Genomic DNA, 46,615 nt, shown 5'->3' with positions numbered 1-46,615 from the left:
GCTCTCTTGTAGTAAAAAAAGCGTAGAAGTTGGTGTGAAAAATGGCTGATTTAAACAAAGTAATTTTAATAGGCAGGCTTACGGCAGATCCGGAGCTTCGTCACACTGCGTCAAATTTGCCCGTTACATCCTTTTCAATTGCTATTAACAGGCGTTTTCAAAGGGACAGCGAGCAAAGAGCAGCTGATTTTATAAATATAGTTGCATGGCGTAATAACGCAGAATTTGTTTCTAAATACTTCAGAAAAGGTCAGTCCATACTTGTAATCGGTTCGCTTCAATCCCGTTCCTATGAGGATAAGGAAGGTAAGAAGCGCACTGCGTTTGAAGTTGTGGCAGATGAAATTCAGTTTGCCGAGCCTAAAAGAGACGGAGCATCATCTTCCGGTACCGAAATGACTTTTTCGGGTACTGCGCCTGCTGACGATTTTCAGCAGATAGCAGACGATGATGATTTGCCTTTTTAATTAATTAAGGAGGGAAATAAAATGGAAAACCAGGTTAAAGAAAAGAGCTTCCGCGCAGCTAAAAAGCAAAAGAAAAAGGTTTGCGTATTCTGCGTAGAGAAAGCTAAAGCAATAGATTATAAAGAACCCGCTAAGCTCAGAAAGTTTGTATCAGAGCGTTCTAAGATTCTGCCCCGCAGAGTTACAGGAACCTGTGCAAAGCATCAGAGAGAGCTTACAGTTGCTATCAAAAGAGCAAGACATCTTGCACTTATTGCTTACGTTTCTGACTAATATTTTACAATAACAATAAAAAACACTCTGCATCACTGCAGAGTGTTTTTTTGTTTTTCGTATACAAGAGCAAAAACGTGTTAAGCTTTATGCAAGAAGTAAAGCTTTAATGTTAAGAAGGTCAAGCAAATCACTTGTGCCGTTACGGTCATAGTCCATAGCCTGAGCCGATAAAGCGGAAGCTTCTTTGCCTATAAGCACGTTTCTTGCGCTGATAAGGTCAAGTACGTTTACTGTATTGTCTAAGTTAGCATCGCAGAACATAGTCCAACCGCCTGCAGCAACTGAATATACATATTTTCCTGCAGGGATTTCATAGCCGTTGATAGCTATGTTTTTGGTGATTTCAAAGGACATATCGTTTGATGCAGACATATTAAATGCGTTTACGGCATCAATCCAAACTGCAAAGCCGTTTTCGCTGACGCTTATCATAGCACAGTATTCGTTTCCTGTTTCAGCAATTTTGTCTCCCAGATTCATACCGTTGAAGACAAATGCTTCACGTACTTGATTTTTTACGGAAATATCGGGGCTTGCCTGTAAATTCACTTGAGTTGAATCTACAATAGCCTGAGAAAGACCGATGTGGAGAATGAAATAATTTGTATCGTCTGACATAGCGTTAGATGCGCCTGTGAGGCTAACGGGGATAAGCTCAACGGGCTCCTCTTCAACGTTGGAGGTCCATACACCTGCGGTCATTGTGTACTCAGCAGGAGCAAGATGATAACCGTTTAAAATTATTCCCTCTTTAAATTCAATTGAATAATTGCCTGCAGGGTCAAAGGACATACTGTTTCCACCCTCTGAATAAACGGAGAATGTAAGTCTGCTGTTTGTGCTTCCTGCAGAAACAATGCTTATACGGGGTAACCAGCGATGAGATGCGGTTCCTATGGGAGTGCCGTTTACATATACATATTTCTGAAGCATATTTACAAGCTCGTATGAGGGGTCTGCATTGGTGTTTACATCTGTATAGGGAGTATGAACACCGACAAGGTCAAGACCTACATTTTTATTAAGCATAATATGAATTTCATATTCGGTGCTGGAAATATCGCCTGTTTTCAATACAGGAACAGACCATTCCTGAGTGTTTTTGGAAAATTCAAATCTTGCGGGAAGAATATTATAGCCGTTTACAGTAAAGCCTTCTTCTATTGCGAACATATAATTGCTGTCAGCGGAGAAAGCAGCGGGACCTGAGGTTGCAAGTATTATTTGCATATAGGTAGCTTCGCCCTCAAAGCTTACAAAGCTGATAACAGGCTGATACTCGTGACCTGCGGCAGTCTGAAGAGCCTGAACGCTCTCATTTTGAAAATAGAATTTTGAAAGAATGTCTGTTCTGAGCTCAGGATAAGCAGTATCGCTTGCCTGCGCATTTATTTGATTAACTCCAATATTTTCACTAAAATATGCCTTAAAGGTTATTTCGTTTTCTGTTATGGAAACAGTTTCAACATGGCTTACAGTTGCAGTTTTTGTAAAAGTCCAGTTTCCGTCCGTAAGAGTGTGGATACCGGCTTCAATTTCACTGTTACCTAAAACTAAACCGGGGAGAAATTCGATTGTATAATTTTTTCCGTCATAGGATTGAGCAACACCGTCCTGCTTATAAAGGTCAAAATGAATATTGCTCTGATTGCTTCCTTCGATGTACTGCACCGAAACTCTGGGAAGATATGGAGAGTTAGCATACTTAAGAGGAATTCCGTTTATAAGGATTTTGCCTCCTACCTCTTCGATAAGGGCGTAATCGGGAGTTGCGTTAAGCTCAGCGTAATCAGTATGGATATTTGCTCCTGTAAATTCAATATTTTTATCAAGAACAAAGTCAATACTCCACTCGCCTGTTACACGGCTTATTACTTTAGCAACGGAAGCTTCTGCAGAAACGGGAGAAGCTGCCAAGGCAAATACACATGACAATAAAAGCACGCCGCTGACTAAAGCTGAAAGAAAACGTATTTTTTTGGATTTCATATAAAAAACCTCCTTTTTTATTAATATAGTATAAAATAAAAGCAATTACAATAGCCTTATGAGATAAATTAGTGGGTTTTTTTGTCATAAATTCAAAAAAATCAAAAGGAGTTTTGGTATATAAACAATTATAAATATTGAAATTATTTGTTTATTATGCTATTATGTTTTTATAAAAGCAAAAGGAGAAAAAGCAAAAATGAAAATATATACCACTCAGGAAAACATACTTAAGCAAATGATAAATATAATACGTGACGACCAGTTTCTTGTCAATGAATTACACGTTCACGAGTTTGTAGAAATAGAGATAATTTTGTCGGGAGTAGGCGTTCAGACTATAAACGGAAAAGAATATACCGTTAAAAGAGGGGACATTATTTTTCTCAAAAAAGGTGACTGCCACTCCTACTATTCAATAGATAAGCTCCTTTTAATAAACGTAATATTTTACTACTCTGTTTTTGACGATATGTGGGATTTACTCAGAACGTATTTTAGCGAGCAAGACATTGAATTTCCTAAGGTTATGCATCTTCAAAGCAAGGATATTGCATACGTTGAAGACATAGTATTAAAGGCGGAAAAGGAATTTATTGAAGAAAAGCAAGGCTACTATGCAATGATGAAATCCTACCTCACTATGTTACTTATACATATGGGCAGAATGGCAACAGGACAGCAGGCTCAGAAAACTGATATAACTATGCCTGCAATTCTTGACTACATCGACTCCAATTATATCAATCTGCGCCTTGAAAATATAGCCGATCGCTTCGGTTATTCCACCTCGTATTTTTCTAAATTCTTTAAGAAAAAAATGGGTATAAGCATTGTAGAATACGTCAACAAAAAACGGCTTAATAAAGCCATTGAGCTGATATTGGGAACTGATATTTCGATAGAGGAAATATGCACTGAGCTTGGCTTTAACGATAAGAAGCATTTTTATAACATTTTTAAAAGATATACAGGAAGTACACCGGGCAGCCTGAGAAAAAAAGAAAAACAGTAAATTTTACGACAAAATACCCTACTGTTTTAACTTGTATTACCATTGAAAAAAGCTTGTTTTTATAATATTATTTTTGTAGTATAGGGGAATACCATCAGTGTAATTTCTAAAATTTTAAAAATCGTAGTATTTTTTGTCTTATAGGAGGTGTCGGAAATGTTGAAAAGTAAAATATCGGCAATTTTACTGTTCTTTGTCCTTTTGTTTAATTTTGTTTTTGCAGTTCAGGCTGAAAATAACAGTGTTCAACAGAATACCGATATCTCGGGCTATAATTATACATACGGAAAATATCTTGAGGATAACGGAGAGATTAAAGAGTTTGAAGCAAAGGCTCAGGTTGACATAAGCGAAGATACAATCTTTGAAAGCTATGCAGACAGAGAAAAGGTTGTAATTCTCAAAAATGCAGGTGATAGTGTCTCGGTAAAGGTTGATATAGAGCAGGAGGGCTATTACTGTATTTATCTTTCCTATTGCGCAGTAGTTGAAACAGAGCGTGAAATAGAGCTTTGCGTTAAAATAGATGGGCAGGTTCCTTTTTTTGAAGCAAACGATATTTCTTTAAAGCGTACATATACAAGTAAAAATGATGTTTTTGAAACAGACCGCAATCAAAACGAGCTTCGTCCTGAGCAGGAGCAAATAGCTAAGTACAGCACAGTTGCTCTTTATAACCAATCGAACGGAATGAGCGACCATTATCGGTTCTTTTTTACACAAGGCATACATTCGTTGGATATTGTCGCTGTAAACGGCGGAGTTTGTATAGAACAAATAGAAGTGGCAACTGACGGTAAGGTTGTTGGTTACAGTCAATATATTTCCTCTTATCAAAATGAACGTTATGAAGGCGAGCCTCTTATAATACAGGGAGAAAAGGAAGCTCTTAAGTCAGACGCTTTACTTTATCCGTTGGCTGATAAGTCAAGCTGTGCAACTTATCCCTTTGACGAAAAAAGAGTAAGACTTAATATGATAGGCGGAACAAACTGGTCTTCTCCTTCTCAATGGATAGAATGGAATATCGACGTAGAAACAAGCGGACTTTATGAAATAGCTTTAAGGCTTCGTCAGAACGAGCTTAACGGAATGAACTGCTACCGTACAATTTATATTGACGGGGAAATACCGTTCAAGGAAATGGAAGGCTATGGCTTCGGGTATGACCGTTCCTGGAAAATCGAAACACTTTCCGATGAAAACGGCACTCCTTATCTTTTCTATCTGGAAAAGGGAAAGCATGCCTTGAGAATGGAAGTTACAACAGGTGAAATGAAGGATATAATAGCTGACTTTGAAAAGCTATTGACTGATGTAACAGACATTTATACTGATATCATTATGATAACTGGCACATCTCCCGACCTTTACCGTGATTACAACTTAGAAAAATCCGTCCCTAATCTTATTGAGCGCCTTACAAATATAATGCAAGGCTTGGAAAAGGGACTTGACAACATGGAGGAGATGTCCCACTCAACCGCGGCTCAGGCTTCTTCTGTAATGACTCTTTCAGAGCAGATAAAAAGCTTTATTGAAAAGCCGAGAAGTATTGCTTCGAGAGTTTCAAATCTTAAATCCAATATAAGCGCATTTTCTGCTTGGCTTCTTTCGGCAAGCAATTATCCGATATATGTGGATTATATTGCTTTAGGAAATAATCTTCAAAAAAATCTTAAGGCAAACGCAGGATTTTTTGAGTCTGCAGTGAGCCTTTTTAAGAGCTTTATTTACTCGTTTTTTGTCGATTACGACAGTATCGGCGGCGCTGAAGGTACAGAAAAAATAGATGTCTGGCTTTCTGCGGGACGTGACCAGGCTCAAAGCCTAAGCAATCTTATTGTAAAATATTTTAAAACCGACAATAACGCAAGTGTAAATTTGAAATTAGTACAGGGAAATCTTGTGGAAGCAGTTGTGGCAGGAAACGGGCCCGACATTGCTTTGAATATCGGAATGAGCGCCCCTGTTGACTATGCGGCAAGAGGAATTCTTGTCCCCTTGAGCGATTTTGAGGACTTTGATTCATTTACAAAGAAGAACTTTTATGATAGCGCCCTTAAGCCTTATGGCTATAAGGAAAAATATTACGCTCTGCCTGAGGTTCAGGAATTTAACGTAATGTTTTACCGTACCGATATTTTTTCGGAGCTTTCGCTTAAAGTTCCTGAAACATGGAAAGAGCTTAAGGATATAGTACCGATTCTTGCAAGAAACAATATGGACGTGGGTATTCCAAGCATTACTCAGACCGTTGCAGGTACGATAAATACAGAGCCGCCAAAAATGCTGTATACTTTCCTGATGCAAAACAAAGTGGAGCTTTATAACAGCAATCTTACAGGCAACAATCTTAATAGCACCGAAGCAATAGATGCTTTTAAACAGCTTACCGATTTATATACCGAGTTTGGATTGCCTGTGTATTACGATTTTCCCAACCGTTTCAGAACAGGAGAAATGCCCATAGGTATAGCGCCTCTTTCAACCTATAACTATCTTTCCTTTGCAGCACCGGAAATTTCGGGCAAATGGTCAATTTCGTTAATTCCCGGCACTCCCGATGAAAACGGTCTTAACCGTACAAGTGAGTTTACGGGAGTATCTTCAATAATGTTCAAGTCCTGTAAAAACTACGAGCTGGCTTGGGAGTTTATGAAATGGTGGACAAGTGAGGACGCTCAATACCGTTACGGTATGGAGGTTGAAACAATTCTCGGTCCTTCGGGAAGATACTTAACTGCAAATAAAAACGCATTTGAAAAAATCCCGTGGCCTTCAAGTGCAGTAAAGGTTATAAAGGAACAGTGGGAAAACGTCAGCACCTTTGAACAGGTGCCGGGAAATTATTTTGTAAGCAGATATCTGACAAACGCTATATCCGATGTTATACTGTCAAATGATACGGCGAGAACCGTGCTTGAAAAGTACGGAGAAATAATAGACACTGAGCTTAAGAGAAAAAGCGCTCAGCTTGAGATTATAGGAAGGTAATTATTATGAAAGGACAGGAGATTTCTTTAAGAAAAAGAATAGCTAAGTCAAAAGTAAGTTATCTTATGCTTTTGCCATTTTCCTTATTCTTTTTTCTGTTTATGCTTTTTCCGATTATAATATCGGTTATACTTTCTTTTACATCCTACGATTATTTTAATACTCCTGTTTTTGTTGGTCTTGATAATTTTGCATCCTTGCTTTTGTCTGACAATGAGTTTATTACGGCTATACAGAACACTTTGCTTTTTGCCGTTATTACAGGACCTTTAAGCTACGTGCTGTGCTTTTTTATAGCGTGGCTTATAAACGATTTGAGCAAAGGACTCAGGTCTTTTATCACCTTCGTTTTTTATGCGCCTTCAATTTCAGGTCAGCTGTACGTTGTATGGCAGATTATACTCAGCTCGGACCAATACGGAATTGTAAACGGCTTGCTTATGAAATACGGAATAATAAATGAGCCTATGCTTTTCCTTAAAGACCCTGAAATGATATTGGGTATTTTAATTTTAGTTCAGCTGTGGCTCAGCTTAGGTACAGGCTTTCTTGCTTTTGTAGCAGGCTTTCAGATGATAAACCCCGACCTTTACGAAGCCGGCGCAATAGACGGTATTCATAACCGTTGGCAAGAGCTTTGGTATGTGACTTTGCCTCAGATGAAGCCTATGCTTCTTTTCGGTGCAATAACTCAGATAACTACCTCTTTTTCCGCAGGAGATATAAGCCTTCAGCTTTGCGGATATCCCAGTATAAACAACGCAGGTCTTACCGTTACCCTGCACGCCTATGACTATGCTAACATAAGGTATGAAATGGGATATGCCTGTGCGATAACTCTTTTATTGTTTGTGTTTATGTATCTGATACACAAGATTATAGACACAGGAATAAACCGTATAGGAAGGTGACGGTGAAGATGAACAGAATTTCGAAGAAAAAGAAGCTTAATCGCTCCTTGGGCGGAAATATTATAACGATAATGTTTTTGTTTGTTTTGGGAGTATTTATGATAATTCCCCTTGTTTACACCGTTGCAAGCTCAATTAAGCCGGTTGAGGAATTTTTCATTTTCCCGCCTAAGTTTTATGCTATCAATCCCACAGCCGATAATTTTCTTGATTTATTTGACATAGCGGCAAATCTCAGAGTACCTTTTCCAAAATATGTGTATAATACGGTTTTTGTAGCCTTTGCAGGAACTACAACGGTTGTTTTTATCAGTATTATGGGCGCTTATGTGCTTTCAAAGCACGATTTTCTCGGCAAAAATTTATATAACAAAATAATAGTTCTTTCGCTTTTATATACAGGAAATGTGCTTGCCGTTCCCAGATATCTTATAACTGCAAAATTAGGCTGGCTTGATACTCCTATGGCAATTCTTGCTCCTGTCTTTTCTTCAACCTTGGGTATATTTCTTTTAAGACAGTTTATGTCCACAGTGCCTAACGCCGTTATTGAATCGGCAAGGATAGACGGGGCGGGAGAGATGCGAATATGCTTTGGCATAGTTACACCTGCCGTAAAGCCTGCGTGGATAACGGTTGTTATTTTTACTTTTCAGTCACTTTGGAACAGCAATGGTAACGGAATGATTTTTACAGAGTCAAAAAAGCTTTTGCCTGCTATGCTGACACAGATAATATCCTCGGGAATGTCCCGTGCAGGTGCAGGTGCAGCGGGAACGTTGCTTATGATAATTCCGCCTGTGCTTGTCTTTGTACTGTTTCAGCGAAAAATTATTGAAACTATGGCAAATTCAGGAATTAAAGAATAAAAAGAAAGGGGACTGCGATATGAAAAGAATATTTATAATAGTTGCAATACTGCTTTTTGTAATGCCAATGAGCGCATATGCAGTCTCCAACTATAACGATTATACCTATTCTGTAACAGGAGAAGCAGTACCTTCTCCCCAAACCTATATCTATGAAAAAAAGCTTGATGTCAAAGAAAAAACGGGAAAAGAGCTTTCTGCTCCCTCAGATATGGCTCACGATAAAGACGGAAACCTTTATGTTATAGACTGCGAGAACAACAGATTGGCTGTATTTGACAGCAGTGATAATTTTGTCAAGGAAATACTGCCTACACAGAATATGTCTTTTGCTGATTGTACCGGTATTTTTGTAACTGATGAAAAAATATTCCTTTGTGCAAGCGACAAAGGGGAAATATATGTCGCTGAGAAAAATACCTGTATTTTTGAAAAGCTTGATTTTGTGCCTTCTCAGATAGTAGGGGACGATTTTAAATTCAAGCCTCAGCGCCTGAGTGTAGACTCTACGGGTATAATACAGATTGTGTGTAAGGGCGACTACAACGGACTTATCACTGTTGACCAATTTGGAAAAATGATAGGCTATTTCGGCTCAAATAAAATTCAGGCTTCTCTTTCCGTTATAGCTTCACAGTTCTGGAAAAACATTTTCACAGAAACTCAGCAAGCCAATATGAAACAGACTATTCCCGTTGAATTTACAGGAGTTTGTGTGGACAATAACGATTTTATATATACCGTTACCGCAAGCACTGAAAATTCTATGCAGGAAATAAAAAAATTCAATCCCTACGGCAATAATATTTTGAAATATAATTCCGATTTTCCCGAACGTAAAATTGGAAACGGAGATTACGGCGACCTTCGTATTATATCAGATGCGGGAACTACTCTTGACAGCTCTTTTCAGGATATAGCTGTTGATAATGACGGCTTTATTTATGCTCTTGATGTTACAAGAGGCCGTATATTCCAATATTCTCAGGACAGCGTGCTTGTGGCTGTATTCGGAGGTATAGGAGAACAAAAGGGCACCTTCAGAAATCCGTGTGCTTTATCTGTATACGGTGAAAAGGTGTATGTTCTTGACAATACAAAAAATGCCGTATTTGTGCTTTCTCCTACCGAATATACAAACAGCATAAAAGAAGCTTTTATACTCGACAGCAAGGGAGAGTATGTGCAGGCTATGCCCATATGGCAGAAAATATACGAGAAAAATGCCAATTATCAGGCGGCTTTATCGGGTATAGGTATGGGATATTACAAGCAGGAAGAATACCGTACTGCTATGAGATATTTTTCCTTGTCTGAGGACAGAGAAAAATACGATATGGCATATTCCGCTTTCAGAATTGAATTTATGAGAAAGAATTTCATCTTTTTTGCTTTGGGCGCAGTCGTTTTGTTTGTACTGCTAATAGTTAAGCTTAATAATATAAAAAAGAGGGGTGGAAAAGATGAAACAATGGATTGACAGAAAATTTTTAAACCCCATTAAATACATAACGGCCCCCTTTGATTGTTCAGAACAGATAAAATATAAAAAGGCGGGTGCGATATGGCAGATATTTTGTCAGCTTGCCCTTGTATTTATTGCAAGAATATTAACTCTTGTGCTTAACGGCTTTCTCTTTAACACCGCAAAAATCGAAAACGTAAATCTTTTGCTTGAAGCGGCGATAATTACTGCGCTGTACGCTTGCTTTATTGTAAGCAACTGGGCTTTTTGTGCTTTGACAGAGGGAGAAGCTACTTTTATTGAAATTTCACTGTTACAGGCTTTTCTCTGACACCGTATATCATAGCTTCCTTTATAAATACGGTGCTGACAAATCTTTTGGTATTGAGAGAGCAAGCCTTTATAGAAATAATATCAACAATAGGAATTATATGGTCGGTGCTTTTGCTTATGATAGGAATGAAAGAGGTTCATAGGTTTACTATGAAAAAAACCGTATTTTCTCTTGTTGTATGTATTGTATTTATGGCATTGATAGCCTTTTTGTGCGTCATAGTATTCAGTATGACACAACAGTTTTTGATATTTATAATGAACATATATAACGAGATAGTTTTCAGAATGTAAGAAGGAGGGGAATAACGTGAAAAGGATTGTTGCTGTGCTTATTACCGCTATAACTGTTTTTTGTTGCGGCTTTTGTGTCTGCGCTGAGGCTCAGCCACAGGAAACGCAGGTTATTGCCCAAAATTCGAAGCTTATTCTCAATGCAAACCTTTCAAACGGAGACTTCTTTGTAACCGAAAAAGCTTCCGGAGATATCTATTGCTCACAGCCGTTTCTTGAAAAGCCCGATGACAATGCCGTGGGTATGGAAAGAACCAATATGATGTCTCAGATAACAGTAGAATACATAGATGCAAAAAAGAATACCTTTGTTAAAAACTCAAAGGTTGCAGTTATAAATAAAAGCTCCCTTTCCGGCACTAAAAATGGCAATGGTGTTCGTTTTGAATACAATTTCAAAGAAGAAAATTTTGTAATACCCGTGGAAATTACTCTTGAAGAGGACAGACTTTGCGTAGATATTATCGCAAGCGAGATAAAAGAAACAGGGGAGAATAAAATAATTTCAATTTCCCTTTTGCCATATTTCGGAGCAACATACGCAGATGAAAAGGGATATTTATTAGTTCCCGACGGAAGCGGCGCAATTGCAGAATTTAATTCTATGACCTCATATAAATTCGGATATTCAAAAGAAGTTTACGGGGAGGATCCCATACTTTATAAAAAGTTTAAGGATACAGTTGAAGAAAAGGTATATATGCCGATATTCGCAATTAAACGCGAAAAATCGGCAATGTTTGCAATAGTTGAAGACGGTGCGGCTGTCTGCACAATCAATGCAGACCTTGCAGGAATAAAAACAAGTTATAACAGCGCAGGAGTAACCTTTAACTATCGCGCTCTTGATACCACTCATCTGGCGGAAATGAGTAACGAGGACAGAGTTTTATACGTTGTCCCCAAAAAGCCTTACAGCAAAGAAAAATTCAGAGTCGGCTATTATTTTCTTGAGGGAGAAAATGCCGATTATTCGGGAATGGCTGAGCTTTACAGAAATTATTTAATTGACAAATATAATTTATCTGATAAAAAATCACAGGGTATAGCTTTAAATCTTTCTTATCTTGCTTCTGCCGAAATCAAAAAAAGCTTTTTAGGTATTCCCTATACGGGACAGGTTACGCTGACAACCCTTGATGATGTTTCAAAGGCTCTTGAAAAATTTGAACAAAACGGTAACGGCAGCGTTTCTGTGTCGATGCTTGGAGCTTTCAAGGGCGGTCTTTACGGTAAAATACCTACAAACCTTTCCATAAATAAAAAAATAGGAAACGTAAAAAAGATTAATACTCTTATTGAAAAAAATAAAAACATTTATTTGCTTGCTGATATACAAAAGGTATATAAGGGCGGAAACGGAATTTCCTCTATAACGGGAGTAAGCCGAAGCGTCAGCGGAGCAAGAGCAGAGCAGTTCAGCTATTATCTCAATACCTTCGATAAAAATCACAGCTTTAAAAAATGGTATCTTATATCGGCTTTGAATTTAGAAAAAATATCAGATACAATAGCAAAATCGGTTAATAAAATAAACGGTGCTTTCGGAATTTATAACAGCGGTGCCAATTTGTATTCCGATTATGATAAAAACAATATTTTTGACAGACAGGCTATGTTGGATATCACACAAACAGCCTTTGAAAAAATATCAAATGCTTCAGAGGGTATTTATTTTAAAGATGCCTTTATATACTCTTTAAGCACTGCCAATATGATTTCTTCTGTTCCTATGAAATCAAGTCAGTATGATATGCTTACAAAAGATATTCCTTTTTATCAGATGGTTATTCACGGTATATGCGACTATGCTTCAAATTCGGTAAACCTTGAAGGAGATACTGAGCTTGCAATTCTCAAGAGTATTGAGTACGGTGCAGCGCCCGACTTTTCTCTTATTGTGCGAAATACGGATATAATACATAAAACATCTGAAAAAGGCTATTATTCCTGTAACAGTGCTGTGTGGGAAGAGAGAATACATACTCTTTATAACAGTACAAGAAGCTTTTATAAAGCTGTCGCAGGTCAGTATATGACAGCTCACAGAGAGCTTGAAAAGGACGTTTTTGAAACAGTTTACCAAAACGGCTACAGCGTTATAGTAAACTATTCAGATAAGGATATTTCAGTAAACGGAAACACCGTAAAGGCTGAAAGCTATTGCTTTTTAAAAGGGGGCGTTGCTTATGAAAATTAAAAGCAGGAGCTCCTATGAAAAAAGGCTTGAAAGATACGGAATAATGTTTATTTTGCCGTGGCTTATAGGCTTGGTTTTGTTTTTTATAAAGCCTATTGCTTATTCGCTGTATTATAGCTTTTCGAGCATAAGCTTCGGAGCTGACGGAATAGAAAGCGCATGGATAGGCTTTAAAAACTATAATGAAATTTTCTTTGAAAATACAGAATACCTGCCTGCTTTGTTAGACGCTTTTAAAAACATTGTTTCGGAAGTGCCTCTTATTCTTGCCATAAGCTTGTTTTTAGGACTTATTTTAAGCAAGAAATTTATAGGAAGAACTTTTTCCAGAGTTGTACTGTTTTTACCCGTTATAATCGCCTCTTCAATAGTAATAACGCTTTTGAAAAATGATATATTTGCACAGAACATAATGAAGGGCGATGTTAATTCAACTCTTTTCAATGCTACGGGAATTACATCTATGCTCAACAATATGAATGTACCTTCAAAAATTACAGAAGCCCTTACGGGAGTAATAAACAATATTTTTGACCTCATATGGCAAAGCGGAATACAGATATTGCTTTTTCTGAGTGCAATACAGTCAATTCCCAAATCCTTTTATGAGGCAGCGCAGATTGAGGGTGCAAACGCTTGGATTTCGTTCTGGAAAATAACATTTCCTATGCTGTTGCCCACTGTACTTGTAGCTACTGTATACAGTATTATTGACTCCTTTACAGGCTATGATAACCCTGTTATCAAGCTTATAGATGTTGCATACAAGGAAAATATGCGCTATGCATATGCAAGTGCTATGTCGTGGGGCTATTTTGTACTTATAATGATTGTGCTGGCACTTGTATTCTTCTTCGTGGGAAGAAATACGAAACATAGCGAGTATTGAGGTGAGAATATGACAAAGATACACGCTTTAAAAACAACACGGCATATAGCATATGCCATTGTCAGAGCAATACTTTTATTGGAAATATCTTATATAGTGCTATATCCTTTACTCTATATAATCAGTATTGCTTTTCGTCCGGCGGCTCAGGTTGAGGACCCCAATATAGTATGGATACCCACTCAGTTTACCCTTGAAAACGTTATTTCGGTATGGAATTTTATAGACTATCCAAAGGCTTTATTTAATACTTTTTATCTTGATGCTATAAGCGTTGTTATACAGACAGCTGTGTGCTGTATGGTAGGGTATGGCTTTGCAAGGTTTCCCATACGCTTTAAAAATATACTTTTTGCAATAGTTATTTTTACTATAATAGTACCGCCCTCAACAACGGTCATATCCTCGTTTTTGCAGTACCGTAATTTTGATGCATTCTATATTATTTCAACAATTAAATTTATATTTACGGGAGATTTCAGCGGAGTTAATATTCTTGATACTCCCTTGGTGCTGTATCTTCCCTCGATGTTTGGAATGGGAATAAGGTCAGGCTTATTTATCTTCATTTTCAGGCAGTTTTTCAGAAATGTTGCCAAGGAGCTGGAGGAAGCCGCATATATTGACGGCTGCGGTGCTTTCAGATGCTTTTTGAAGATAATGGTGCCTATTGCACGACCTGCCATACTTACTACATTTCTTTTCTCTTCCGTATGGTATTGGAACGATACTTTTTATTCCACGGTATTTTTGGATAACGTTAAAACCGTTTCCTCTTCTCTCCAGTATTTGTCCGATAACCTTTCGCTTCTCAGCCCCTTAGGAGCTGCGATAGACCGTTTCCAAAGCGTAACGCTTATTCAGGCAGGCTGCTTTTTAACGGTTATTCCCTTGGTAATAATGTATGCTTTCTTGCAAAAGTTCTTTACGGAAAGCATTGAAAAAACGGGAATAGTAGGCTAATCAAAAACGGCATTACCGTTGCCGCTTTAAATACGGTAAATTCTACAAAAAAGCTTGAGTGCAGAATGGAGAAGAACTATGAAAAAGACATTTATTTCATTGGTACTTATTGTTGCAGTGCTTATTCAGGCAGTAACCTTTATATCGGTATTTGCTGTTACTGAAACCGCAAACGTAACAGGTGTCAGAAGCAGGGTACAGGGAAATTATTATATCCTTGATATTGATACTGATAAGGCTCTTGCAACTGATCAGGTTGTAAATTTGCAGGCATCTGCCGATGCGGCAATTAAAACAGCTGTAAGAGAAAAAATATATATCAACGGAAAAGCAGTCGGAGAGGGCTGTACTCTTGCAGGACACGATTATGCCGCAATGGTAAGTATAAACCAAAACGGAATTTGTATATGGATAGACCTTCAGAATGTATTTAATATAACTATTTCTTCAGATGCCAATATAGAAATAAAAGAAGGTCTTGAGCTTGGCGGATATAATATTGGAGCAGTAAAATATAATTATACAGCTTCAACAACTCTATGGGCAAAAGCAGGACAGCCTTCTCAAGTGCCCACAGACACAGTAAATATAACGGGATTAAAGCCTATTGATGTGGCTTCCGATCCCAATTATATCTTTTTCCAGATGTATTTTGACAAAAACGTACAGGCAGATTACGCTCATATGCAAGCATCCTCCGATGCAACTCTTAAAGCTCTTGTAGGAAGCTGTATTATAATAAACGGTAAAAGTGTTTCTCAGGCACTGACAGAGGGCGGAGATTATGAGGTTATGATTCACACCGAAAATAACGGTGCACATATTGCCATATGGACAGGACTGACAAATAAAGTCTCCCTTTCAACTACTGCAGATGCAGTTGTTATAGTTAAAGAGGGACTTGTTATAAACGGATATAAGGTAAATCCCGTAAAATGTACCTTTACCGCACAGAGTGCTACATGGGCTGTTGAGCCTTATGACGAAAATGATGATGACGACGATGATTACGATGACAACAACGGTGGCGGCACAATTCCTCCTCCTGTAGTAACAGATATGAGCCCTGTTTCAGTTTCTGAGTTTATGGTTTCTGAAAGCCATATATACTTTGAAATAGATTTTGATAACAGCGCAAATGTTGAGCTTTATCAGCTTCAAAATTCAACTGACAGCGAATATGTAAATTATAAAGATAAGATGTTTATAAACGGAAAAAGCGTAGGAGAAGCAATGGAGGACACAGGCGACCAATACGTCGCTATGCTTCACATTATAAAGGGCGGCTCTGCTCTGTCAGTATGGATGGGAGCAAGCAATCCTTTTAACGCAGGTCTTGATAAAAAGACAGTTTTCAGAGTAGTATCAGGCGTAACGGCAAACGGAATAAAAATAAAGCCTTTCAAATGCACCTTTGACCCCGAAACAAAGCTTTGGACAGCAGAGCTTACAGCAGAAAACGAAGACGCTTCCAATGATTATGTTGAAGATAAGAGCGTAAAGATTACATCGGTAAGTAAATTTACAGATACAGATGATCCCAACTTCAAGAAAATAACTGTTACTCTTTCAAAATCTATAGGCACAGTTGAAGGAAATATTCAGGCAAGCACAAAGAGTGAGCTTGAGGAGCTTAAAAACAGCATCAGAAAAAATATTATACTTAACGGAAAATCAATTGACAAGCTTTGCACAGACTCAGGGGACAACTATAAAGCTATGATACATTTTTCTGCCAACGGCGACAGCTTTGATATCTGGGTTTCTGCTTCAAACGATTTTTCTTGGACAGCTGATAATAATTGCTCTATCGAAATAAAGCCTCAGCTTACTGTTAACGGATATACCTTTGAAGCACAGCTCTTTAATTATTCAGCTTCTTCTCGGGAATGGGGTGCGGGAGTAGTTTCAAATCCCGAAACCTCTGATAATATTATTTATTTAAGCATACTTGCATCGGCAATTTTCATACTTTTTACAACAATAATGATAAAACAAAAAAGGAATGGTTAATATGAAGAAAATAATATCTCTTATTCTTTGCTTAGTGCTTGGAATTTCTTTTGCAACAGCAGTATCCGCAGAAACTGTAACAGCAAGCTTTGAAATAATGAACGGCGGAAACGGAATAGAGGTTTCTCAGGATGCAAGCTGTCATTTTGTAACTATACTTATTAACAAAAAAACCACGCTTTTAAGTAACCTTCAGGGCCTTGACAATGAGTGTGCTTCTTCTTTTAGAAAATTTCTTTATCTTGACGGTAAAAGCGTAATGGATTGGATTAAGAAAAGCGGCGGAGACGAATATCAGGTAATGGTGCATTTCCTTGCAGGAGATACTCCTACTCAGAGTAAACTCTCTCTTTGGTTTGACCGTTCAAAGCCCTATTTACAGTTTGAAAGAGATGAAATGCATACCATTGAGTTCAAAGAAGGACTTCTTACTTCCGACGGAGATACAATTGCGGCAAATAAATATCTCTATACACCTGAAACAAAAAAATGGGTTAGGGTAGATAATTTTGACAATATTGATTTCAGCGGAAATGTTTTAAAATATAAAACAGCAGATTCTCCTGCATCCTCTGAACAGCCTTCATCTTCTTCACAGGTGTCTTCAACACCTTCTTCGGAGCCATCTTCAGAGCCTTCTTCAGAGCCTTCTCAGCCCACATCTTCACAGGAGCCCTCTGAAAATCAGTCATCTTCATCTCAGGTAACAGATAACGATGCTGACGAAGATAAAGACCATGGCGTTTGCGTGCCTCTATGGGCAACTATAGTAATTGCACTTGCGGCTGCGGCGGTAGCTTCTGTAGTAACATTTTTTGTTATGAAGTCAATTCAAAAGAAAAAATAACTCGTTAAAAGGGTGATAAAATGAAAAAAACAGCTTTGTTTGTTTCTATTGTTCTTATTTTATGTTTTATTTGCAGTTGTTCGGGAAACACGGCAACAACGGGCGGCTACGGAGCTTACGGCTCTGTAAACCTTGACGCTCAGTCTGATTTCCAAAGAAAAGATGCTGACGTTACAGAGGCTAAAATTGTTACCGTAGGAAACATTCCGAGACTTTATATTGACGGAAAGAACACAGCTCCTCTTTTCTTTTGGGGAAACACTTCTTTCACTTTTGGCTCACAGGCTACTATGTCAAGTCAGATTGATTTGGCTACAAGAAGCGGTGTCAGTATAATAATGACTGAAGTAAATTTTGCCACTATGGTAGATGACGAAGTATACGATTTTGCTCCTATCGACAGTAAGCTTAATTATATTCTTCAGAGAAATCCCGATGCTAAAATAATGATAAGAATATCACCTTCCACAGGAAAATCAATGTTCTGGGAGGATCTTTTCCCGGGAGATGCAAAGCGTTTCGAAGACGGAACAAGAGCAGACAGCGTGTCCTTTGCCTCTGAACAGAGAGTTACATATGCTGTTAATGCTGCAAAGGCGCTTGTTGAACATATTCTTTCCAATAAAAAATATTCAAATTCCGTTATCGGATATCATTACGGCTACGGAGAATGGTTCCAAAGCACTCAGGAAGACGTTGACTTTTCAAGAGCTATGCTTAAATGCTACAAGGAGTACGTAAAGGAAAAATACGGTACTGTTGAGGAGCTTCGCAAGGCTTGGGGAGATGACAGCGTTGATTTTGATAACATTACAATAAAAGCACCTCCCGGAAGCAGTTTAACCTCTGCGGTGGACTATAATACAATGAAGCTTCCTGAGGACCAAAGATTTGTAGATTATTACGAAGCCTTGAACTACAATGCGGCAGATATTATCTGTCTGCTTGCAAAAACCATTAAGGAGGCATCAGGCGGAAGAAGTCTGTTTATGACTTTCTACGGATATGCGTGGGAAGTGCCCGGTCCTAAATCCGCACACAACGGACTTACAAAAATATTAGAGGACGAAAATGTTGACATTATCAGCAGTCCTCTTACCTATAACGACCGTATGGAAGGTGGCACAGGCGGTCTTATGTCATTGGCAGACTCCCTTGCGGCGCACAATAAGCTCTGGGTAATGGAAAACGATTTAAGAACTCTTGATAGTAACGTTTCTGTATACGAAGAGCCTGACGCAGAATACAATCTCAAAACTGAGAGCGAAGAGTCTGCTATCGAAATACAGAAAAGAGAATTCGGTCTTATTTTGTCCCGTAATATAGGTATGTACTGGATGGATTTATGGGGCACAGGCTGGCAAAACAACTCTGCTTACTGGAATGAATACGAAAAAATGATAAAGCTTTACAACGATTATGCCGCTTCCTTTGACGGCTTTAAGCCCGATGTGGCAGTTGTTGTTGACGAATCAAGCGTAAATATGATTTCAAATACTACAACCTTCGTAGAGAATATGTTCTATAAGCAGAAAAATATATTCTATAGTGCCGGAGTTACTTTCGGCCTGTATGAAACCTCTGTTGCTGTATCCGATTACGTGGATGCAAAGCTTTATATCTTCCTTAATCCTTGGGATATAAGCGACAAGGAAGCAGAAAATATCAAAAAGAATATTATAGACAAGGGTAAAACGGTTCTTTGGGTAAACGGCTTTGGACGTCAAAGCGCTGAAAAAATCAAAGAGCTTACAGGAATGAATATAAAGCATAAGGACGAAACTGAAACGCTTTGCACAGTGCTTGCAACCTCTGAGCATCCGATAATTGACGAGCTTAGCGGAAAAATACAGATATTCAATGACGAAACCGCAAATCCCTATTTCTATGTTGAAGATGATACAGCGGTAACCTTAGGAAAATATGACCTTAACGGACTTGTTTCCTTTGCGGCAAAAGAAACAAACGGCTATAAGAGTGTTTTCTACGGCGGCACCTTGCTTACTGAGTCTATTGTAAGAGCTGTGGCAAAATACGCAGGCGCAAACATCTTTATTGATACAAACGATACTTTAACGGGAAATCACAACTTTATAAGCGTACACGCTGCTACCGCCGGAGAAAAGACCATAAAGCTTCCTATGAAAACCGACGTTTACGATTATTATGAGGAAAAATGGTATTCGGGAGTAGAGAGCATAAATGTTTCTATGGAAAAAGGACAGACAAAATTCTTTTTCTTTGGCAATAAGGCTCAAATCAAAAAGGTTGGTATTGCAAAATGAGAAACGATTACAGCCATATACAAGGCAAAGACCCGAGAGTAACGGCAGAGCTTAAAATAAAAAACGGTGCACCGAGAATTTTTATTGACGGTGAAGAAATGCCGCCCTTTATGTTTTTTGGCAATACAGAGGTAAACGATTGGCGAAACACCCTTGCCGATGAGTTTAAGCTGGCGGCAAAGCACGGCGTACATATGCATTCTATGGTAATGAATATTCCGTTGGCAGACGAAGAGGATTTTTCTCATTTTAACGAAACAATGGAATATGTCTTGAAAAATGATCCTGAGGCAAAGATTTTCCTCAGAGTAAATGTACCCCGTCAGCCTCTTGAAGCTTGGAAAACTAATGATGCAGACGGACTTGGCGTGTATGAGGATAACAGACAGGATATTATAAACATTTACCATGAAAAATGGATAGAACAGGGAACAGCAGGCCTTGTTCATCTTGTCAGATATATTCAAAGTATTGAGCGTTATGACAAAAGTGTTATCGGCTATCACCTTTTTCCGCCCGGAATAGGTGAGTGGATGTCAATGATGGGACACGTCAGCGGAGTTGATACAAGTCCTGCGGCAACAAGAAGATTTAACGAATATCTTACCGACAAATATAAAACCGATGAAGCAATCAGCAGGGCGTGGGGAAAGGCTGTAGAGTTAGGAAATATAAAAATCCCCATCCCACCTTGCAATATAAACATAAGAGAGGATAAAAATCCTAAAAATAAAATTTTCGTGGATTTGAGAGCAAATCCCGATATAGCTGACCTTTATGACTTTATATCCGATTTCAATATTCGTATGATGGACGAGCTTTCTGAGGCTGTGAAAAGAGCAACAAACTTTAAAAGCCTTGTTATGAATTTTTACGGATATCTCTTTGAGCTTGGGGACCCTAAAACAGGACATAACTCCTTGGGCAAGCTGTTAAAATCACCTTATGTTGATATTTTGTGCAGTCCCATAGGATATCTTGACCGTATGGAAGGCGGATATATGTCCTATATGTCCCCGGTAGATACTATTTTAGCAGCGGGAAAGCTTTGGTTTGTTGAGGATGATACAAAGACCTATCTTTCTCCCGATGACGGAAAGGGAGAAGGGGATCCGTTCAATCATAAGGTTTCCAATTTAGAAAACACGTTGGAAATTCACAGAAGAAATATGCTTGGTATAATAAGCAGAGGTACGGGCATCTGGTGGATGGATTTATGGGCAAACGGTTGGCTTAATTCCCCTGAAATGTGGGAAAACAATCAAAAGCTTATAAAAACATATCTGCAATATGCCTCCCGATATAAGTGGGGAGAAAGTCCCGACGTTGCTCTTGTAGGCGACGAGGACGGTATAAAATCGGTTTATGAGCCGTGGGACATTACAAAATCATTTCTTGAAAATAATATGGGAGCCTTTCATCACAGCGGCTTATCCTTCGGACAGTATTTACTTGAGGATATTTTGAACGGCACTGCAGACGATTGTAAGCTATATGTATTCTCAGGCGCTTATTATATGGATGAGGACAAGAAAAACCGTATTAAGAATTGGCTTAATAAAAAGAAAAGAAATGTTTTTTGGCTTTTCGGAGCTGATACTTCAAAGGGTGAGTATTTATCTGAAATTACAGGCTTTGATGTTAAAAAGTTTGAAAATAATGAGAATACCGCAGTTGACCTGCCCTTTGACCACAAGTTTATCTGCGAAAGAAAGGTAAGCCCCGTCTATTATATTGATGACAGTACAGCAACTGAGCTTGCATATTTTAAGGACAGCGGCAAATGTGCTTTTGCGTATAAAGATACAGAAAACGGAAAAGTCTTTTATTACGGCGGAATGAGTCTTTGTGCAGAGTCTTTGAGAATGGCGGCAAAAATATGCTCGATAAATATTTTCTGTGAGTCTGACGATGTTGTTGTCGCAAACAGGCATATGATAGGCCTATATTCCAAAGCAGAGGGCGAAAAAAGGATTTGTCTGCCCTATGAGGCTCGGATTTTTGATGAAGATTTCAACGTTATTGCAGAAAACTGTAAAGAAATCACTTTCTATATAAAGCAATATAAAACAAAAATGTTTTTTTGGGAGGATATGTAAGATGAAAAGAAGAATATTGACTATTATGTGCGCTTTGGCAATTATTGCTTCGTTGTTTGTTTCCTGTGGAAAGACTACTGATGGCGGCACACAAACACCCACAGGAAAGCTTGAAAACCCTAATATAACACTTGTTTCTCACTTTGACCCCGGATTTACCGACGATACACTTCCTATATCAAGAGCAAAAGAGCTTTTTGAAAAGACTTATGGCGGAAAGCTTACAGTGTCTATTTATTCAAGTGATGTATATCGTTCTAAGCTTATGGGCCTTATAGCTTCTGATGCTTCTCCTGAAATAGTTCAGGTTACAACATCCTGGATGCCTTCCTTTGCAATTAAAAAGATTATTCAGCCTGTTGACGACCTTATTGATTACAACTCATTACCATATCAGGGAATGGTTAAGTCAGCCTCTTGGAACGGAAAGCATTACACAGGCTATACCAACGGTGTTTGGGGTAAGGTTATATGGTATAACAAAACTATGTTTGAAAATTTCGGCGTTAAAACACCTAAGGAATATTATAACGAGGGAAACTGGACCTGGGAAACCTTCCTCGATTGCGCAAAACAGACAACTACTGCTTCAACCTGGGGATTTTCAAGTATGTATCCCGATATTTTTGTGTCTACCGTTGCAAAGGGCTTTGTAAATGTAAGTGATGACGGAAATGTAGCTATAAGCTGGAAAGATGATAAAATCGTAAAAGCGATACAGTTTACCTATGACCTTGTAAATACACACAAGGTATGGAACGGCGACTATGGTTATCCTAAGGTTAATTTCAAAAAAGGTAAAATAGCTATGAGTGTTGATGCAATAGGCTTTATTGAAGAGTATTGCGAGGGACTTTCCGACGAGGTGGACTGCGTACCGCTTCCCGTTATGCAAAAGGGAGATGCTCAGAGCGCTGACGGACACGGACTTTTCTACGGAATAGGCTATAACACTAAAAACGTTGAGGGTGCAGTTGCGTTTTTGAAGATACTCAAAGATGAGGGACAAAAGGATATTGATGCAGGCGTAAGAACTCCTCTTGAGCGTAATTTAACAGATGAACAGCTTAAAATCACCCGTGAGGTTTCTGACCTTGCCTTTACTATGTCAGATAAAAACTTTCCCTCTTGGGCAGACGATTATTACTATCAGTTCTGGAACGCAGTTACTCTTTCTGCAATCCCTGTTTCAACAGCTATGGATACCTATGAAAATATGCTGAGCAACGCAATTAACGATACTCTTAAAGACAGTTAAAATGGTGACTTATGAATAACGATATTTTATATGACAAAATATATGCCTGTTGGCTTGGTAAAAATATCGGCGGTACTTTAGGCGAGCCCGTTGAGGGAGCTTTAGACATACTTAATCTTACCTCTCTTCCCGACACGGGTGAAAACCCGCTTCCTAACGATGACCTTGACCTTCAGCTTGTAAATCTTCACGCTCTTGAGGAATACGGCTTTAAGCTTACCGCTTCCGATTTTTCTAAAGAGTGGGCGGAGCATGTCTATTTTCCATTTGATGAATACGGATATGCCATAAAAAATATACGTATGGGAATAGGTGCGCCGTTAAGCGGGAAATATGACAATCCCTTTACAGACTGTATGGGTGCGCCTATACGCTCTGAGCTGTGGGCAGCAATAGCTGCAGGAAAGCCTGAGGTAGCGGCATATTTTGCTTTACAGGATGCACAGGTTGACCACGCAGGCGGAGAAGGAGTATGGGGAGAGATATTTTATGCTGTATTGGAAAGTATGGCATTTAACTCGGAAAATAAGGTAGAGCTTATTGAAAAAGCCCTTTCTTATATAGATTCCTCTTCTCTTACATACTGCGCTGTAAAAGATACATTGGATTGGTTTTTACAGGGCGTAAGCTATGATGAAATCAGAGATAAAATACTTGCATCTTACAAAGACAGCAATTTTACTCACGCACCTCAGAATATAGCCTTTACTATGGTTGGCTTTTTGTACGGCAACGACTTTGTTGACAGTCTTCTTAAAGCGGTAAATTTAGGTTATGACACAGATTGCACAGGCGCAACCTTAGGAGCTTTGCTTGGAATAATGTACGGAACAAAGTATATTCCTAAAGAGTGGGTAGATGCCATAGGAACAAATATAGTGGTAAGTGCGCCTATAAGGGGCTTGAATTTTCCTAAAACCCTTGACGAGCTGACTCAAAGAACAATAAAATTGTCTCAAAAATTAGAGCTTGAGAACAATTTTAACATTGAACAGGAATGGGATTTTGACGTACAGAAATACACTCTTCCCTTTGGAAGCAGAGAAAATAATATCTCTGTATATCTGTGCCTTGAGGACGGACTGAGCTTTAAAGCTAATGAAAAAAAGAAGCTTAGCATTACACTTGTTAACAATTCTGATTATACACGCACCTTCGGAGCTTGTTTTGACGGTGCAGGACTGTTCAAGTCAAATTGCGGTGAAGCAGAGCTTATTTTAGAGCCTAAAGCACCTACAACAGCCGAATTTGAAATAACTGCATCAGACAGCCTTTTGGCAGTTAACGAATGTAAAATTTTACTCAAAGAATACAACGAGGGAAATATCTGGTGCAAATACCCTATATCCGTTGTTTTATTCAGAGCTGTAAAATGGATAGTTGACAATGAGGAAGTATATACACAGACAAATACAATTAAGCTGAACAGCGGAAAGCATACTGTCAGCACAGCATTTAAAAATCCTAAAAAACGTACAGTTAAGCTGATATGTGCTTGTAATGAAAAATATACTCTTTGTCTTGACGGTAAAACAGTAATAAGCTGTGATGAAAAACAGGCGTATATTCCCGCTTTTCACAGATGCCCGGAAAATCAGTTTGCAACTCTTTGCTTAGATGAGGGTATTCACAATATAAGTATAAATATTTATGCAGAGGAAGAGGCAACTCTTTCTGTACTTCCCGTAGCTAATGACAGTAAAAAGGATAAAAGCGGATATTATTATTTTATAGATTGTGAAATGCTGATATGAAAAGATATATTTGTTTATTTTTAGTTTTAATACTTTTGCTTTTACCCTGTCAGGCACACATTTCTGCACAGGAGACATATATTAATTTTCTTGCCGACAAAAGCACAATTGTAGAAAACGGCGGATATTACATATTACAGTTTCAGACAGATGTGCCTGTTACAGACAGCCTTATGATGAACTTGCAGGCAAGTGCTGACTTTGCGAGTACAATTAAAAGCTCACTTTATATTAACGGGAAAAGTATAGGTGAGCTATGCACACAAGCAGGTCATGATTATGCGGCTATGGTAAGTCTGCATCCCGCAGACGAAAACAGACAAGGTCTTATGGAAATATGGCTGGATAAAGTCAATTTAGCTGGGCTTGATAAATCTTCTTATAATGTTTTTGAAATTAAAAATGACATAACTTTAAACAAAAAAAACTTTTCAAAAGCTGCTTTTATTTATGACTGTTATGAGGAAAATTGGATTAACAGCACAGCAGGTAATTCAGTAGCAGCTTTGCTTTCGGCACCCGAAATAAGCGAAAGCGGAAGCTATTATCTTATCACCCTTGAGCTTAGCAAATACGTAACCAAAACAGAGCTCAATAATATTCAGGCAAGCTCAGATTACAAAGATGCTATCCGTCAGCGTATATACATAAACGGACAAAGTATTGAAAGTCTTTGTGCCTTAGCAGGCCATGATTATGCGGCTATGGTACATATTTTCCCAAAAAATGAAAGCGGTGAAGGAAAACTTCAGATTTGGGTAGATAAACAGGGCATAACAAAATTTGACCCTGAGGTTGCCAACAGCTTTGAAATCCGTGGACCTATCAGCTTTGGGGAAGCGTATCTTTCTCCTTGCGGATTTTCTTATATACCAGAAGAGGGCTGGTCTAAAACCTATTCGGGTACATTACCTGCAGATATAAGCACCCTTAAATTAAAAGATGATGTTATTTATAATATTCCTAACGGAATAACATCAGAGGAGTTTATCAGGGGAATAAGCTGTTCTGCTTTTGCCGAAATTGTGTCAGACTTGCAAAATGACGGCAAGGTTGCAACGGGAAGCAAGCTATCCATTAAATATGATAATATAAATACTCAGTATACTTTATCGGTATACGGTGACGTCAGTGAAGACGGAAAAGTTAATGTGCTCGATGCGATATCCTTAAGAAAGCATTTCCTTTATAATTCTGTGCTTTCAGAGGCGCAGAAAATGGCAATTTCCGCTGACGGAAGAGTAAATATAACAAATTTACTCAGCCTTAAAGATTTATTGCTTAAAGAAAATCAAAATATAAACGCATCAAATGCCCCCGATGAAATTGAAAAAAATACTTCCTATTCGGTATATGTAAGACAGCCGGGAAGTCCCAAGTGGCAAGAACTGTTTGTCTATAATACTCCGGTGGGAACTCAGGAGGGCGATGAAAACAGTACGCTTTCGGAGAGGGTAAATGCCTCGATGGTTAATTTTGATTTCAGCGGTACTGTTGATATGAAGGTAGTATACAACGGCGGAAAAATCAACTCCTATGATATCCGCCCTTACTCTGACGGCATAAATGCTATGCAGATAAATGATAATTCTCTTATTTTCCCTTTGACACAGACAAGTGACGGCACACAAAAGCTTGTTTTGAGAATTAACGATAATTGGTATGACCTTTGTCTGCATATTATGACGGGAAATCCTGAGACTGACGCTCCGTCGGAAAATGACGAAAATGTATATGTAATAGAGGCGGGAGATGAAATTCCGTTAGAGCTTCCTGAAAATAAGGATACCTATTATTTTAAAGCGGGAGTTCATAATCTTCCTCAGGGAATGTGGGCAGATATAGATTTCGGACAGACAAAGACTATTAACAGCTTCGAATTGGTACAGGGAGCTTTGCAAGAAAACTATTTTATGACAGGGCCTCAGAAATTTGAGCTTTATGCAAAGGATGAAGCAACACAGCAATATAGACTTATATATGACGGTAAAGAAAATTCATCCACAGGTACAATAAGAGCAAGCTTCTCTGCTGTCAGTACCTCCCGTGTAAGAATAAAGCTTTGCGGAAATAACGGCGAAGGTCAGATGAGCAATTATACGAATCTGATATTTGCAAATTACGTTAAGGAATTAAAGCTTTTTGAGAGATATACAGGTCAAAACGTAGCGTTGGGAAAAGCATGTGCAGGAGCTTTAAAAACCTTTGCAAAACTTACTGACGGCGATGAAAATACAGTCTATGCTTCAGTGCAGATGTACGGTAATTGGCATTCTGCTGAGTCCTTCTTCATTTCAAAGGATAATGTAAAAGTATATCTTGCTTCGGGATCGTATGTATACGGCTCCATTTCTGCAGACGAGATAAACGGCGTAAAGATTTTTGGACGGGGAATACTCGATTGCAGTAAAAATGAACATTCTATGCAGTATGCGGAGGGCAGAACAGGAGCTATATGGATTACCTCCTCGCAAAATTCCGCTATAGACGGTATAACTGTTATAGACTCGCCTATGTGGAGCATTGTAGCCAATTACAGCAACAATATACAGATAAATAATGTCAACTGCTTCGGAAGCGTAACCAATGCAGACGGAATACATCTCAGCGCAAGCTCTGACAGTACAGTGGATAACTGTTTTGTAAGAAGCTGTGATGACCAGTTCGTTATTTATCACTACGGATATTCAAGCAACAACATTATAAAAAACAGTGTTTTCTGGGGCGACGGTGCAAGAATCTTTTTGTTGGGCCTTGGGGAAAACACATATGCCGATATTTCAAACATCACCTTTGAAAACAATGACATCTTAAATCAGCAGGGCGTTTGGAATTTAAGTAAATTTACAGGTGTTTGTTGGTTCTGGTCTACAGCAGGCAACAAAATAAGCAATATCACCGTTAGAGATATAAGAATAGACAGCTTCAGAGCACCTGAAAAAGCTTCTCTTTTCTTTATACGTAACGAAAGCTCCGATAATCCTTTCTGGTCAGAGGGCGGAGCAATCAGAAATATTGTTTTTGAAGATATAAGCTATAACGGTACGGGAGAATTGAAATCAATTCTCAGCGCTACCTCTGAGCAGAGCTGTATAGATACTGTTGTTTTCAACAATTTCAGAAAAAACTCAAATCTGTTGACAGAAGATAATATTTCGGATATGGTATCAATAAGAGATTACGTTAAAAACATCCGCTTCGGAGAGTGAAAAAATGGGATATGACAAAAACGGGCTTTCTGTCTTTTGGTTCTGGAACGATGAAATGGAAGAGAGTGAAGTCCAAAGACAGTTAGAAGAAATGAGCAAAAAAGGGGTATATGAGGCGGTTATTCACGCAAGAATAGGCCTTATTACCGAATATCTTTCTGAAAAATGGTTTTCTTGTTTTCAAAGAGCTGTTGAGACAGCAGAGCGTCTTGATATGGCAATCTGGATATATGACGAGAAAAATTTTCCCAGCGGATATGCTGACGGAAAAGTGCTTGCAGAAAACCCCGATTATTGCGGAAAAAATCTTAAAAGAGTTATAGCTGCCGATGAAATTGAAAACTTTTTCAAAAATGATGAAAGAAAAAATTTTGTAGCTTTATATGACACTCAGAATAAATGCACAGTTACAGATTACGAGCAGGCGCAAAGCTATAAAAAAGACGGCACTGTGCTCTTTAAAATAGGCTATACCTATTGGAAGGTTGCTTTTGATGAGCATTATTATATTGATGTGCTCAATATAAATGCTGCAAAAAGCTTTATTGCCAATACTCACGAAGAATATTTCAAACGCTTCGGCAAATATTTCGGCAACGTAATCAAGGGCTTTTTTAGTGATGAAGCGGGAATGTATCAGAATTTAAAATGCTTCAAGGGTATGTTTGACAATGAGGCGGATTATGATACGGTTGCCTGGACTCACGGCTTTGACAAGTATTTTGAAGAGAAAAATAAATATTCAATTATTCCTTTTTTAGATTGTCTTTGGCAAAAAGGAAATGACAGCGCAAAGGTAAGAAACGATTATTATAATACTGTATGTCAGCTTTATAAAGAAGCTTTTCTTGAGCCTCAAAAAGATTTTTGTCATACACACAATGTGGAGTTTATAGGACATCTTCATATGGAGGATTATCTCAGATATAACATTACAACTCAGGGGAATCTTTTTGAAGCCTTATCCGTTCTTGATTATACAGGAGTTGACAGAATAACCTATTCTCCCTATATGATGACAGAAAAGCTCGTAAGCTCTGTGGCGCATATGTACGGTAAGGAAATTGTAATGTCGGAAAGCTTTGCCTGCGCAGGCTGGGAATTTACTCACAAGGATTTAAAACGTTGGACTGATTTTCAGTATGTAAGAGGCGTAAACAAAACGCTTGTGCACGCATTTTTCTATTCCCTCAGAGATGACAGAAAAAATGACTGTCCTCCCTCGTATTTTGAGGGCAATAAATATTGGAATGAGTTTGAAAGCTATTCAGACTATGTTCTCAATTTAAGCAAGCTGTTGTCAGGAGGTACTCATATAGCAGATGTTGCAATATATTACCCCTTAGAAACAGCGAATGCGCTTTTTGACCCTGTAAGCTCTGCACCGGTTGACGAGCTTCAGCAATTTATTGACAAGGTTGCTTTCTGTCTTTTTGAAAATCAGCAGGACTTTGATTTTATTGACTCAAAGACTCTTATAAAAAGCAAAATTGTAAATAAACGCCTTGAAACAGGAAACGAAGGCTATGCAGCTATAATAATTCCCTCGGCGTTGTATATGAACATCGAAGCAGTAAAAAAGCTTTTGGAATGCGCACAAAATAATGTAAAGGTAATTTTTCTTAAAGAGCTTCCTGAAAACTCTTTAAATGAGTGCGAAAAAGAAGAATACAAGGCGCTTTTGCAAAAGCTTACAGACAGTGAAAATGTATATTTTCTTGATGAACATAATGTTTTTTGTCAATATACCTTTGTGCCTGATTTTGAAAAGCTTTCAAAAATACTCTATTCTGATATGCAAAAGGATATTTTTATACCCACACAGGACAGAGATATAAAGGTTCTTCACCGCAAAAAAGACGAAAAAGATATCTATTTTACTGTCAATGAAAGCTCACGTCGGTATAGCGGAAAAATAAGCTTTAAAACAGATAAAGCTTTAAAGCTTTTAGACCTTCACACAATGGAACAGACAGAGCTGAACTCAGATATACAAAACGGATATTCCACAGTACAAATTGAAATAGAGCCGTATAGCTCTGTTATGATAGTTTCCGAATAGATAAAAAGAGCTTTTTAGCTAAGTTGACATTTTGAAATTCGATGAGCTGCAACATAAAACAGACTTAAAAATATATTTACAAATTTTAAGCTGCGTGATATAATAGCTTTGCAGAGCTATTATATGTTATAAGACAATATCTATCTGAACGAAAACAACAAAAACTTTCGCTCTCATATTTATTAAACTTATAGCAACACAAAACACAATTAACAAAACACTCTGCATAGTCGCAGAGTGTTTTGCTATTATGAAAGGTATAATTTATGAGAATAGATAAATTTTTAAAGGTTTCAAGACTTATAAAAAGGCGTACCGTTGCCAATGAGGCCTGTGATACAGGCAGAATAAGCGTAAACGGAAATGTTGTAAAAGCCTCTTACGATGTAAAGGCCGGTGATATAATCGAAATAAATTTTGCCGGTAAAATAACAAAAGCTAAAGTTCTTGAAATAGCAGAGCATACCTTGAAAAATGAAGCCTCAAATCTCTATGAAATTATTCAATAATCAAAAAAGCTGTCATTCACTCTTAATGAGCAAATGACAGCTTTTTTTTAAAGCTCTATACCAAAAAACTTAATTGCATTTTCCTTTGTAACACTTGCGATTTTTTCAACACTTTCATTTCTCAGCTCTGCAATTTTTTGTGCAACCAAAGGAACATTTAAGGGAGAGTTTCTTTTACCTCTGAAGGGTTCGGGAGAAAGATAGGGACAATCTGTTTCAATAAATATTCTGTCAAGAGGTACAAACTTAGCAACCTCAGGAAGCTTATTTGCATTTTTAAAGGTAATAACGCCCGTAAAGGAAATGTAACCGCCTAAGTTAAGTATTTCTCTTGCAAATTCAACACTACCCGAGTAACAGTGAAATACAAATTTTTCGGGTAAATTTGCCTTGATTATTTCAAGACAGTCAGCGTGCGCATCTCTGTCATGAATAATAACAGGCTTCTTTAAACGATTGGCAAAAGTGAGCTGTTCTGTAAAATAGCGCTTTTGAATATCCTTGGGAGTGTCATAATGATAGTCAAGACCGATTTCTCCCACAGCTACTGTTTTCTTGTTTTCAAAAAGCTTTTCCAAATCATCTAAATAGTTTTTGGGTAAATCAAGTATTCCTTCGGGGTGAATACCTGCAGCAGAATAAATATTGTCATATTTTTTGGAAAGCTCAACACCTTCAAAAGAGTTTTCAAGAGTTGAACCTATGTTTAAAACAAGGTCTATTTTATTTTCTTTAAAGGACTGTATAAGTGCTTCACGGTCCTCGTCAAAACGGGCATCGTCAAGATGCGCATGAGTATCAAAAAACATTTTTAAAGCATAAATTTAATTTATGCTGTTGTCCCACCTTATTATCGTATTTTAGAGCCTGCAGGAATACTGTCGTCAAGGAACAAAACGCAAACGTCGTCTCCTTTATCAGCGGCAATAATCATTCCGCAGCTTTCAACACCGCAAAGCTTGACAGGTTTTAAGTTCGCAACAATGGCAACAGTTTTACCGATAAGCTGTTCAGGAGTGTAGAATTTAGCTATTCCCGAAACAATCTGACGTTTACCGATACCGTCATCAACGATAAGCTTCAAAAGCTTTTCACTTTTTTTGATTTTTTCACATTCTAAAATCTTTGCTGCTCTTAAATCTGTTTTCATAAAATCTTCAAAAGTAATTTCGGGCTCAAAAGGAGCGGCCTTTGGCGCTTGAGGATATTTGTCTTCAATATGCTTTGCAATTTCTTCAAGCTTCAGTTTTTCGTCTAAACGGTTGAATATAGGTGAAAATTCGCCGATAGCCTTACCGCTTTCAAGAGCACCGAAGGTAAGTGTTTCGTAGCTTGTTTTGTCTGTAGCTAATTGATTTAAAATTGTCTGAGAGGTTTCGGGAAGATAGGGAGCCATTAAAATTGCCGCAAATCTTATAGATTCCATAAGATTATAGAGAACAGTTTTTAAGGTTTCACGACCTTCATCGCTTTTAGCTAAAATCCAGGGAGCAGTTTCGTCAATATATTTGTTTGAACGGCGGAGTAATGCCCAAATTTCATCAAGACTGTCAGCAACCTTGAGCTCGTTCATCTTGCTTTCTACGGCACTAACAGCATTTATAGCGGTATTCTTTAAATCATTGTCAAGCTCATTGTATGTGTTAGGAGTAGGAATAATTCCGTCAAAATATTTTGAAACCATAGCAAGTGTTCTGTTGACAAGATTTCCAAGAATATTTGCCAAATCGGAATTGTATCTTTCAATAATAAGCTCGTAGGTAAATGTACCGTCCTGTGCAAAAGGCATCTCGTGAAGTACATAATAACGTACTGCATCAACGCCGAAATATTCAACTAAATCGGAAGCGTAAATAACGTTTCCCTTTGATTTTGACATCTTATCGTTACCAGAAAGAAGCCATGGATGACCAAAAACCTGCTTAGGTAGGGGAAGACCTAAAGCCATAAGCATAATAGGCCAGTAAATAGTGTGGAAACGAAGAATATCCTTTCCTATAAGATGTACGTCTGCAGGCCAATATTTGTTGTAAAGCTCTCCGTTGTTACCGTCTATATCAAAATCAAGAGCTGTGATGTAGTTGGAAAGAGCATCAATCCATACGTATATAACGTGTTTATCGTCAAAAGTAACGGGAACGCCCCAGTCGAAAGCAGTTCTTGAAACGCATAAATCGGAAAGACCTGCATTTATAAAGTTGTTAAGCATCTCGTTTTTACGGGCAGGGGGCTGAATAAAATCGGGATTGTCCTCAATATATTTTTTAAGTCTGTCAGTATAATTTGAAAGCTTAAAGAAATAAGCCTCTTCGCTTGTATGCTCAAGCTTTGCTCCGCATTCGGGACAAACACCGTCTGGAGCCTGAGTTTCTGTAAAGAAGGACTCACAAGGAGTACAATACAGTCCGTCATAGCTGTTTTTATAAATGTCGCCCTGGTCATAAAGCTTCTTAAATATTTTTTGAACAGCCTTTACGTGCTTAGGGTCAGTAGTACGGATAAAGCCGTCATAGCTTACGTTCATTAAATCCCATATTTTACGGATTTCACCCGCAATATTATCAACGTGCTCCTGAGGAGTAATGCCTTCCTCAAGTGCCTGTTTCTGAATTTTTTGACCGTGCTCGTCTGTACCTGTAAGAAAATAAACATCGTAGCCTGTCATTCTTTTATATCTTGCTATTGAATCCGCAAGAATTGCCTCATAAGTATTTCCAATGTGGGGAATACGAGAGGTGTAGGCAATAGCGGTAGTAATATAAAATTTTTCCTTCATTTTGAGTTACCTTTACGGCGGGAAATTAAAAGCCGTATCCTTTCATAGTATTGAAAAAAGGAATTATTTTGTAAATAAAGCATATATTTTATTATATGTTAAAAGGCAAAAGAAATCAATAGTTTTAAAGAAAAAACTCTCATTTGGGAGTACCAAAATGAGAGCTTTGTAAAATTTATCTGGATAATTCCATTTTACAGCTTCGGCAAACCATTTTTCCTTTGAAATTGGAAACGTTGGCAGACTCACCGCAAAAAACACAGCAGGGGTTGTATTTGCGTAAAATAATGGAACCGTCATCGTCCAAAAAAATTTCAATGGGAGATTTGTCTATGTCCAGAGTACGACGTAATTCAATCGGAAGAACAATCCTTCCCAATTCGTCAAGATTTCTTACTATTCCTGTTGCTTTCAATATTTATACCCCCAATTTATATACTTAATTATTGTAATTATTATAACACAAAAAAATGTCAAAATATGTATAAATTATTAATTTTTTGAAATATAAAGGCGGAATATTTTTATGTTGTCTGTTATATTAGGAATATTGCTTGTTTTAGGAATTGTGTTTGGATGCATAAACGGATGTATAGATACTGTCTTAAACGATATGATGTCAAGCTCAAAAAGTGCTTTGGAGCTTACTGTTAATATGGGCTGTATGATAGCTTTGTGGTCGGGGGTAATGAATGTTGCAAAAGCCTGTAAATTAACAGATGCATTGGCAAAATTGCTAAGTCCTGTAATAAGACTTGTTTTTAAAAAGCTTGATAAGGGCTCAGATGCCGAAAAGTATTTAGCACTTAATATAACTGCAAATTTACTGGGACTATCCAACGCCGCAACTCCGTCAGGAATAAGTGCCGCAAAGGAGCTTGTAAAAGAGGATAAAAAGAATTTGACAGATAATACAACTATGCTCCTTGTTATAAACAGCGCTTCTCTTCAGCTTATTCCTACAACCGTTGCGGCAATAAGAAGCGGAGCAGGCTGTAAAAGCGCCTTTGATATAGTTCCTGCCGTGTGGATAGCATCATTGTTAAGCTTGCTTTTGGGAATATTTCTTTGCAAACTTAAAATAAGACGGTGATGTATTATGTATTCATATATTGTGCCTTGTATAATAGGTTTTGTTTTTATTGTGGCTTTGTTAAAAAAAATAGATATAGTAAATGAGTTTACTGTAGGAGCTAAAGAGGGAATAAAGACTGCTGTTTCACTGTTACCTATACTCATATGTATTTTTTTATCAATAAGTGTTTTTAAAGCATCTGGAGCTATGGACTTGTTTGTATATTTGTTTAAGCCCTTAGCTAAAATTATAAATATACCTTCAGAGGTTTCTCCTTTGGTTTTAATGCGTCCTATTTCGGGCAGCGGTTCTTTGGTCTTGTTTACTCAGCTTATAGAGAAATATAAACCCGATACATACATAGGAAGACTTGCCGCAGTAATGACAAGCTCAAACGAAACAACTCTTTATACAATGTCAGTTTACGGTAGTGCCGCCGCAATAAAAAAAACAGGTAAGGCAATGATTATTGCTCTTACCTGCGATATTATGTCGGTAATTTTTGCTTCAATAGCAACTAATATTGTTTTTTAGAAAACAATTATTCCGTATTTTTGAGTTAAGGCTTCAAGCTTTACAGCATCAAGGCTGTCGTTGCTTTCAACCATAATACGTCCGCAAAAGCCCTGTGCAACCTTTTCAAGAAGCTCAATACTGTCTGTAATTATATAAACAGGCAAATTAAACATATAGGAATAGGACTCGAAAATTTCAATATCTTCCTGAGAATTGATTTCAACACAGAAAACATCGCAGCCGTCGTCCTCGGCATCAAGAATGTTTTCGGGGAGGTCGTCAGTACACTTGAAGATTTCACTTTTGTTAAAATCTTCAGAAAGGAAAAAGGCGCTTTTTTGCGTTGTTAAAATAATTTGTGCAGTGCTATCTAAGATAGGTCTTTTATATTCAAGAGAAGAAACAGTATTCTTAATAGCTTTTATATGGTCGGGAGAAGTACCGCAACAACCACCCAAAATACCTATTCCGTTTTGGATAGCTTTTTTTGCAAAATCAGCAAAATCGTCGGGAGAAAGCTGTTTAGTTTGTCCGTCAGCAGTAGGAACTCCTGCATTGGGTTTTGCAATAAGAGGAATTTTTGCATAGGGAGAAGCTTCAATAAGCAAATCAAGTATTTGCTGTGGAGAAACAGAACAGTTAAGCCCAAAAGCAGAAATGCCCATTTCCTGTAAAGTACAAAGACAGGCTAAAACGCTGTTGCCGTTCATAGTTTTTCCGCTTGCCTCTACCGTCATTGTAACAATAATAGGCTTATCTGAAACCTCTTTAACAGCAATAACAGCGGCACGCGCTTCGGCAAGACTCATCATTGTTTCAATAGCAAAAAAATCTACATTTGCTTTTTCAAGAGCCTTAGCTTGCTGACGATAAATATCTATCATTTCTTCAAGCTCAGTATCCCCGTAAGGTAAAAGCATTTTACCGGTAGGGGAAAGATCTCCGCCTATAAGCAGTTTATCTGAAACGCTTTTTGAAAGACTAACAAGCTTTAAATTGATGTCTTCAACGCTGTTTTCGAGAGAATATTTTTTTAAAGCAGCTCTATTTGCTCCAAATGTAGCGGCATATACACAATCAGAACCGGAAGAAAAATAATTTTTTTGAACATCAGTAATAGTGCTTTCGTTATCAATAATCCATTTCTCAACACAAACGCCCTGATGTAAGCCTCTTTTAATAAGCTCTGTTCCGGTAGCTCCGTCGAGAATAACAGGGAGATTTCCAAAAGAAAAAATATTCATAATAGCGAAGCTCCTTTCGTTGAAAAATAAATTACATTTTCTCAGGTGCTGATATTTTTAAAATGGTGAGAGTGTTCCTTAATACCTGAGCAGTACATACGCAAAGAAGAAGTCTTGCCTGTAAAAGCTTTTGGTCATCACAGTTAACTCTGCAAGCATTATAGAATTTATGGAAAGCGCTTGCGATATCAGCAGCATATCCTGTAAGTAATGCAGGATTATAATCTCTTGCAGCGTTACAAATAATTTGAGGAAGCTGTGAAAGAATTGTAATAAGCTCTTTTTCTTCTTGAGCGCAGAGCAAAGAAGTATCAATGTTTTCAATGCTTTCAAGCTTTTTATCTTCAGAATTAAGTAAACGGATAATACTGCAAATACGTGCGTGAGCATACTGAACGTAGTATACGGGGTTTTGACTTGATTCAGCAACAGCAAGGTCAAGGTCAAAGTCAAAATGACTGTCGGGAGCTCTCATATTAAAGAAGAAGCGGGCAGCATCAACAGAGGTTTCTGCCAATAAATCTGCAAGGGTAATGGCTTTACCTGTACGCTTGGACATTTTAACAGGCTTACCTTCAGAAACAAGGCGAACAAGCTGCATAAGAATAATATCCAAACGCTCACTGTCAATACCTAAAGCGCTCATAGCACCCTTTAAACGAGCCACGTGACCGTGATGGTCAGCGCCCCAAACGTCAATTACCCTGTCAAAACCACGGGTTATAAACTTGTTATAATGATATGCTATATCAGCCGCAAAATAGGTAAATATGCCGTTTGCACGCATAAGAACATCGTCTTTTTCAAGACCGAATTCAGTAGATTTAAGCCAAAGAGCTCCGTCAGACTCATAAGTGTATCCGCTTTTTTCTAAAAGAGCAACAACCTCTTTAACCTGATTGCTTTCGTGAAGAGTGCTTTCATTAAACCAAACGTCATAATTTATGCGGTAGGTTTCAAGGTCTGTTTTAATGCGAGCCATATTTGCTCTTATAGCGGGCATTAAAAGCTCATTGAAAAAGGTGTCGTCATCTACGTTGAGATATTTATCGCCGTACTTTTCAAAATAAGCCTTTGCGTGTTCTTTAACATCATCACCCTGATATCCGTCCTCGGGGAAGGGGTAGTTTTCATCATTAAGAGCAAGGGCATAATAACGTGCCTTAAGAGAGTGAAAATATTTCATTATCTGATTGCCAGCATCGTTTGCATAAAATTCACGGGTTACGTCATTTCCGCACCATAAGAGAATTTCAGCAAGACAGTCACCTAAAGCGCCGCCTCTTGCATTTCCCATATGCATAGGACCTGTGGGGTTTGCAGAAACAAATTCAACCATAATATTTTGAGGATTTTCAGTTTGTGTTTTACCGTAGCTGTCAGAATGAGAGAATATAGTATTAAGCACAAAGCCGTAATAATTATTTTTAACAAAGAAATTAATAAATCCGGGATTTACAGCTTCTGCACGCTCTATATATGTGTCCGAAAAATCAATATATTTTACTATTGCATTGGCAATCTTTATGGGAGCGCTACGCAAATTTTTAGCATTTTTCATTGAAAAATTGGTAGCAAAATCACCAAATCCGCTTTCCTTGGGAATTTCAAGCTCAACCTCACAAAGACAGTCGCATTGAACAAGCTCGTTGTTCTCAACTGCTTTTGAATAAGCATTTAAAATTGCCTGTGAAATTTGTTTTTTAACAACTTCTATCGGATTTATTGTTTTTTTGAGCATCTTTTTTTGACTCCTTGACTGTTATTTCAAGCTTATTTACACTTGCGGTATTATGATTTATTTCAAGCTCATAGCTTACAAAAAGATTCCCGCCTTGTTTTGTCAACCCGTCATTGATTTCCTGAGTGTTTATTCCCATAGTCATCATTCCGAAGGGTGTGTTGTAAGGACAGTGATGACGTTTGCCGTTTTCAAGAATAAGTTGGGTTTTATACGGTCCGTTTTTTGTAATTATTATAGTATCATCTTGTACATTTATAACGTTTTTTACACCTTTTTCGCCTGTCAGCTCGGTTTCAAAATAGGTAATTCTTTTTCCTGCTTCGTTACAGGTGTAAATTCCGTCTGTAATAAATTCAATTACATTGGGCTCTTCATCAATTATCTGAGTGCCCTTAATTGAAATAATAGCTTTACTCATTTTATGAAAAAATTTTTCCTTTCTTACTGCTCAAGAGCTAAGTCGATAATAGCATCCAAAAGCTTTGAATAGGGAATACCCGAAGCTTCAAAAAGCTTGGGATACATACTTATAGAGGTAAATCCGGGCAGAGAGTTTATCTCATTAAAAATTATATCACCACTGTCTTTATTAACAAAGAAATCAACTCTTGAAAGACCTGTGCAGCCTGCGGCTGTATAACACTTGATTGCAGTATCTCTGACCTTTTGGCTTGTTTGCTCGTCAAGTCTTGCGGGGATATAAAGCTTTGAATTTACATCGTTATATTTTGCCTCGAAATCGTAAAAATCTCTTTCAGGGGCAATCTCTCCGCAAATTGAAGCTATGGGATTACTGTTGCCCAATACAGCGACTTCAATTTCAGATCCAATAATATTTTCTTCAGCAATAATTTTATAATCGTAATTGAGAGCAAGCTCTATAGCGTTGATAGCTTCATTTATATTGTTTACCTTTGAAATACCTATTGAAGAGCCTGTGTTTGCAGGCTTTATGAAATAAGGATATTTAAGCTCGTTTTCAAAGCGTTGTAAAAGACTTTCTTTGTTTTCATTAAAATCTTTTTCAAAAAAGGTTATGTAGCGAGCCTGCTTGATATCGGCTTCGTTCATAACGGTTTTTGTTATTGCCTTATCCATACATACAGCACTGGCAGATACACCACAGCCCACATAAGGAATACCCGAAAGCTCGAAAAGACCTTGGATTTTACCGTCCTCTCCGAAAGCACCGTGCATTACAGGGAAAATAACGTCAATTTTAACGAAGAAAATTTCAAAGTCTTTTAAAACAACAAGTCCGCTTGCGTCACGGCTGGGAGAGAGAATGGCTCTTGTGTTGTTTAGCTTTTCCCAGGAACCGTCACGGATTTGCTCAGGAGTCGCATCGGTAAGAAACCAGTTTCCTTCTTGGGTAATGCCTAAAACCTTTACGTCATATTTTTCTTTATTTAAGTTTTCAAGGACACTTGCAGCTGATACGCATGAAACTGAATATTCAGAGGACATAGCTCCGAATACAAGCAATAATTGAAGCTTATTAGACAAGTCAACGCTTCCTTTCCGGCTCAAATTGTAATATAGCAAGCTGTTTTTTATTGTTTTTGTTAATTTGTATGCTGTTAAATTCTATTTTATTAACAGGTGATATATTCCAAACAGATAAAAGAGAATCAATCCCGTCGATTACATCAAAGCCGAATTTATCGGTTTTATAATGCATAGGAATAAAAATGTCAGCATCAAGCTTTTTAAAAAGCTCAAAAGCGAATAGAGCATCAATCGTATATACAGAGCCTATTGGAATAAGAACACAGTCACAGTGACCCAATAAAGTAATTTGTTCTTCAGATAACATATGCCCCAAGTCGCCGAAATGAGCAATTCTTATTCCGTCAGCTTCAAAAATATGAATGATGTTTTCACCACGCTCACGACCGCCGTTTTGGTCATGAGCGCATAAAACTTTTGTTACATTAAAAGGGTTATTCTTATTTTCTGCTATGGTTACAGCCTGTGTATAGCAGTGGTCGTGATGAAAATGACTGCAATAGACAGCATTTGCCTTTGTATTTAAAGGCGGATAATTACATGTATTGTCATAAGGGTCTATGACAACAGAAAATCCGTCATAACAAAGCTTAAAGCAGGAATGACCTAACCAGGTAACCGTAACCGACAAAGGAAACACCTCTTATTTAATATCCTTGTGATAATCCTGAATTGACTTTACATTGTCTGTTTTTCCGTTTACAGCAAGAGCAGCAACTCTTGCAGCGGCAACAGTAGTAAAGTAATTAACCTTGTATTTGATAGCAGCCTTTCTGATATAGCTGTCATCATCAATGCTCTCCTTAGCGGGAGTGGGAGTGTTGATAATAATATCAACCTGTTTATTTACAATGGCATCAAATATATTGGGACGGCCTTCCTGCAATTTGTTTATATGCTTAGAGTTGATACCGTTTTCGCATAGTGTTTTATGTGTATTTCCGGTAGCTATAATCTTAAAGCCTGCCTTTTCAAAGCTTCTTGCAACCTCAATAACCTGAGCCTTATCTCTGTCATTTACGCTGATGAAAGCAGTACCGGAAGAGGGAACCTCAACACCTGTTGCTTCCTGAGCCTTGTAGAAGGCTTCACCTAAGTTGTCAGCAAGGCCTAAAACTTCACCGGTAGAACGCATTTCAGGTCCGAGAATGGGGTCTGTTTCGGGAAGCATATTGAAGGGGAATACAGCTTCTTTTACTCCGCAGTGAGGAATTTTCTTGTTTTCAAGGCCAATAAGAGGAGATTTTGTGTTAAGCAAAGGCATAGCAATAATCTGAGTTGCAAGCTTAACCATATTTATATTGGAAACCTTTGAAACAAGGGGAACTGTTCTTGATGCTCTGGGGTTTGCTTCAAGCACATACACCTTATCGTCTGCAATAGCGTATTGCATATTGATAAGACCTCTTACATTAAGAGAAAGAGCAAGGTTTTTGGTATATTGTGCAACAGTGTCTAAATGCTTTTGAGAAATGCTGAAGGAGGGGAGAACACAGGCAGAGTCGCCGGAGTGAATACCTGCAAGCTCAATATGCTCCATAACAGCAGGAATAAATACGTTTTCTCCGTCGCAAATAGCATCGGTTTCAAATTCTATAGCGTTGGAAAGGAAACGGTCAATCAAAATCGGTCTTTCTGGAGTTACGTCTACGGCAGCATTCATATAGGTTTTAAGGCTTTCGTCGTCGTAAACAACTTCCATTCCGCGTCCGCCAAGTACGTATGAGGGACGAACCATAAGAGGATATCCGATTTTCTGAGCCAAATCCATAGCTTCATCAAGTGTGGAAGCCATTCCCGATTCGGGCATAGGAATAGAAAGCTCTTCCATAATAGCGTTAAATCTGCTTCTGTCTTCCGCAAGGTCAATAGAGTCGGGAGATGTACCCAAAATCTTAACCCCTGCTTTTTCCAATTCAAAAGCAAGATTTAAAGGAGTCTGTCCTCCAAACTGCGCAATTACACCTATGGGCTTTTCTTTATAGTAAATGCTTAAAACATCTTCAAGAGTCAAAGGCTCAAAGTAGAGCTTGTCAGAGGTGTCATAGTCGGTGGAAACAGTTTCGGGATTACAGTTTACAATAATAGTTTCAAATCCTAATTCTCTTAAAGCTTTTGCAGCGTGAACACAGCAATAGTCAAATTCAATACCTTGACCTATTCTGTTAGGACCGCCGCCCAAAATCATTATTTTATTTTTATTGTCAGAAATTCTGCTTGCATCGGGGGCATTGTAGGTTGAGTAGTAGTAAGCGCTATCCTCTGTACCGCTTACGTGAACACCGTGCCAGGTTTCAACTACGCCCATTTTTTCTCTTCTGCTTCTTATTTCATCTTCTGAAAGAGTGGTAAGCTTAGATAAATATTTATCGGAAAAACCGTTTTTCTTAGCATTTTCTAAAGCTTTATCTGAAAGATTAGCACCTGCAGCGGAGATTTCAAGCTCTTCCATTGCAATTTCTTTCATTTGCTCAAGGTAGTATCTGTTGATTTTTGTAAGGTATTCTATAACGTCAAGGCTCGCACCTTTTTTGATAGCCTCGTACATAATAAACTGACGTTCACTTGTAGGAGTATGAAGCATACCTAAAAGCTTTTCTACGCTTAAGGAATTATAATTTTTAACAAAACCTAAGCCGTAACGACCTGTTTCAAGGCTTCTGATAGCTTTCTGGAAAGCTTCCTTATAGGTTTTACCAATACTCATAACTTCGCCGACAGCACGCATCTGAGTACCTAATTTATCTTCAGCGCCTTTAAATTTTTCAAAAGCCCAACGAGCAAATTTTATAACGATATAGTCGCCGCCGGGAACATATTTATCAAGAGTACCGAATTTGCCGCAGGGAATTTCATCAAGAGTCATTCCTGTTGCAAGCATAGCAGAAATCAAAGCAATAGGGAAGCCTGTAGCCTTAGACGCAAGAGCAGAAGAACGTGAAGTTCTGGGATTGATTTCAATTACTATAATTCTGTCGGAAACAGGGTCGTGAGCGAACTGAACATTAGTACCGCCGATAACCTGGATTTCCTCAACAATTTTTCTTGCAGCATCTTCGAGCCTATCCTGAACAGATTTAGGAACAGTAATCATAGGTGCCGCACAGAAGGAGTCGCCTGTATGAACACCTAAGGGATCGATATTTTCAATAAAGCAAACAGTAATAATGTTGCCCTTAGAGTCACGAACCATTTCAAGCTCAAGCTCTTCCCAACCTAAAATGGATTCTTCGATAAGAACCTGTCCTATAAGGCTGGCAGCAATACCTCTGTTTACAACTACTTTTAATTCTTCGGAATTATATACAAGACCGCCGCCGGCGCCGCCCATAGTATAAGCGGGACGGACAACAACGGGGAAGCCTAATTCGTTTGCAATCTTTTCAGCCTCTTCATAAGAATATGCAGGCTCAGAACGGGCAACCTCAACGCCAAGCTTGTTCATTGATTTTTTGAACTCGATTCTATCCTCACCGCGTTCAATAGCATCTACCTGAACACCGATAACCTTAACGTCGAACTTTTTAAGAACGCCTGCCTTTTCAAGCTCAAGACAAAGGTTAAGACCTGATTGACCGCCCAAATTGGGAAGTAATGCGTCAGGACGCTCCTTTTCAATTATTTTGGATATACGCTCTACGTTGAGAGGCTCAATATATGTAGCATCAGCAGTTTCAGGGTCAGTCATAATAGTAGCGGGGTTTGAATTTACAAGCACAATATTATATCCGAGATTTTTAAGCGCTTTACAAGCCTGTGTACCCGAATAGTCAAATTCACAAGCCTGACCGATTACGATAGGACCCGAACCGATAATAAGTATTTTATTGATGTCTGTTCTCTTTGGCATATTCTATAACTCCTTAAATTTATTTTCCGTTTTTTATTAATCGTGGTTTAAAACAACAATTTTGTTGTAGGGGAATGAAATGTTGTTTTGTTCAAAGGCATCTATAACAGCATCTCTCATTTTTCTTTCAGCCTCAAGATGTTTCATAGAATGACAGTCTGCAACAGCTCTTATCATAATAGCAGAGTCGCCGAAATCAACAGTTCCGATAACTAACGGCTTATCAGCAAATAAATCATTTGTATTGTCATAAAGCTTATTTAAAGCTTCACTGATAACCGAAGAAGCCTGTGAAACATCTTGCTCATAGGGAATGGGAATATCAATAATAGCCTTTGTTGTTCCTTTTGAAAAGTTTGTTACAATATCAATTTGTCCGTTGGGAATAATATGTACTTCGCCTGTTGCAGAACGAACCTTTGTAACTCTGAGCTGTACCTCTTCAATAGTACCTGTTTTTCCGGAAACAGTAACAAAATCGCCAACAGCAAGCTGATTTTCAAATAAAAGAAAAACACCGGTGATAATATCTTTAATAAGGCTCTGAGCACCGAAAGCAATAGCAAGACCGCCTATTCCTGCAGTTGCAAGCAGGCTTGTTACTGTACTTCCCAAATTAAGCATACTCAAAACAACTAAGATGGCAATAAAATATAAAACATATCTCCATACACTTTTTAAAACAGTTGAGATGGTGTTTATAAATTTTTCATCCTTACCTTTTTCAATAAGACGCTTTTTGTTAAAATCTATAACTTTGTTACCAATGGAGATAACGATTTTTAAAGCAACAATAAGAACAATTAAATCAAAAACAAAAAGAATAGGAGTTGCGAGAAATCCTAACATTTTTAACAGGAATTCTTCTAAAGCAGGAAATAAACTAAAAATAATATCAGACATATGTATACATTCTCCTTTAAAAAAGCCTTTCATAATATTATATACTATTTTGCCGAAAAGTCAAATATATAATATATAAATATATAATTATTTCAATATTAAACAAAAAATATGCGAATAATGAAAAGTCAAGAGGTAAATGCGAAAAAGTGCAAAAAATTTTTAATTTAGCAAAAATTACGCCGAAATAAGGCTATTTATACACGCCTCGTATAGGTCGGCGGAAGTATAATAGTCAAATATCCCTCTCGGATAATTGTTAATCCATTTTTCAAGTTTACGCATATCAGCAGAGGTTACGCCCTCAAAGCTAACGCCTTTCGGGTAGTGGCGGCGTATCATTTTATTTTGATTTTCATTTGAGCCGCGCTCGTAGGAGCTGTACGGGTGGCAGTAATAAACCTTTGTACGGGTACCGCTGCGGCGGCAGCTCTTTTCGAGTCCCTCGTAGTCGGTAAACTCGGAGCCGTTGTCTATTGTGATTGTTTGAAATACTTTTGAGAAATTCGCACCGTATGCCCGCTCAATTCCGTTAAGGGCTTTTACAACGCTTGCGGCGGTGTGGTCTTTCATAATACGGATAATCTCATAGCGGGTATAACGCTCGGTCAATACGAGCATAGTTTTTTTGGTACCTTTCTTGCCCTCTACGCAATCCATTTCCCAATGTCCGAAAGTGGTACGCTCCGCAATCTCTGCGGGGCGTTTCTCTATACTGTCGCCTTTAGAGGCGCGAGCCGCTCTCACTTTTTTATATTTCCGCTCGGTCTTATTTCTCTTTACGGGTAAGTTATCGTTTGTAATGGTAAGGAAAACGCCCTGCTCGATATAGCGGTACAGAGTCGGAGCCGATATAGTTACGCTAAACTCTACGCCCTGGCGTTTAATTTCGCCCAGGACGGCGCGAGGCGAGTATTTCTCTACTCTTATTTTGTACTCGATATAATTTGCGTAGGCGTGGTCGGAGCCGATTTTAAGCGGCGCACCTTTAGCACGGAGGTTAGCCTGGTTTTTCTCCTCGGCAATATCGGGGCTGTATCTCTGCTCGGTGGTATAGTCCGAGTTGAGGTGCTCGTACTGTCCGCGCTTGAGCTCTCTATAAATTGTGCTGATATGTACGCCGAGCTTTTCTGCCATAAGCGCAGGCTTAACGCCTACCTTTTGCCAAGCCTCAATTTTTAATCTGTCGTTAAAGGTTAAATGTTTGTATGCCATAATAAAATCACTCCGTTTTATCATATAAAAAGAAATAGAGGGAGCCGTTATAGCTCCCTCTCGGTTACTGCTGCAAAAATGCCTCGATAGCCTGCTTTATAATTTGGGCTTGCGGTACTCCCTCGGCGGCACATTTCGCCTTGAAAGCCTCTGCTGTTTCTTTCGGGACTCTAACCGCTATCACATCATAAGTTTTTTGATTGTATCTTGTTTTAACCTCGGTAGAGGTTTTCGTTTTGCGCTTGTCCGCCATAGGTCAGCCCTCCTCAAAATAAATTATTGTTTTTTACATACTCGCGCAGCTCGGCGGCTGTGGAGCATAGCTCTTTTGAAACATCATAGGCAACCGAGAGCTTGCCGTTTTCCGCTGATACTTTCCATTTGTCGGCGTACTCGGTTACGGAGTAGGTTTTGCCGTTCTTTTCTATAATCATAACAACCTCGTTTCTGCCCGTATAGCCGATAGCGCAGCTTTTATTATTATCTCGCTTTCGTCCAATAGTTACCTATGCAACCGTCCGTACTGTCCCAAATGTCGTAAACCTTGTGTAAACCGTATGCGTCGCCGTCGTAATGCTCCTTGATGCATACAATATGGTGTCCGCCAATGTTTGCTATAACCGTAACGCCAACCGCTGCTATATTGCAATTTAATTCTTTGCAAAACTCTTTACCCGTAAACTTTGTGTTGTCCCGTTTTTTGGGCTGATTGTGTTTTACCCAACCTTTGCTCTGTAGGTACTTGTCGTACAATTTCTTGTCGCCGTCGTCAAAGCCCGTTTTGCATTGCATTTCGGCTAATTCCATTACCGTAGTATTGTAATCTTGCTCCAAAGCTGTACAAATAGCTCGTACTACGCAATCAGTAGTCCGCCTGCCTTTCGGGTTGGCATTGTAAAAGTGGTATGTTGTTGTTTCTTTAGGGATTTTCTTAATCATAACTTAAAGTCCTTTCTGCTTACTTGATTTTTTATAAACCTTGTGCTATAATAGGACTTACGGGAGGGGCTTACGCCCCGTCCCTGCCTTTGAAAGCTACTTGCTTTCGGGTTTTGCCTTGCTCGGCTTTGGCTTTACGA

General features: G+C 38.3%; 37 protein-coding genes. 23 read left to right on the top strand and 14 right to left on the bottom strand.

The window, feature by feature from the left end; translation table 11 throughout:
• Nucleotides 1–41: 41 nt before the first annotated feature.
• Nucleotides 42–467 carry a single-stranded DNA-binding protein gene (locus tag E7480_04735; GenBank protein MBE6903894.1) on the top strand — a complete coding sequence of 142 codons (426 nt, stop codon included), beginning with the start codon at nucleotides 42–44 and terminating at the stop codon, nucleotides 465–467.
• Nucleotides 468–488: 21 nt separating this feature from the next.
• Nucleotides 489–740 carry a 30S ribosomal protein S18 gene (gene rpsR / locus E7480_04730; protein MBE6903893.1) on the top strand — a complete coding sequence of 84 codons (252 nt, stop codon included), beginning with the start codon at nucleotides 489–491 and terminating at the stop codon, nucleotides 738–740.
• 87 nt (nucleotides 741–827) lie between these two features.
• Here rpsR and E7480_04725 read toward each other — a convergent pair whose 3' ends face one another.
• Nucleotides 828–2,732: a hypothetical protein gene (locus tag E7480_04725; GenBank protein MBE6903892.1), complete on the bottom strand. Its 1,905-nt coding sequence runs from the start codon at nucleotides 2,730–2,732 to the stop codon at nucleotides 828–830.
• Between the two features lie 199 nt (nucleotides 2,733–2,931).
• On the opposite strand from E7480_04725, the gene E7480_04720 reads away from it, so the two are divergent.
• The 19 genes from E7480_04720 (at nucleotide 2,932) to E7480_04630 (ending at nucleotide 30,704) form a co-directional block, all read left to right on the top strand.
• Nucleotides 2,932–3,747, top strand: coding sequence for a helix-turn-helix domain-containing protein (locus tag E7480_04720; GenBank protein ID MBE6903891.1), 816 nt, complete (start codon nucleotides 2,932–2,934; stop codon nucleotides 3,745–3,747).
• A gap of 156 nt (nucleotides 3,748–3,903) precedes the next feature.
• Nucleotides 3,904–6,744 (top strand): extracellular solute-binding protein, encoded by a 2,841-nt coding sequence (locus E7480_04715; protein ID MBE6903890.1) that lies wholly within the window; start codon nucleotides 3,904–3,906, stop codon nucleotides 6,742–6,744.
• Nucleotides 6,745–6,749: 5 nt separating this feature from the next.
• On the top strand, nucleotides 6,750–7,655 hold the full coding sequence (locus E7480_04710) for a sugar ABC transporter permease (protein MBE6903889.1): 906 nt from the start codon (nucleotides 6,750–6,752) through the stop codon (nucleotides 7,653–7,655).
• An 8-nt stretch (nucleotides 7,656–7,663) separates the two neighbouring features.
• On the top strand, nucleotides 7,664–8,524 hold the full coding sequence (locus E7480_04705; GenBank protein ID MBE6903888.1) for a carbohydrate ABC transporter permease: 861 nt from the start codon (nucleotides 7,664–7,666) through the stop codon (nucleotides 8,522–8,524).
• Between the two features lie 19 nt (nucleotides 8,525–8,543).
• Entirely contained in the window at nucleotides 8,544–10,004 is a 1,461-nt protein-coding gene (locus E7480_04700; protein ID MBE6903887.1) for a hypothetical protein, read from the top strand.
• The gene (locus E7480_04695; protein ID MBE6903886.1) at nucleotides 9,988–10,320 is read left to right on the top strand and encodes a hypothetical protein; all 333 of its coding nucleotides are present in this window, start codon (nucleotides 9,988–9,990) and stop codon (nucleotides 10,318–10,320) included. The genes E7480_04700 and E7480_04695 overlap by 17 nt, the downstream gene beginning before the upstream one ends.
• Nucleotides 10,317–10,616, top strand: coding sequence for a hypothetical protein (locus E7480_04690; protein MBE6903885.1), 300 nt, complete (start codon nucleotides 10,317–10,319; stop codon nucleotides 10,614–10,616). The genes E7480_04695 and E7480_04690 overlap by 4 nt, the downstream gene beginning before the upstream one ends.
• 16 nt (nucleotides 10,617–10,632) lie before the next feature.
• The gene (locus E7480_04685) at nucleotides 10,633–12,816 is read left to right on the top strand and encodes a hypothetical protein (protein MBE6903884.1); all 2,184 of its coding nucleotides are present in this window, start codon (nucleotides 10,633–10,635) and stop codon (nucleotides 12,814–12,816) included.
• Nucleotides 12,806–13,705, top strand: coding sequence for a sugar ABC transporter permease (locus E7480_04680; protein MBE6903883.1), 900 nt, complete (start codon nucleotides 12,806–12,808; stop codon nucleotides 13,703–13,705). The genes E7480_04685 and E7480_04680 overlap by 11 nt, the downstream gene beginning before the upstream one ends.
• 9 nt (nucleotides 13,706–13,714) lie before the next feature.
• Nucleotides 13,715–14,668 (top strand): carbohydrate ABC transporter permease, encoded by a 954-nt coding sequence (locus E7480_04675; protein MBE6903882.1) that lies wholly within the window; start codon nucleotides 13,715–13,717, stop codon nucleotides 14,666–14,668.
• A gap of 78 nt (nucleotides 14,669–14,746) precedes the next feature.
• Entirely contained in the window at nucleotides 14,747–16,681 is a 1,935-nt protein-coding gene (locus E7480_04670) for a hypothetical protein (GenBank protein MBE6903881.1), read from the top strand.
• A gap of 1 nt (nucleotide 16,682) precedes the next feature.
• Nucleotides 16,683–17,528 carry a hypothetical protein gene (locus E7480_04665; GenBank protein MBE6903880.1) on the top strand — a complete coding sequence of 282 codons (846 nt, stop codon included), beginning with the start codon at nucleotides 16,683–16,685 and terminating at the stop codon, nucleotides 17,526–17,528.
• Between the two features lie 20 nt (nucleotides 17,529–17,548).
• Nucleotides 17,549–19,813 (top strand): hypothetical protein, encoded by a 2,265-nt coding sequence (locus E7480_04660; protein ID MBE6903879.1) that lies wholly within the window; start codon nucleotides 17,549–17,551, stop codon nucleotides 19,811–19,813.
• A complete protein-coding gene (locus tag E7480_04655; GenBank protein MBE6903878.1) occupies nucleotides 19,810–21,912 on the top strand; it encodes a hypothetical protein in 2,103 nt (700 codons plus the stop codon). The genes E7480_04660 and E7480_04655 overlap by 4 nt, the downstream gene beginning before the upstream one ends.
• Nucleotide 21,913: 1 nt before the next feature.
• Complete coding sequence (locus tag E7480_04650) at nucleotides 21,914–23,170, top strand: extracellular solute-binding protein (GenBank protein MBE6903877.1); 1,257 nt, start codon at nucleotides 21,914–21,916, stop codon at nucleotides 23,168–23,170.
• Between the two features lie 11 nt (nucleotides 23,171–23,181).
• Complete coding sequence (locus E7480_04645; protein ID MBE6903876.1) at nucleotides 23,182–24,924, top strand: ADP-ribosylglycohydrolase family protein; 1,743 nt, start codon at nucleotides 23,182–23,184, stop codon at nucleotides 24,922–24,924.
• A complete protein-coding gene (locus E7480_04640; GenBank protein MBE6903875.1) occupies nucleotides 24,921–28,133 on the top strand; it encodes a hypothetical protein in 3,213 nt (1,070 codons plus the stop codon). The genes E7480_04645 and E7480_04640 overlap by 4 nt, the downstream gene beginning before the upstream one ends.
• 4 nt (nucleotides 28,134–28,137) lie before the next feature.
• Nucleotides 28,138–30,195 (top strand): hypothetical protein, encoded by a 2,058-nt coding sequence (locus E7480_04635; GenBank protein MBE6903874.1) that lies wholly within the window; start codon nucleotides 28,138–28,140, stop codon nucleotides 30,193–30,195.
• 266 nt (nucleotides 30,196–30,461) lie between these two features.
• Entirely contained in the window at nucleotides 30,462–30,704 is a 243-nt protein-coding gene (locus E7480_04630; GenBank protein MBE6903873.1) for an RNA-binding S4 domain-containing protein, read from the top strand.
• A 47-nt stretch (nucleotides 30,705–30,751) separates the two neighbouring features.
• Here E7480_04630 and E7480_04625 read toward each other — a convergent pair whose 3' ends face one another.
• From E7480_04625 to E7480_04615, 3 genes are all read right to left on the bottom strand, one after another.
• Nucleotides 30,752–31,513 (bottom strand): TatD family deoxyribonuclease, encoded by a 762-nt coding sequence (locus E7480_04625; protein ID MBE6903872.1) that lies wholly within the window; start codon nucleotides 31,511–31,513, stop codon nucleotides 30,752–30,754.
• A gap of 41 nt (nucleotides 31,514–31,554) precedes the next feature.
• Nucleotides 31,555–33,480, bottom strand: coding sequence for a methionine--tRNA ligase (gene metG, locus E7480_04620; protein MBE6903871.1), 1,926 nt, complete (start codon nucleotides 33,478–33,480; stop codon nucleotides 31,555–31,557).
• A gap of 175 nt (nucleotides 33,481–33,655) precedes the next feature.
• Complete coding sequence (locus tag E7480_04615; protein ID MBE6903870.1) at nucleotides 33,656–33,898, bottom strand: AbrB/MazE/SpoVT family DNA-binding domain-containing protein; 243 nt, start codon at nucleotides 33,896–33,898, stop codon at nucleotides 33,656–33,658.
• Between the two features lie 108 nt (nucleotides 33,899–34,006).
• Between E7480_04615 and E7480_04610 the strand changes: the two genes are divergently transcribed.
• Nucleotides 34,007–34,573: a spore maturation protein A gene (locus E7480_04610; protein ID MBE6903869.1), complete on the top strand. Its 567-nt coding sequence runs from the start codon at nucleotides 34,007–34,009 to the stop codon at nucleotides 34,571–34,573.
• 6 nt (nucleotides 34,574–34,579) lie between these two features.
• Complete coding sequence (locus tag E7480_04605; GenBank protein MBE6903868.1) at nucleotides 34,580–35,089, top strand: spore maturation protein; 510 nt, start codon at nucleotides 34,580–34,582, stop codon at nucleotides 35,087–35,089.
• On the opposite strand, the gene E7480_04600 is transcribed toward E7480_04605, so the two are convergent.
• The 10 genes from E7480_04600 to E7480_04555 all read right to left on the bottom strand — a co-directional run bounded on the left by E7480_04600 (nucleotide 35,086) and on the right by E7480_04555 (nucleotide 46,475).
• The gene (locus E7480_04600) at nucleotides 35,086–36,315 is read right to left on the bottom strand and encodes a homocysteine S-methyltransferase family protein (protein MBE6903867.1); all 1,230 of its coding nucleotides are present in this window, start codon (nucleotides 36,313–36,315) and stop codon (nucleotides 35,086–35,088) included. The genes E7480_04605 and E7480_04600 overlap by 4 nt on opposite strands.
• 31 nt (nucleotides 36,316–36,346) lie before the next feature.
• On the bottom strand, nucleotides 36,347–38,056 hold the full coding sequence (locus E7480_04595) for an arginine--tRNA ligase (protein MBE6903866.1): 1,710 nt from the start codon (nucleotides 38,054–38,056) through the stop codon (nucleotides 36,347–36,349).
• A complete protein-coding gene (locus tag E7480_04590) occupies nucleotides 38,019–38,477 on the bottom strand; it encodes a DUF1934 domain-containing protein (GenBank protein ID MBE6903865.1) in 459 nt (152 codons plus the stop codon). Before E7480_04590 ends, E7480_04595 begins: the two co-directional genes overlap by 38 nt.
• A gap of 23 nt (nucleotides 38,478–38,500) precedes the next feature.
• Nucleotides 38,501–39,565, bottom strand: coding sequence for a D-alanine--D-alanine ligase (locus E7480_04585; protein MBE6903864.1), 1,065 nt, complete (start codon nucleotides 39,563–39,565; stop codon nucleotides 38,501–38,503).
• A gap of 1 nt (nucleotide 39,566) precedes the next feature.
• The gene (locus E7480_04580) at nucleotides 39,567–40,208 is read right to left on the bottom strand and encodes a hypothetical protein (protein MBE6903863.1); all 642 of its coding nucleotides are present in this window, start codon (nucleotides 40,206–40,208) and stop codon (nucleotides 39,567–39,569) included.
• Nucleotides 40,209–40,211: 3 nt separating this feature from the next.
• Nucleotides 40,212–43,418, bottom strand: a complete 3,207-nt coding sequence (gene carB / locus E7480_04575; protein ID MBE6903862.1) for a carbamoyl-phosphate synthase large subunit — start codon at nucleotides 43,416–43,418, stop codon at nucleotides 40,212–40,214.
• Nucleotides 43,419–43,454: 36 nt separating this feature from the next.
• Nucleotides 43,455–44,354 (bottom strand): mechanosensitive ion channel family protein, encoded by a 900-nt coding sequence (locus E7480_04570; protein MBE6903861.1) that lies wholly within the window; start codon nucleotides 44,352–44,354, stop codon nucleotides 43,455–43,457.
• 144 nt (nucleotides 44,355–44,498) lie between these two features.
• Nucleotides 44,499–45,536 (bottom strand): IS30 family transposase, encoded by a 1,038-nt coding sequence (locus E7480_04565; protein ID MBE6903860.1) that lies wholly within the window; start codon nucleotides 45,534–45,536, stop codon nucleotides 44,499–44,501.
• Nucleotides 45,537–45,600: 64 nt separating this feature from the next.
• Nucleotides 45,601–45,789 carry a CopG family transcriptional regulator gene (locus tag E7480_04560; GenBank protein ID MBE6903859.1) on the bottom strand — a complete coding sequence of 63 codons (189 nt, stop codon included), beginning with the start codon at nucleotides 45,787–45,789 and terminating at the stop codon, nucleotides 45,601–45,603.
• A gap of 227 nt (nucleotides 45,790–46,016) precedes the next feature.
• Nucleotides 46,017–46,475, bottom strand: coding sequence for a hypothetical protein (locus E7480_04555; GenBank protein MBE6903858.1), 459 nt, complete (start codon nucleotides 46,473–46,475; stop codon nucleotides 46,017–46,019).
• Nucleotides 46,476–46,615: the final 140 nt, after the last annotated feature.

The organism is Oscillospiraceae bacterium (assembly GCA_015067255.1).
Classification (GTDB): domain Bacteria; phylum Bacillota; class Clostridia; order Oscillospirales; family SIG519; genus SIG519.
Note: the sequence above shows the minus strand (reverse complement) of the source record. Positions and strands in the feature narration are given on the sequence as shown.

Bases quoted from the DNA above. Each gene is read 5' to 3' on its own strand.
- E7480_04725 (MBE6903892.1), bottom strand. From the start codon at position 2,732: ATGAAATCCAAAAAAATACGTTTTCTTTCAGCTTTAGTCAGCGGCGTG.
- rpsR (MBE6903893.1), top strand. From the start codon at position 489: ATGGAAAACCAGGTTAAAGAAAAGAGCTTCCGCGCAGCTAAAAAGCAA.
- E7480_04630 (MBE6903873.1), top strand. From the start codon at position 30,462: ATGAGAATAGATAAATTTTTAAAGGTTTCAAGACTTATAAAAAGGCGT.
- E7480_04670 (MBE6903881.1), top strand. From the start codon at position 14,747: ATGAAAAAGACATTTATTTCATTGGTACTTATTGTTGCAGTGCTTATT.
- E7480_04640 (MBE6903875.1), top strand. From the start codon at position 24,921: ATGAAAAGATATATTTGTTTATTTTTAGTTTTAATACTTTTGCTTTTA.
- E7480_04710 (MBE6903889.1), top strand. From the start codon at position 6,750: ATGAAAGGACAGGAGATTTCTTTAAGAAAAAGAATAGCTAAGTCAAAA.
- E7480_04555 (MBE6903858.1), bottom strand. From the start codon at position 46,475: ATGATTAAGAAAATCCCTAAAGAAACAACAACATACCACTTTTACAAT.
- carB (MBE6903862.1), bottom strand. From the start codon at position 43,418: ATGCCAAAGAGAACAGACATCAATAAAATACTTATTATCGGTTCGGGT.
- E7480_04665 (MBE6903880.1), top strand. From the start codon at position 16,683: ATGAAGAAAATAATATCTCTTATTCTTTGCTTAGTGCTTGGAATTTCT.
- E7480_04660 (MBE6903879.1), top strand. From the start codon at position 17,549: ATGAAAAAAACAGCTTTGTTTGTTTCTATTGTTCTTATTTTATGTTTT.
- E7480_04715 (MBE6903890.1), top strand. From the start codon at position 3,904: ATGTTGAAAAGTAAAATATCGGCAATTTTACTGTTCTTTGTCCTTTTG.
- E7480_04625 (MBE6903872.1), bottom strand. From the start codon at position 31,513: ATGTTTTTTGATACTCATGCGCATCTTGACGATGCCCGTTTTGACGAG.
- E7480_04595 (MBE6903866.1), bottom strand. From the start codon at position 38,056: ATGCTCAAAAAAACAATAAATCCGATAGAAGTTGTTAAAAAACAAATT.
- E7480_04605 (MBE6903868.1), top strand. From the start codon at position 34,580: ATGTATTCATATATTGTGCCTTGTATAATAGGTTTTGTTTTTATTGTG.
- E7480_04735 (MBE6903894.1), top strand. From the start codon at position 42: ATGGCTGATTTAAACAAAGTAATTTTAATAGGCAGGCTTACGGCAGAT.
- E7480_04700 (MBE6903887.1), top strand. From the start codon at position 8,544: ATGAAAAGAATATTTATAATAGTTGCAATACTGCTTTTTGTAATGCCA.
- E7480_04650 (MBE6903877.1), top strand. From the start codon at position 21,914: ATGAAAAGAAGAATATTGACTATTATGTGCGCTTTGGCAATTATTGCT.
- E7480_04635 (MBE6903874.1), top strand. From the start codon at position 28,138: ATGGGATATGACAAAAACGGGCTTTCTGTCTTTTGGTTCTGGAACGAT.
- E7480_04565 (MBE6903860.1), bottom strand. From the start codon at position 45,536: ATGGCATACAAACATTTAACCTTTAACGACAGATTAAAAATTGAGGCT.
- E7480_04705 (MBE6903888.1), top strand. From the start codon at position 7,664: ATGAACAGAATTTCGAAGAAAAAGAAGCTTAATCGCTCCTTGGGCGGA.
- E7480_04655 (MBE6903878.1), top strand. From the start codon at position 19,810: ATGAGAAACGATTACAGCCATATACAAGGCAAAGACCCGAGAGTAACG.
- E7480_04695 (MBE6903886.1), top strand. From the start codon at position 9,988: ATGAAACAATGGATTGACAGAAAATTTTTAAACCCCATTAAATACATA.
- E7480_04560 (MBE6903859.1), bottom strand. From the start codon at position 45,789: ATGGCGGACAAGCGCAAAACGAAAACCTCTACCGAGGTTAAAACAAGA.
- E7480_04675 (MBE6903882.1), top strand. From the start codon at position 13,715: ATGACAAAGATACACGCTTTAAAAACAACACGGCATATAGCATATGCC.
- E7480_04610 (MBE6903869.1), top strand. From the start codon at position 34,007: ATGTTGTCTGTTATATTAGGAATATTGCTTGTTTTAGGAATTGTGTTT.
- E7480_04680 (MBE6903883.1), top strand. From the start codon at position 12,806: ATGAAAATTAAAAGCAGGAGCTCCTATGAAAAAAGGCTTGAAAGATAC.
- metG (MBE6903871.1), bottom strand. From the start codon at position 33,480: ATGAAGGAAAAATTTTATATTACTACCGCTATTGCCTACACCTCTCGT.
- E7480_04645 (MBE6903876.1), top strand. From the start codon at position 23,182: ATGAATAACGATATTTTATATGACAAAATATATGCCTGTTGGCTTGGT.
- E7480_04720 (MBE6903891.1), top strand. From the start codon at position 2,932: ATGAAAATATATACCACTCAGGAAAACATACTTAAGCAAATGATAAAT.
- E7480_04570 (MBE6903861.1), bottom strand. From the start codon at position 44,354: ATGAAAGGCTTTTTTAAAGGAGAATGTATACATATGTCTGATATTATT.
- E7480_04590 (MBE6903865.1), bottom strand. From the start codon at position 38,477: ATGAGTAAAGCTATTATTTCAATTAAGGGCACTCAGATAATTGATGAA.
- E7480_04600 (MBE6903867.1), bottom strand. From the start codon at position 36,315: ATGAATATTTTTTCTTTTGGAAATCTCCCTGTTATTCTCGACGGAGCT.